The organism is Streptomyces sp. A0958, from assembly GCF_004795035.1.
In the GTDB taxonomy this organism is placed as follows: domain Bacteria; phylum Actinomycetota; class Actinomycetes; order Streptomycetales; family Streptomycetaceae; genus Streptomyces.
Map to the genome: position 1 here is coordinate 113,298 of NZ_SSBK01000007.1, position 57,671 is coordinate 170,968.

Below are 57,671 nucleotides of genomic sequence, written 5' to 3' on the forward strand. Positions count from 1 at the left end.
CTTGATGACGCCCTTGGACTTGATCTCCGCGGGGAGCAGGTCGGCGGGCGACGTGGTTCCGGCGGAGGCGCCGGCGCTGGTCTCGGTCTTGTCCGAGCCGCTGGAGTCGTTGTTCTTCGTCTGGTCGCCACAGGCGGTCAGCAGCATGGTGCCGGCGACCGCGATGGCGCCGACCGCGGCGATGCGGGACTTCGCGGCCGTACGACGGGTGGAGCGTGCGGTCATGATCGGGTTCCTCCGGCAGGTGAGGGTGGTCGCCAGGGCGGTAATGGCACATGGCGTCGGGTGTCGCCGCCTTGTGTGATTACGGCATGTTGCCATTCGGACTAGCCCGAACAGGGGGCCTGTCATGTCAAAATCGGGTAACGGGCGATCCCCGAACCTCTTGAGGCCGGTACACCAAGGCCGGACCTTCTATGGGGTTTCCTTCCGACGGCCGGAGAATCTGCTGCGCGTCCCTCGTGGCGGACGCAGGCCCGGCACAAGCCTGACCTGTTCAGATATTCGCCTATGAGTCACGTCACGGAGTCGATATGGACTCGTCCGTGACCAGGTCCGTCCGGTAAGAAAGACCTTTACACCCCTCATCCGGGGCTCAGGGCGCGTGTGCGGCGCGCCCGCGCGTACGTACCACCCCCCTGCCGGGGCGGGCCAACCGCCCGGCGCAGGGCATGTACGCGGTGCCCGCCCACCCCTCCTCAACCAGGAGTGGCCACCCTCAAACGATGAAGACTTAAGGGGTCAACACCATGGCAGCGGAGATCGTCAATCCTCGCAGCGACAGCAGCACGGACATCGCGGCGGCCGGCGCCGCGGACAGCACCACCGACGAGCCGTTCGATCCGGCCTTCGCGCTCCACCGGGGCGGGAAGATGGCCGTGCAGGCCACCGTCCCGATCCGGGACAAGGACGACTTGTCCCTCGCGTACACGCCGGGCGTGGCGAAGGTGTGCAGCGCGATCGCCGAGCAGCCCGAGCTCGTCCACGACTACACCTGGAAGTCGCAGGTCGTGGCCGTCGTGACGGACGGCACCGCGGTGCTCGGCCTCGGCGACATCGGTCCCGAGGCGTCCCTCCCGGTGATGGAGGGCAAGGCGATCCTGTTCAAGCAGTTCGGCGGCGTCGACGCGGTGCCGATCGCGCTCGCGACCACCGACGCGGACGAGATCGTCGACACCGTCGTCCGGCTCGCCCCCTCCTTCGGCGGGGTGAACCTGGAGGACATCTCGGCGCCGCGCTGCTTCGAGATCGAGCGCAGGCTCCAGGAGCGGCTCGACATTCCCGTCTTCCACGACGACCAGCACGGCACCGCCGTGGTCACGCTCGCCGCCCTGCGCAACGCGGCGAAGCTGTCCGGGCGCAGCCTCGGCGACCTGCGCGCCGTCATCTCGGGCGCGGGCGCGGCCGGGGTGGCCATCGCCAAGTTCCTGCTGGAGGCGGGGATCGGCGATGTCGCCGTCGCCGACCGCAAGGGCATCGTCAGCCGGGACCGCGAGGACCTGACCGACGTCAAGCGGGAGCTGGCCGAACTCACCAACAGGGCGGGCATCTCCGGGTCCCTGGACACCGCGCTGGCCGGGGCGGACGTCTTCATCGGCGTCTCCGGCGGTACGGTGCCCGAGCCGGCCGTCGCCTCGATGGCGCCCGGGGCGTTCGTCTTCGCCATGGCGAACCCGAACCCCGAGGTCCACCCCGACATCGCGCACAAGTACGCGTCCGTCGTGGCGACCGGGCGGTCGGACTACCCGAACCAGATCAACAACGTGCTCGCGTTCCCCGGCATCTTCGCGGGCGCGCTCCAGGTGCGGGCCTCGCGGATCACCGAGGGCATGAAGATCGCCGCGGCGAACGCGCTGGCGGACGTGGTGGGCGACGAGCTGGCCGCCGACTACGTGATCCCGTCCCCGTTCGACGAGCGGGTCGCCCCGGCGGTGACGGCCGCGGTGGCCGCGGCGGCGCGGGCGGAGGGCGTGGCGCGGCGCTGAGGCGACGCACGGCGCGGGGGTTTCGGGGGCGCTGCCCCCGGGCCCCCGCTCCTCAATCGCCGGAGGGGCTTGATTCTGCCCCCGCCGGTGGGCAACTTGAGCTGCGTCGGCGCGCAAGATCCAGCCTCGTCGGCGTTTGAGGCGCGGGGTCCGGGGCGGAGCCCCGAAAACGCCGGCCTCTCTGGCGCTTCGAGGCGCGGGGTCCGGGGTAGCGCCCCGGTTTCGGGAAGGGGCGGGGAGGGGAAAGCCGCCGCCACGCGCGGTGCGTGTCACACCCGCAGCCGGTTACGCCGCCCCACCGCGCCCCCTATCGTCGGCCGCATGTTCGCCGCCTACGCATCCCGCCTCGACCGCGACCGCCCCCTCAACGGCCTTGAGCTGGGCGAACGCCCCGCTCCGCAGGACCGTCCCGGGTGGACCACCGTCAACGTCCGGGCCGCTTCCCTCAACCACCACGACCTCTGGTCCCTGCGCGGCGTCGGCCTCGCGGAGGACAAGCTGCCGATGATCCTCGGCTGCGACGCCGCCGGGGTCGACCAGGACGGCAACGAGGTCGTCCTGCACTCCGTCATCGGCCAGACCGGGCACGGGGTCGGACCGGACGAACCCCGGTCCATCCTCACCGAGCGCTACCAGGGCACCTTCGCCGAGCAGGTCACCGTACCCAGCTGGAACGTGCTGCCCAAGCCGAGGGAACTCACCTTCGAGCAGGCTGCCTGCCTGCCCACCGCCTGGCTGACCGCGTACCGCATGCTCTTCACCAACGCCGGGGTGCGCCCCGGGGACTCCGTGCTGGTCCAGGGCGCCGGTGGCGGGGTCGCCACCGCCGCGATCGTGCTCGGCCGGGCCGCCGGGCTGCGGGTCTACGCCACCAGCCGCGACGAGGCAAAGCGCGGGCGGGCCGTCGAACTCGGCGCCGTCGAGGCGTTCGAGGCGGGGGCCAGGCTGCCCCACCGGGTCGACGCCGTCATCGAGACGGTCGGCGCCGCCACCTGGTCACACTCCGTCAAGTCGCTGCGCCCCGGCGGCACGCTGGTCATCTCCGGCGCCACCAGCGGCGACCGCCCCTCGCACGCCGAGCTGACCCGGATCTTCTTCCTGGAGCTGAAGGTCGTCGGCTCGACCATGGGGTCCAAGGACGAACTGGAGGACCTCCTCGCCTTCTGCGCCACCACCGGCGTGCGCCCCGTCATCGACGAGGTGCTGCCGCTGGACCGCGCCCGCGAGGGGTTCGAACGTCTCGCCGCGGGTGACCAGTTCGGGAAAATCGTGCTGACTGTCAACAATGGATGACACGGCCGTACTGTCAACGTAAGTTGACAGCATGACCGAAGCAACGGAACTCGCCGAGCGGGCGGGCGACCGCGACCCCCGGGTGGGGCTGCGATCGGTCGCCGCGCTGCGGCGACTGCTGGAGCAGCTGGAAGCCGTACAAGTCGGAAGCGCCCGTGTCCAGGGCTGGTCGTGGCAGGAGATCGCCGCCGAACTGGGCGTCAGCAGGCAGGCCGTGCACAAGAAGTACGGGAGGCGTTGATGTTCGAGCGATTCACCAAGGGTGCCCGCGCCACTGTGAACGGCGCCGTGAAGCATGCCGAGCGGACCGGTGCCGATACGGTCACCGAGGAACATCTGCTGCTCGCCCTGCTGGACCAGGAGGGCGGCCGGGCCTCGTTCGCCGTCACCGCGCTGGGCCTCGCGGACCACAGGGCCTCGGTGGTGTCCGAGCTCGCCGAGGCGCGCCGGCGTGGCGGCATGACCAGGGCCGACGCCGACGCGCTCGCGGGCATCGGCATCGACCTCACCGCGATCGTCTCCCGCATCGAGGAGGCGCACGGCGAAGGCGCCCTGCGGGGCGAGCGCGGCGGCCGGCGGCGGTGGGCGGGCGGCCCGCCGTTCAGCCGGGGGGCGAAGAAGATCCTGGAGCGGTCGCTGCGGGGCGCGCTCGGCCGCGGGGACCGGTTCATCGGCGAGGAACACCTCCTGCTGGCCCTCACCGCGGCCCCGGGCGTCGTCGCCGACGTGCTCGCCGAGCACGGAGCCACGTACACGACGGTCGAACGCGCGCTGTACGGGGACGGCGGCGCGGGGCGGGACCGCAGGGCGGGCTGAGCGGGCCGGGGGCGCGGGGCGGGATCGCAAGGCGGGGCGCCGCTCCCCGGGCCGCTCGGCCCGCCCCCACCCGCCCCTACTTCGCGGCGGAGTCGGTGCCGTCCGCGCCCCCGCGCAGCACCGATTCGACGCGGGCCGCCGCCTTCGCCAGATGGCGGCGGGCCTCCGCGAGTTGGTCCTCCGTCACGCCTTGGTCCCGGGCCGCGTCGCGGATCTCGTCGCGGAACCGGTCGAGCAGCCGGTCCAGGTCGCGGGCCGGGTCGCCGGTGCCACCCGTGTCCTTGGCCCATTCGGGCTCGGTGTCCGCGGCGCCCGGCTTGCTGGAGGCCGTCCAGCCGCCGGTACGGGCGAAGCCGCCCAGCTGGCCGGTGATCTCGGCCAGGCCCTCGCGGACCCCGGCCGGCCAGTCGCCCCGGGCGAAGTGCTCCTGGACCTGGCGGGCGGCGTTCTGCATCTGCTCGCGCGCCCGGTCCTGGGCCTCCTTGGCCTGGCGGCGGGCCTGCTGGGCGTCCTGGCGGGCGCGCCGGGACTCGTCCTTCGCCCGGCGGGCCTGCTCCTTCCACTCCTGCTTGGCCTTGCGCAGCTCCTCCTTCGCGGTGCGCCACGCCTCCTTGTCGCGCAGATCGCCGAGATCGCCCAGGTCACCGAGGTCGCCGAAGCCGCCGAAGGGGGACTCCTCGCCGGCCGGGCGGGCGCCCGAGCGGCCACCGGAGGTGTGGCGCGACTCGTCGGCCGCCGCCCGCATCTCGCTGCGCAGCTTGCCCGCCGCCCCGCGCACGTCGTCGCGCATCTCGGCGGCCAGTTCGGAGACGGACTCCCGGATCTCCAGCTCCAGGTCGGCCAGTTCGCCGGTGCGGTCGGCCAGCTCGGTGCGGCCGGCCTCGGTGATCGAGTAGACCTTGCGGCCGCCCTCGGTGGCATGCGTGACCAGGCCCTCGGCCTCCAGCTTGGCCAGCCGCGGGTAGACGGTGCCCGCCGAGGGGGCGTACAGGCCCTGGAAGCGCTCCTCCAGCAGCCGGATCACCTCGTAGCCGTGCCGGGGGGCCTCGTCGAGCAGCTTCAGGAGGTACAGCCGCAGACGGCCGTGGGCGAATACGGGGGGCATGTCAGAGCACCTTTCCGGTCGGCTCGCCGTCGTACGGATCTTCCTCGGCCTGCGGGCGGCGCAGGAGTGCGATCGACCCCGATACGGTCGTCGCCCGCAGGGTGCCGGTGCCGGAGCCCAGCGTGCCGGTGATCTTCTTCGCGCCCCACTGGCCGCTGACCCGCAGGTCCTCGAAGCCGTTGGAGACGGAACCGCTCGCGGTGTTCGCCTCGACCGTGGCGTCGGCCGGGTGCGGCAGCCGGATGGCGATCTCGCCGGAGACCGTGGTCAGCCGGATGTCGGTGGGCTTCCCGGTGGGGTCCACGTCGAGCACCATGCCGCCGCTGACCGACTCGGCCCTCACGGAGGCGCCGGCGCCCTCGACGACCGTGAGATCGCCGGAGACGGACTGGAAGCGCAGGTCGCCGGTGACGGACTGGGCTTCCACGCTGCCGGACACGGTCTCCGCGCCGACCGGTCCGGAGAGCTTGACGAGCGTGGTGTCACCGGTGACGCCACGCACCTCCGTACGGCCGCTGACCCCGGAGACGAAGGCCCCGGCGCCGACCACGCCGACCTCCACCGTCGAACCGGCCGGGACCGCCAGCGAGACGACCGCGTGGCGGCGCCACTCCTTGCGGTCCAACCACTTCAGCAGGTTCTGCCAGGCCAGGTCCTCGTACGCCACGGTCAGGACGCCGTCCTCCTGCGTCACGACCAGGGGCGGACCCTCGATGGCGGAGACCTCCAGCCGTGCGGTCGGCTCGTCGGTGCCGACGACGTTGACCGTGCCGTTGACGACGCGCACCTTCAGCGCGGTCACGGGTTCGTCGAAGGTCAGCTTCCGAGGCTCGGCGACGGTCCACGTCGAGACAGGCATGGATCTGACCTCCTGAGTAGCGCGCGAACGACGCAACATATCGCGTCTCTTGAACAACACGATATATCGCGGGTCCGGGAAGTCAAGAAAAGGGTGGGAAGTCGGGGGAGGGGTGGGGGTCGCGGAGAGTGCGGAGGGTGAGCAAAACACATCGGAACGGGACAATGTGTCCTACGGTGTGAGGCATGGACGCGACCTCACCCGTGGGTGCACTGCTGCTGTGCCGGACCGTGCCGGAGGCCGTGCGGCCGGTCGCCCGGCTGTTGCGCGAACCGCTGCTGCTCGCGCCCGCCGGTGACGGATGGAGCGTCCTCGTACCCGAGGGCGAGCCCTGGCAGGGCGGACGCCGGGCGGCGGCCTCGCCGGGCGAGGCAGCCGAACCCGTCGACCGGGTGCTGGGCGGCTGGGCCACCGCGCTCGCGGTCGGCTCGACCTGGCCGGTGCTCGCGCTCTGGTGGGACGGCGACCGGGCCGGCTACACCCTCGCCGCCGGATTCCGCCGCCCGGTGGGATACGTCTGGCTCGCGGACGGCACCCCGGCCGGTGAGGACGAGGCGATGCGTACGTTCGCCGAGCGGCTCGGGCTCGACCCCGTACTGGATGTGCAGGCGCTCGAAGCGCTGACCCGCCCCGACCCGGACGCCGACGCCCGCGCCCGGCTGCGCGGGCTGCTCGCCGTGCTCACCCGGACCGGTCTCGCGCTCCCGGCCGGCCTCGACCCGGGGGAGCCGGGTGCGCGGCCGGTCCCGGGGAGCGAGGCGTGGCCGGGGGCGGAGCGCGTCGAGTGGACCGGCTGGCGCGACGCGGTCCAGGTCGATCTGGACGCGGCGGAGAACAGCCGCATGGGGCCCTGGATGCGGGGGCCCCGGGCCCGCGCGCTGGCGGGCTCCCAACTGGCCGCCGGTCTCCCGCTCGCCCTGTGGGGAGCGGCCCGGCGCAGCGGCGGCTGGGCCTTCGCCGGGGTGCTGCTCATGGCGCACGGGGCGCTGGGTCTCGCGTACGACCGCATCCGGGAGGGCAGGCCGGACGCGACCGGCTGACGGGCCGGTTACTCGTCCTCGTCGTCCTCGTCGTCCAGACGGGCCAGCCAGGTCGCGAGGCGTTCGACCGGCACCTCGAAGTCGGGATTCAGGTCGACGAACGTACGCAGCTGCTCGGCGAGCCACTCGAAAGTGACCTCTTCCTCGCCTCGCCGCTTCTCCAGCTCCTCGATACCGCGGTCGGTGAAGTACATGGCACGAAGTTTAGAGGGCCTCCGACCGGCTTCGGTCGCGTCCTCGTCGATGTACCCCGCATCGGCCGACTACGGCCGTTAATCTGCGGGTAGTTGGCGAACGGGGGGTGTCATGGGTGACAGTGGGTCCCGTATTACGCGCATTGAGCTGCCGGACGGCACACCGGTGTGGGCCAGGATCTCCGGGGCCGAGGAGCTGGCCGGTCCGGCTCCCGGCGGCGGTCCGACCTACACGGACACCGGGTTCGGGGACATCGCGGACCAGGTGCAGGCGCGGGTCGAGAGTCTGCATTCGGTGGTGACCGGGGTGGCGCGCTCGCTCGCCGTGCCGCTGCGCGCGGTGCGGCCGGACGAGGTGAGCGTCGAGTTCGGCATCGAACTCACCGCCAAGTCCGGCAAGATCGTCGGGCTGCTCGCGGACGGCGAGGCCAAGGGCGCGATCACGGTCACGCTCACCTGGAACGGCGGCGGGCCCCCGGTCGACCCGCCACCGCCCACCCCGGTACCCGCACAGACGTCCGCACCGCCTGGGGGGCCGGTCCCCGCGCCACCGCCGCCGGTTCCGTTCGCGCCCCCCGCACCACCGCCCCCCGCACCGCCGCACGCGGGCGTACGACCGGGCTTCCCGCCCACCGGGGCATCCCCCGGCGCACCGGCACACCCCGGTGGTGCGGACGACACCGACGGCGGCGGGGCATGACCTCCGATGACCAGGGGGGCGCAGAGGGGGTGCTGGGGCCCGCTCAGGCTGCCCTCATGGACCTCGTGCAGGACGCCACCGTACGCATCCATCGCCCGCCGTCCGGGTATGCCCAGGACGGGCCGGGAGGGGACTTCCTGGGCAGCGGCTTCTTCGTCGCCCCCAGCTGGGTCCTCACGTGCGCGCACGTGGCGATGCGGGGGGAGGGGGGCATGGTGAGCGTGTGGTTCAAGGAGGACCGCTACAGCGCGGAACTGACCGAGGTGCCGGGCAAGGTCGTCGCCGCGATGCCCGGCGCCCGGCCGCCGGGGGGCGGCGGCTGGCCGGCCCCCGACCTCGCGCTCATCCAGCTCCAGCGGCCCGTCGAACACACCTGCGTGTACGTCACCGAGCGGTCCGAGGCGATGCTCCGCAGCCGCGAGGTGCGCTGCGTGGGCTGGGCGCCCGGACAGGGCGGCGGACTGCAGAACCGCAGCGGCGTCTGCGTGGTCAAGGGCTCCTACGGGGGGTCCGGCGACGCCGAGCAGGTCGTCCGGCTCGACGGGGACTGGGTGGAGCTCGGCATGTCCGGCGGCCCGCTGGTGGACCTCGTCCGGGGCGAGGTGGTCGGCGTGATCAAGTCACGGCTCGACGGCCATCAGGGCGGCACCGCCGTCGGCATCGAACGGCTGCGCACCCTGGAGGTGCCGGCCACCCCCGTCGAGACCGAAACCGACGACATATACCAGTCCGTCTTCCACGCCCACGACCGCTACCACGCCGACCGGCACACCAGCTCGGCCGGGACCGAACGGACCTGGACCGACGCGCAGAGCGAGCTGCCCGCCCCGCCCGGCGGCATCCTCGGCCCCAAACTCCGCGTGGACCTGCTGGGCCGGCTCGCCGAACTGCCGCCGCCGGCCAGCACCCGCGCCCTGCTGATGCTCCTCGACCGCCTGCCCGGGGTGCACTCCCGCGACCACCGCCCGGCCCCGCGCGGCTGGCGCGACGGACTCGGCGCGCTGTACGACGCCCGCGCCCGCGACCGCGAGGCCCGGTTCGAGCTGATCGTGCGCTTCTGCATGGGCGTCCTCGCGGCCGACCGCCCCTGCGGACAGCTCTCCGTCCGCAACGCCAAGGCGCTGTGGGGCTGGGTGAAGCGGATCGCCGACGTCGAGCTGCCCAGGGACCTGCGCCGCCGGCTCGACGTGGAGTGGGCCGAGATCCGGCTGCGCCTGGAGCAGAACCGCCAGCAGGCCGCCCGCGCCCCGGCGAGCGAACCCGTCCTCTACGGCGAACGCGACTGCGTCGTGCTCAACGTGGACCTCCAGGGCTGGTCCCGCGACCAGTACGACTGGCGGGTCGCCGTGGACCGCCGGGCCTCGGAGGCGGAGCCCGTCGACGAGGACAGCCGCGGCGCCCCGCTCGGCACCGTGCCCGACCGGCTGGCCGCCGCGCTGACCGAGGCGTTCCGCCGGTGCGACGAACCGGGCAGCCCGGCCATGCTCCAGGTCGTCGTGGCGCCCGCGCTCTTCGGGCTGCCGGTGGACGACTGGGTACTGCCCCCGTCCGGGCAGCGCCTCGGAGCCGTACGCCCGGTGGTGCTGCGCAGCCCGTACCAGGGCCCCGCCGAGGAGCGCCCGGCCCGCTGGAACGCCGGACTCGCGGCCCCGTTGCGGGCCGAAGTCGTCGACTGCGAGGACGAATTGAGGGTACGAGTACCGGAGTCGGCGCGGCTGCGCACTCTGGCCCACGAGACCGTGCCCGTCCTGTGCCGCTACGGAAGCCGGCCGGACTCCGACGTCACGGCCGGAGTGGTGCGGCTGCTCGACAGCGGCTTCGGCGTGGCCCTGTTGCAGCGGCGCACCACGGAGGGCGACACGGTCTGCCGGGAGTTCCACCGGCGCGTGGCCGAGGCCGTCTCGGACACCCGTACCCATGACCGGCTGCCGTGGAAGATCCATGAACTGAGACGAGGGGTGAGCGCGGGGCGCACGGAGATGTACTGGTCCGCCGGCGCCGCCCTCTACTACGACGATCCGCACCGTCCGCTGCCGGGCTCCGACTTCCTGGAGGCGCCTTGAGCCACCGCGTACCGCACCACCCGAGCAGGCGAACTGACCTTCCCCTTACGGGGGTTGAGCCGGATCGCTACGGTAAGGCACGTTCGACGGCGGCCGCCGGTGGCGGACGAGTGACAACGAGGAACACGCTATGAGTGAACCCAGCGAGTGGCTCATCTACCGAGGCGTCGGCGAACCGCACGACGAGGTGGCGCAGCTGCCGCCCCCGCCGCCCTGGCGTGACTTCACCGGCGGCCGGGCGGCCGCCGGGGCGGACGGCACCGAGTCCGCCGACCGCCGGCTCGGCATCCCCGGACGCGTCGCCGAGGAGCACCGGCCCGGCGCCGAGGAACTGGAAATGATCAACGCCGCGCTGTACCTGCGGCGCCCGCTGCTGGTCACGGGGGACCCGGGCGCCGGCAAGAGCACGCTGGCCCACTCCGTCGCGCGGGAGCTGGAGCTCGGCAAGGTGCTGCGCTGGCCCGTCGTCAGCCGCACCACCCTGCTCGACGGCCTCTACCACTACGACGCCATCGCCCGGCTCCAGGACGTCCAGATCGCCTCGCACGCGGCGGCGGCGGGCGGTGCGGCCGGGGCTGACGCGGCGCAGAGCGTGGGCAGTTACATCCGGCTCGGGCCGCTGGGCACCGCCCTGCTCCCCTCGGACCGGCCGCGCGTGCTGCTCATCGACGAGCTGGACAAGAGCGACATCGACCTGCCGAACGACCTGCTGAACGTGCTGGAGGAGGGCGAGTTCGCCATCCCCGAGCTGGAGCGGATCGCCGACCGGCTGCCCGACGGCGAGGCGGACGTGCTGGACCACGACGGCAACAAGGTGCGGATCAAGGGCGGCCGGGTGCAGTGCCGGGCCTTCCCCTTCGTCGTGCTCACGAGCAACGGCGAGCGGGACTTCCCGGCCCCGCTGATGCGCCGCTGCATCCACCTGGAGCTGGGCCGCCCCGACCACAAGCGGCTGGCCTCCTTCGTGAAGGCCCACCTGGGCGAGGAGGCGGCCCGCTCCAGCGACGACCTCATCGCCCACTTCCTGGAGCGTTCCCGCACCGAACTCCTCGCCACGGACCAGTTGCTCAACGCGATATACCTCACGCACGCCGCGTCTCCGGCCGGCCGCGACCGCCTGGCCGACCTGCTCATCCAGCGACTCGACCGGCCGAGGTGAGGCGCTGATGCCCGGGTCGGAGGAGGCGGACGGGACGCGGGGGGCGCGGGAGGCGAGGGAGACGCGGAGGGCGCGGGGAATAGCTGGGTCTGATGGGGCTGGTGGGGCGGCTGAGGCTGGTGGGGTCGCAGGGGCTCCTGGGGCTCCTGGGGCTCCTGGGGCTCCTGGGGCTCCTGGGGCTGGTGGGGCTGGTGGGACTTCTGAGGCTGGTGGGGTCGCTGAGACTGATGGCGCCGCTGAGGTCTCCGGGGTGGCTGAGGCGACTGGGGTGACCGGGGTGCCGGGGGCGGCTGAGGTGCCGGAGGCCTCCGGGGCGCCTCGGGTGTCCGAGGTATCCGAGGTATTCGAGGTAGCTGAGGCGTCCGGGACGGCCGGTGCCTCGGAGGCGTACGAGGACGGGTTGCTGCCCGAGCTCGTCGCCCGGCTGCGCGCGGCCGGGCTCGACCCCGATGTCGAGCAGCTGTGCGACGCGCTCTGGCTGGCCCGGTGGACCCGCAGCCCCGGCGGGCCCGACGCGGACGAGGACCGGGCCGCCGCGCAGCTCTCGGGCGCCCGGACCGCCGACGGGGCCACCGCCCCGGGCCGCGTCGGCACGCTGACCGCACGGGACGTACGCACCCCGGAGACGGGCCGGGACGACCGGCGCGACGCGGCGCGCGAACCGGGCGACGGCGAGCGGATCTCCCTGCACCCCGTCCCCGGCCGCGCCCGGCCCGGCGGCGGTGCGGACACGGAGGCCGAGGACGCGGACGCGCCCCGGACCGGCGGCGCCCGCTCCGGCGCGGACGCCCGCGCCACCGTGCTGCCCCTCGGCGTACCGGCCGCCCCCGTCCTGCCCGCACCCCTCGAACTCACCCGCGCGCTGCGCCCGTTGCAGCGCTACCACCCGGTCTCCGCACCGCTGCGCCGCGTCCTGGACGAGACCGCGACCGCGGAGCGCAGCGCCCGCGCGGGCGGCGTGATCATGCCGGTGTTCCGGGGGGTCCGGCGGGGCGACGCCATCGTGCAGTGCGTGATGGACGCCTCCTCGTCGATGCTGGTCTGGGACCGGCTGTTCGGCGAACTCCAGCAGATCTTCGCGCAGTTGGGCGCGTTCAGGGACGTACAGGTGCGCTACCTGCACCAGGGCCCGGACGGCGGCTGCACGGTCAGCCGCAGCCCCGACCCGGCCGCGGCCCCGCTGCACTCGGCGGACCGGCTCAGCGACCCGACCGGGCGCCGGGTCACGGTCGTGGTCAGCGACTGCGCCGGGCCGCTCTGGCGCAGCGGCCACGCCCACCGGCTGCTGCACCAGCTCGCCCGTCTGGCCCCCGTGGCCGTTCTGCAGCCGCTGCCGCAGCGCATGTGGAACCGGACGAGGCTGCCGGTCACCTTCGGTTCGCTGACCCGGGGCGAGGGCCCAGCCGGGGCGGCCCTGCTGAAGGTCACCGGCGACGCCGGAACCGGCCCCGCCGCCCACCCCGGGGCCCTGGCCGTACCGGTCCTGCCCCCGGTACCGGACGCGCTCGCGGCCTGGGCGAGGCTGCTCTCCGGCACCGGCGCCGCGTCCGTGCCCGGGGCGGTCGGCTGGGTCAGGTCCGACCAGCCCGCGGCCCCCGCCCGCCGCCGGGGCGACACCCTGTCCTCGCTCCAGCTGGTCAGCCGGTTCCGCTCGACGGCCTCCCCGGTCGCCGGCCAGCTCGCCGTCTACCTCGCGGCGGCCCCCCTCTACCTGCCGGTCATGCAGCTGGTGCAGCGCACGATGCTGCCCCACTCGGGCCCCGCCGAGCTGGCCGAGGTGCTGCTGAGCGGACTGCTCAAACGGGTCGACGGCGGCACCGGGCGCGGACAGTGGTACACGTTCGAGCCCGACGTGCAGGAGGCGCTGCTCGGGCCGCTCGGCCGTGACGAGGCCCTACTCGTACTCAAGCACTGTTCGCAATACATAGAGCAGCGGTTCGGCAAGGGCGGACCCAACTTCCCGGCCCTGGCCTACGCCCAGCTCGGCGACGGCACGGCGCGTGACGCCGGGTACGGCACCGGACCGGACGACGGCTGGCCGCTCCGGGGCGAGAACCAGGAGCCCCGGGACGGGGACGCGGACGGCGAAGACGCCGACGAGAGCGAGGAGAACGAGGGGAACGGGGGGAACGAGAGGCGCGGCGCTCCGCGCGTCCCCCACGCCTTTGCCGAGGTCGCAGCCCGCGTACTGGAGCGATTCATGCCCGTACCCCCCAGATTCGTGACCCGGGAGCCCAAGGCCCCCGGGAACCCTCCGGCCCCCGCCAACAGCCTCGCCGTGCGGCGCGCGCGTGAACTCGTGCGGCACTTCGAGGCCGACAAGATGGTGCAGCGCCTGATCGACGCCGTACAGCTGCTCAGAGGAGCCGCCGAGAACAGCCCGCCCCCGGCCGCCGACCCCGAGCTCTGGTCGGAGTACGCCCGGTGCGTACTGCGGCTGTGGGAGGTGCAGGGCGGCGCCGACCTGCTCGAAGAGGCCGAACGCGCCGCCGAGCGGGCCGCCGCCCGCCCCGGTGCCGTACGGGAGAGGGCCGTGCTCGCCAAGGTTCTGCACGCGGCGGCCGACGACCGGCGCAGGCGCGGCGACCGGCGCGGCGCCCTGGAACTCCTGCGGCGCGCCGACCGCGAGTACACCGCCGCCTGCGCCAGCCCCGGCCTGGAGCCCGGCGAGGCGCTGCGGCTCACCCTGGAGCGGGTGCGGGCCCTGGAGGCGCAGTGGCGGCTCGACGGCGACAGCGCCCTGCTCCAGAGCGCCTGCGGCATGCTGGAGGCCTTCGCCGACTCCTGGCCGGACCAGGAGAACCGGCCCGCCGTCCTGCCGCTCCAGCACGGCCGGACCCTCCTGAAACTGGCCCGCGCCACCCAGGACGAGGAACAGTCACGGGAGTACGCCCGCCAGTCGGCCCGCTCCCTGCGTACCGCCTTCGCACAGGGCGGCCGGCAGACCATGGGCACCGAGATCCGCGTTGTGCTGGACCTCGTGGACGCGCTGCTCGCCTCGGGCGCCGAACCGGAGGAGGCCGCCACCCTCACCGCCCAGGCACTGGAGACCGTACGCGACCAGCGCCGGCGCGCCCAGCTCCAGACTCGGGCCGGCAGGGTCCGGGTCGCCCGCTACGAGCACACCGGCGACCCCGCCGAACTCGTCACCGCCACCGAGTGGTTCGCCCGCGCGGCCCGCGGCATCCCCCGCGACTCCCGCGCCTACACGGACCTCCTCGCCGAATGGGGCGCCACCCTGCTGCGCCGCGCCGAACTCCCGGACGGCCGGGAGCACATCGGGGCGGCGGTACGGGTGCTGCGCGACTGCCGGTCCGAGATGCCGGCCGGGGGAGCGCACCAGTCCGAGCGCCTGCTGATGCTCGGCCGCGCCCTGATGCTGAGGCACCGCGCCACCGCGGACCGGGTCGACCTGCGCGAGGCCGAGTACCTCTTCAAGCTGGCGGCCGAGGAGGCCACGGCTCCGCTCACCGCCGCGCACTGCTGGCTGGAGCTGGGCCGGGCCCAGCTCCAGGCCGCCGGTGTCCTCGGCCGGCCGGCCCGGCGCGACGAGGCCGCGGAGGCCTTCCGGTCGGCCGCCGAGTCCGCCGCCGACGCGCAAACGGAGCTGGAGAGTCCACAAAACGTCCAGGAAGCAGTGGAGTTGGCCGCTACAGCGAACCACTGGCGGGGTATGACGTATGAGAGAGCGGGCCGCCCCCGGGCCGCGCGGGACGCGTACCGGGCGGCCCGACAGGAGTGGCGCAAACTGCCCGACGGCGGCGGCGCGGCGGGCGAGTCCACCGCTGACCGGCTCGCCGAACTGGAGCGCTGAGTGCTCAACGGCGAGCACGGAGGCGCCCCGGCGCCGACGACGGCCCCCACAGCCGTCACCGGCACGAAGGTCCGGGCAGCGGGGACAGTCAGGCCATGAGGCGGGACCGGCGGTGCGTGCTCAACGACGAGCGGGACACCGGCCGGCCCGGTACTGCGGTACGGGGAGGCGTGATGAGCGAGTCGACACGGAACGACGCTGCGGGCGCGGGGAGCAAGGGGGAGCTGCCCGACCTGCTGGGCCTGGACCTGGCGACCCTGCGGACCCTGGACCACCCGGTGCTCTCCGAGGTGGTCGCGGATCTGCGGGGGCGGGCGGAGCAGCCGAGGGAAATGCTCTGGGGGTTCACCAACGCCTTCTGAAGGGGAGGACCACCGGCGCGTTCTGACGCCTTCTGAGGGGGAGGACCACCGGCGCGTTCCGACAAGGGAGGGCCGCCCCACCGAAGCGGACGGCGGTGGTCCGGTAGCGCCGTGCCGCGCCCCGGGCACCGCACGGTTTCGGCCCCGGGTGTGCCCGATCAGGACATCATGGCCCGGGGCGGGGCTGCGCCTGCCGTACGCCGGGGACACTCCCCCTGGGCCGGTATCGGGGGCCACCCCGCCCGGCGTACAGCACGGGGGTGCGTGAGTGGCTGGACGGACGACGCCTCGGGGGGAACGGTCTGCGGAGCGGGCGCCGCAGCGCGATGCCCGTGCGCACCGCCGCGCCGGCCCGGCAGCGGCGTCGGCGGACGAACCGAGCGCGCGGCCGGTCCCCTTCGGCCAGTTCATCGTGAAGGTGCACGGCCGCTGCAACCTCGCCTGCCGGTACTGCTACCTGTACGAGGGCCCCGACCGGACCTGGCGCGACCGCCCCGCCGCGGCATCTCCCGCCGTCCTGGACCGCACCGTCGGCCGCATTACCGAGCACGCGGCCGCCCACCGGCTCCGCCGCGTCGCCCTCGTCCTGCACGGCGGCGAACCCCTGCTCGCCGGCCCCGGCCGGCTGGCGGCCCTCACCGACGCGGTGCGCGAGCGGGTGCCGGCGGGATGCACCGTCCACACCACCGTGCAGACGAACGCCACCCTGCTCACCGACGCCGGGATCACCACCCTCGCCCGGCACGGCATCCGCGTCGGCATCAGCCTCGACGGCGGCCTGGCCGCCCACAACACCCTGCGCACCGACCACGCGGGCCGCCCCTCCTGGCCCGCCGCCTCGCGCGGCGCCCGGCTCCTGGCCGACCACCACCCCGACGCGTACGCCGGCATCCTGACCGTCGTCGACCCGCGCACCGACCCCCTGGAGATGTACGAGTCACTGCTCGCCCTGCGCCCACCGGCCCTGGACCTCCTCCTGCCGCACGGCAACTGGTCCAGCCCGCCGCCCGGACTGCCCGACCTGACGGACACCGCCGTGGGCCCCGGATCGGGCCGCGCCACCCCGTACGGCGACTGGCTGTGCACCGTCTTCGACCGCTGGTGGCCGGCGCCCCGCCGGGAGACCCGCATCCGGCTCTTCGAGGAGTGCGTCGCCCTGCTCCTCGGACTGCCCGCCGCCACCGAGTCCCTCGGCCTCGACCCGCTCAACGCGGTCGTGGTCGAGACGGACGGCTCCATCGAGCAGGTCGACTCCCTCAAGTCCGCGTACGACGGCGCGGCCACCACCGGCCTCGACGTCTTCCGCCACACCTTCGACGACGCGCTGCGCCACCCCGGCGTCGCCGCCCGCCAGGCGGGAGCCGGCGCGCTCGCCGCCGCCTGCCGCGCCTGCCCGCTGCTGACCGTGTGCGGTGGCGGCCACTACGCACACCGCTATCGCGCAGACAACGGCTTCGGCAACCCCTCCGTCTACTGCGCCGACCTCGAACGGCTGATCCGCCACGTGGCGGCCCGGCTCGCCGAAGCAACCGCTGGAGACCCCCCATGAGCACCGCCGTCCCCGACCACGTCCTGCGCGAACTCGGCCGCACCGAGGGCGACGCCGACTCCCTCGGCCTGCTCGTCCGCGACCAGGACACCCGCCGCCTCGTCCTCCTGAGAGCCCTGCTCGACGCGGCGTCGGCCGCGCCCGCGACCGTGTGCCCGCCCCCGCTGCTGGACCGGCTGCGCGAGGACTGGGCCCTCCTCGAAGCCGCCGAGCGCACCGACCGGGCCGCGGTGCGCACCGTCCTGTTCCACCCCCTGGCCGGCCCCTGGGCGCAGCGCCTGCTCGGCGGCCTCACCGCCCAGGCCCCCGCCGGCCCGGACCTCCACGCCGACCTGGCCCACTTGACGGCCCTGGCGGCCGCGGCGGCGATCCGGGCGGGGGTGGCGTTCGAGAGCCGGCTCATCGCACGCGTGGGACCGGCCTGCCTGCCCACGCTGGGCGCCGTCCGGGCCGGTGCCGGCCCTGTAGGACTCTCCTACCGCGACGACGAGTTGACGCTGCGCCCGCAGGACGGGCCCGAGCTCACGGTCAGGTGCCAGCCGGACCGGACGCTGAGCTCGGCCGACCCGCGCTGGCTCCCGGTGCTCATGCTCCGCGCGATACTGCCGGGCGGCGGCCCCGTGACCCTCGACGACGTCGACCCGTACGGCATCGACGGCGGTGGGCTCCCGCGATACGGGCTGAGCGGGACCGCGCGCGTCGGTGACCACGAGCGCAAGGAGTGGGCCGATTCCTGGTCCGGTGTCGAGCCGCTGCTCCGGCTCGGCGGCGACCACCGCCTCACCGAGGCAGCCGCGTTGCTGCGCTGTGTAGTGCCGCTCAGCCGTCCGTCCGGGTCCGGGCCCGACGGCGAGGGCGCGGCACACTGCAGTGGTACCAGGCGCGAGGCCTTCGGAGCCGTCCTCAGCAGCAAGCCCGCCACCGCGGCCTACTTCGCCTCGACGCTCGTCCACGAACTCCAGCACACCAAACTGGCCGCCCTCACCGCCCTGGTGCAGCTCCACCGGGCGGACGCGGCCGAGCGCTACTTCGCCCCCTGGCGCCCCGACCCCCGGCCCTTCGACGGCCTCCTCCAGGGCGCCTACTCGCACCTCGCCCTCGCCGACTACTGGCAGCGGTTCGCCCTCCAAGCGCGCCGGGTCACCCACCAGGACCTGGCATGGGCCGAGCATGCCCGTTGCCGGGAACAGGTCGGGGCCGTACTGCCCGTGCTGGCCGGTTCGGCGGCGCTCACTCTCGAAGGCCGGACGGTGGTCAACGAGATGATCTCGGTCTACCACCGTCTGGACGATAATCCGTCCCCCCCGGGCCATCTCGCGCGCGCTCAGGCGTACGTGAGTACCGCCAAGGTGATATGGCAGCAGAGGAACGGCTCGCGAAGGGCCGTGAGAAGCCCGTGATTCCCGCTGGAGCGGCGGTGGCTCCGGTGTATGTTGACAAGGCTCGTATCGAGGCAGGGAGACGGTTGAATGCCCGGAACGCGTAAGCCAGTTGGAGTAACCGGGGCGAACACCGTCACGATCAGTTTCGCCGGTTTCAACCGCGCCTGGGCGGCGTGGATCGCGGACCGTCTGGAGCGGCGTGGTGTGACCGTCGTCCAGCAGCGCTGGGACCCGCCCCTCTCGGTCCCGCTGGAGGAGGCACTGCGCGACCTGACGCTCGCACGCGGACGGGTCCTGGTGATCCTCAGTGACTGGTACTTCCAGCTCGGCCCCCGTAGCCACGAGGAGTGGAACCGGGCGCTGCGCTCCGAAGTAGCCCCGGACCCCGACCGGTTCGCCGCCGTGTGCGTCACCACCTCCGCGCTCCCCGGAGCCACATCCGCCTTCGGCGCGGCCGACCTCACCAACGTCGGCGCCGAGGAGGCCGAGCGGCGGCTCCTCGCCCGGCTGGGCCTGCCCACCGACCCACTGCCCGACGCCGGCACCGTGCCGGGCCCGCGGTTCCCCTCCGACACCCCGCAGGTCTGGGGCGGAGTGCCGCGCCGCAACATCCGGTTCACCGGACGCGAGCAGCTGCTCAACGACGCCTACCGGGCGCTCCAGGAGGCCGGACCGGGCGCCGGGGTCGTGACCCTGCACGGCATGTCCGGCGTCGGCAAGACCCAGCTGGCCGCCGAGTACGTCTACCGTTTCGGGTCCGAGTACGACGTGGTCTGGTGGGTGCCCGCCGACCGGCGCGCCCTCTACCGGCAGAAGCTCGCCGAACTCGCCCCGGAACTGGGCCTGTCCACCGGTGCCGAGTACGGCGAACGGCTGCGTGCCGTACGCGACTCGCTGCGCCGGGGCGACCCGCACTCCCACTGGCTGCTGATCCTGGACGGCGCGGACGAACCCGACCAGATCTGGGACCTGGTGCCCACCGGCCCGGGGCACGTGCTGATCACCTCCCGCAACCCGGAGTGGAGCGAGCACAACAGCAACCTCGTCGAGGTGCCCGTGTACCGGCGCGGCGAGTCCGTCGCCTTCATCCGCCGCCGGGCCCCGCGCCTGACGTCGGCCGAGGCCGACCAACTCGCCGAGGCCCTCGAAGACCTGCCGCTGCTCCTCGACCAGACCGCCGGCTGGCTCAACGACTCGGACCTGTCGGTGGAGGAGTACATCGCTCTCCTCGACGGCGGGATCGACCAGGACGTCGTCAAGGTCTCCGCGGACTTCCCCCTCGCCTTCCAGACCGCCTGGTCGATACTGCTGAACAAGCTCAGGGACACCGTCCCCGAATCCGTCGACCTGCTGCGCCTGTGCAGCTTCTTCGCACCCGGCTCCATCCCCGTGAGGCTCCTGAAGGACATGCCACCCGGAGACCTGCCGGAACAGGTCGCCGGGCTCATGAGCGACCCCCTGCTGTGGAACAAGGCGATCAACCAGCTCCGTCAGTACTCCGTGGTCCGGCTGGAATCCCATGAATCGGGCGTCGACGCGGCGTCCTCCGGGGAATCCATCTACATGCACCGGATGGTCCACCAGATCGTCGGACACGACATGACGGAGGAGAACCGGCAGGAGTTCATCGACGTCGTCCGGCGCGCCCTCGCGGCGGCGGACCCCGGCCGCCCCACCGACACCCGCCTGTGGCCCGCGTACGCCGAGATCACTCCGCACCTGAAGTGGGCCGACGTACTGAAGAGCACCGACCCGGCGGTGCAGACCCTGGTGCTCAACTGCCTGCGCTACATGTACCTGTCGGGGGAGTACCGGGCCGGCATCAAGCTGGGCGAACGCGCCATGGCCGCCTGGCGGGAGCTGTTCGGCGAGGACCACCCCAGGATCTGGGACGTCAGCTACCACTACGCCAACCTGCTCAGGGCCGTCGGCGACTACGCCGGCACCGAGGCAATCGAACGCGCGGTGGTGGAGCGCCTGCGTGCCGAGCGCGGCCCCGATGACTTGGAGCATCTGCGTGCCGCCTCCGGCCTGGCCGCCGACCTGCGGGGCCTCGGCCAGTACGACGAGGCGCTGGAAGTTTCCAGCCGGGTCCTCACGGCATACCAGGGACTGCTGGGCGACCAGGACTCGCGGACGCTCAACGCACAGAGCAACCTGGCCGTCACCTTGCGGCTGCTGGGCCGGTACCAGGAGTCCCTGGAGCTCGACCGGCGCACGCTGGACGCCCGCCGTCAGCTCCTGCGGCAACGGCACACCTGGACCCTGTACTCCGAGATCGCCTACGCCATCGACCTGCGCCTGCTGGGCCGCTACAACGAGGCGTTCTCCCTCCAGAACCAGAGCGTCCAGGTGCACCGACGCGTCCTGGGACCGGACAACCCGCAGTCCCTGCGTGCCGAGCACAACCTCGCGCTGTGCCACTACCGCAACGGCGAGCGGGCCAAAGCGAGCGCCCTGTTCAGCCGTGTCCTGGAGCGATGCGAACGCGTCCTGGGCGACAGCGACCCGCTGACGATGATGTTCGCGGCCGGCCAGAGCTGCTTCGCCCGCGAACACGGCAACATCGACCAGGCCCGCGCCATAAGCGAGAAGGTCGTCAGCGGCTACGCGTACATGCTCGGCGAGAAACACCCGTACGCGGCCGGCTCCCGGGGCAACCACGCCCTGATCCTGCGCAACGTGGGCGAGCGGGACCATGCCCATGTGCTCCTGGAGGAAGCGCTCGCCACCATGACCCGGGCCGTCGGCGAGAACCATCCGTGGACGCTGGGCTGTGCCATCAACGCCTCGGCGCTGCGCAACCTCGTGGGCGATCCGGAGGCCGCCGCCGTGCTGACGGACTCGGTCATCACCCGGGCCGTCGAGGTTCTCGGCCGCACGCACCCGCTGACGCTGTCCGCCCGCATCGCCCACGCCGCCGACCTGCGTGGTATCCGCGACCGGCAGAAGGCCGAGAAGATCGAGAACGAGGCCCTGGAGGATCTGGCGACGACCCTTGGCGCCCAGCACACCCACACTGTCTCGGCCCGTTCCCGCACCCGCCCGTACTGGGACTTCGAGCCGCTGGTCGCCTGAGCCGACGCGGCTTCCACACACCAAAGGGCCCGCCCCGCGATTCGATCGCGGGGCGGGCCCCCTGTACGTGCTCCGCCGGTCAGGCCTCGAAGACCTCCTCGACCAGCTGGGTCTGCTCCGCCTGGTGGCGCTTGGCCGAGCCGACCGCCGGGGACGAGCCGCGCGGGCGGGAGATGCGGCGCAGGCGTTCGCCGTGCGGGACGTCGGCGCCGACGGCCAGGTCCAGGTGGTCGATCAGGTTCAGGGCGATGAACGGCCAGGCGCCCTGGTTGGCCGGCTCCTCCTGGGCCCACAGGTACTTCGCGGCGTTCGGGTACTTGGCGATCTCGGCCTGGATCTCGGCACCCGGCAGCGGGTACAGGCGCTCCAGGCGGATGATCGCGGTGTCCGTGACGCCACGCTTCTGGCGCTCGGCCTCCAGGTCGTAGTAGACCTTGCCGGCGCAGAAGACGACCTTGCGGACCGCGCTCGGGTCGACCGAGTCGTCGCCGATCACCGGGCGGAAGCCGCCGGTGGTGAACTCCTCCACCTTCGACGCGGCCGCCTTGAGGCGGAGCATCGACTTCGGGGTGAAGACGATCAGCGGCTTGTGGTGCGGGTTGTGCACCTGCCACCGCAGGAGGTGGAAGTAGTTCGACGGCAGGGTCGGCATCGCGACCGTCATGTTGTCCTGCGCGCACATCTGGAGGAAGCGCTCGGGGCGGGCGGACGAGTGGTCCGGGCCCTGGCCCTCGTAGCCGTGCGGCAGGAGCAGCGTGACGCCGGAGGTCTGGCCCCACTTCTGCTCGGCCGAGGAGATGAACTCGTCCACGACGGTCTGCGCGCCGTTGACGAAGTCACCGAACTGGGCCTCCCAGACGACCAGCGACTCGGGGCGGGCCAGCGAGTAGCCGTACTCGAAGCCCATCGCCGCGTACTCGCTGAGCAGCGAGTCGTAGACGTTGTAACGGGCCTGGTCGTCGGTGAGGTAGAGCAGCGGGGTGTAGTCCTCGCCGGTCACCTGGTCGACCAGCACCGCGTGGCGCTGGCCGAACGTGCCGCGGCGGCTGTCCTGGCCGGCGAGCCGGACCGGGGTGCCCTCCATCAGCAGCGAACCGATGGCCAGGGTCTCGCCCATGCCCCAGTCGATCGTGCCGTTCTCCACGGAGGCGGCACGGCGCTGCATCTGCGGGAGCAGACGCGGGTGCACGGTGATCGACTCGGGGATGTTGACCTGGGACTCGGCGATCCGCTTGACGACCTCGGCGGAGACCGCGGTGGACACGGCCACCGGGAACTCGGCCTGCGGGTCGGAGACGTGCGGCTGCGCCGGCTGCGAGGTGGCCTCGCGGACCTCGGCGAAGACCTTCTCCAGCTGGCCCTGGAAGTCCTGGAGCGCCTGCTCCGCCTCTTCCAGGGTGATGTCGCCGCGACCGATGAGGGACTCGGTGTAGAGCTTGCGCACCGAGCGCTTCTTGTCGATCAGGGTGTACATCTGCGGGTTGGTGAACTCCGGGTTGTCGCCCTCGTTGTGACCGCGGCGGCGGTAGCAGATGAGGTCGATCACGACGTCCTTGTTGAACGCCTGCCGGAACTCGAAGGCGAGCCGCGCGACGCGGACCACGGCCTCCGGGTCGTCGCCGTTGACGTGGATGATCGGCGCCTCGATCATGCGCGCCACGTCGGTGGCGTACATCGAGGAGCGCGAGGACTCCGGGGCGGCGGTGAAGCCGACCTGGTTGTTGATCACCACGTGCACGGTGCCGCCGGTGCGGTAGCCGCGCAGCTGCGACATGTTGAGCGTCTCGGCGACGACGCCCTGGCCCGCGAAGGCCGCGTCGCCGTGGAGCGCGACGGGCAGGACGGTGAAGTCCGTGCCGCCCTTGTTGATGAGGTCCTGCTTGGCGCGGGCGATGCCCTCCAGGACCGGGTCGACCGCCTCCAGGTGCGAGGGGTTGGCGGCCAGCGAGACCTTGATCTGCTCGCCGTCCAGACCGGTGAAGGTGCCCTCGGCGCCCAGGTGGTACTTGACGTCGCCGGAGCCGTGCATCGACCGGGGGTCGAGATTGCCCTCGAACTCGCGGAAGATCTGGGCGTACGACTTGCCCACGATGTTGGCGAGCACGTTGAGCCGGCCGCGGTGGGCCATGCCGATGACGACCTCGTCGAGGCGGGCCTCGGCGGCGGAGTCGATGACCGCGTCGAGCAGCGGGATGACGGACTCGCCGCCCTCCAGCGAGAACCGCTTCTGGCCGACGTACTTGGTCTGCAGGAACGTCTCGAACGCCTCGGCGGCGTTGAGCCGGCGCAGGATGCGCAGCTGCTCCTCGCGCTCGGGCTTGGGGCGCGGACGCTCCACCCGGTCCTGGAGCCACTTGCGCTGCTTCGGGTCCTGGATGTGCATGAACTCGATGCCGGTGGTGCGGCAGTACGACTCACGCAGCACGCCGAGGATGTCGCGGAGCTTCATCATCGACTTGCCGGCGAAGCCGCCGACCGCGAAGTCCCGCTCCAGGTCCCACAGGGTGAGGCCGTGCTCGGTGATGTCCAGGTCGGGGTGCTTGCGCTGGTGGTACTCCAGCGGGTCGGTGTCGGCCATGACGTGGCCGCGGACCCGGTAGGAGTGGATCAGCTCGAAGACCCGCGCGGCCTTGGTGACGTCGTCGTCGTGCGAGGCGTCGATGTCCTTGAGCCAGCGGACCGGCTCGTAGGGGATGCGCAGCGCCTTGAAGATCTCGTCGTAGAACTCGTTCTCGCCGAGCAGCAGCTGGGCCAGGATGCGCAGGAACTCGCCGGAGGCGGCGCCCTGGATGACCCGGTGGTCGTACGTGGAGGTCAGGGTCATGACCTTGGAGATGCCCAGCTTGTTCAGGGTGTCCTGCGAGGTGCCCTGGAACTCCGCCGGGTAGTCCATCGCGCCGACGCCCATGATGAGGCCCTGTCCGGGCATCAGGCGGGGCACCGAGTGGACGGTGCCGATGCCGCCGGGGTTGGTCAGCGAGGCGGTGACGCCGGTGAAGTCGTCCATGCCGAGCTTGCCGTTGCGGGCGCGGCGGACGATGTCCTCGTAGGCCTGCCAGAACTCGAAGAAGTTGAGCGTCTCGGCCTTCTTGATGGCCGCGACGACCAGCTGGCGGTCGCCGTTCGGCTTCACCAGGTCGATGGCCAGGCCGAGGTTGACGTGCTCCGGCTTGACCAGGGTCGGCTTGCCGTCCTTCACCGCGAAGGAGTAGTTCATCGCCGGCATGGCCTTGAGGGCCTGCACCATCGCGTACCCGATGAGGTGCGTGAAGGAGATCTTCCCGCCCCGGGCGCGCTTGAGGTGGTTGTTGATGACGATGCGGTTGTCGAAGAGCAGCTTCACCGGGACGGCGCGCACGGACGTGGCCGTCGGCAGCTCCAGCGAGGCGTTCATGTTCTTCGCGACCGCGGCGGACGGGCCGCGCAGCGTCACGTACTCCGGACCGGCCGGAGCCTCCGTCGCCTCGCCGGTCTCGGCCTTCGCGGCAGGGGCCTTGGCGGCAGGAGCGGCCTTGGCGGCGGGTGCCTCCGCGGCCGGAGCCGGTGCGGCCTTCGCCGGGGCCTTGGGCGCGGCGGGAGCGGCCGGGGCGGGCGCCGGTGCGGCGGGTGGAGCCGGTGCCTGGGCCGCGGGCTGCGCCGGTGCGGTGGAGGCAGCCGGGGTGGCGGCCGGGGCCGCGGGCGCTGCGGCCCCCGCGGCTGCGGCGCCGGGAACGGGCTTGTCCGCCGTGCCGGACTTGCCCGGCTTGTAGTCGGCGAAGAAGTCCCACCAGGCGCGATCGACCGCATTGGGGTCCTGGAGGTACTGCTGGTAGATCTCGTCGACGAGCCACTCATTGGCGCCGAAAGCCGCGGCCGGGTTGGTGCCCGGTCCGGCCTGGTCGGTCGAGATGCTCGAGTTACTGGGGGACTGAGACGACACGGCGGCAACCGCCCTCTTCCGCTTCACAAGGTGATGGACAGCGGGAATCAAGGCTACGCCTCCGCGGCCGTTCCCTGCAGGCCGGGCCGCTCTTCGTCGTGCAAGTCACATCGAAAGCCGGGTTTCGGCGCAGGAAATGGCGGGAAACAAGCATGGTTCCGCTTCGCTCCGGGTACGCGAGGCCGCATCTACGGCCCCTTGGACCGTACCCCTTGAACAGAACACGCAGAACGTGCCCTTCCGGTTCGAACCCTATGTCAACCTCGCTGCTGAGGAATCCCCGGAAGAGTGACGCGGATGCGGCAGCCGCGAGCAGATTCGGCCACTCCGATCCGGCCGCCGTGCAGATCCACCGCCCAGCGGGCGATCGCCAGCCCCAGACCCGTGCCGCCGTCGCTGCCCGGACCGTGCGGGGAGGCCACCTCGCCCCGGTTGAAACGCTCGAAGACGCGGTGCCGCTCGGACTCCGGGATGCCCGGGCCCTCGTCCACCACCTCCAGGTGCAGGGACTCCGGCTGCGGGCCGCGCCGGGCCAGCACCGTGACCCGGCCGTGCGGCGGGCTGTGCTTGACCGCGTTGTCGATCAGGTTGGCCACCACCTGGTGCAGCCGCTCCGCGTCCGCGTGCGCGGTCAACTCCGGCGGCGAGACGTCCAGGTGCAGATGGACGTCCGTACGGGAGTGGTTGCCGGAGCCCGAGGACAGACGGCGGTGCGCGGCGGCGAGGTTCGCCTCCTTCAGCACCCCCGACAGATAGGGCCACACCTCGAAGCGGCCGGCCTTCAGCGTGACCACGCCGTTGTCCAGCCGGGACAGGTCCAGCAGCGTCTCCACCAGCCTGCCGAGGCGCTCCGTCTGTTTGAGCGCCGTGCGCATCGTCTCCGGATCAGCGGAGGACACCCCGTCCACGACGTTCTCCAGGACGGCTCTCAGCGCCGCGATGGGGGTGCGCAGCTCGTGCGAGACATTCGCCACCAGCTCCTTGCGGTGCCGGTCCACGGCCGCCAGGTCGTCGGCCATCAGATTGATGGTCTGGGCCAGGTCGCCGAGCTCGTCGCGCCGGCCGGCGCCGTTCACCCGCCGCGTGTAGTCGCCGTGCGAGATGGACCGGGCCACGGCCCGCATCTCGTCCAGCGGCGCGGTCAGACCGTGCGCCACGAACTGGGTGATCAGCAGGGTCGCGATGACCGAGAACACGGTGATGAACCGCAGCTCGGTCCGCGTACGCAGGGCCACCATGAGCAGCCCCGTCGTGATGAAGACCGACACCACCACCAGGGTGCCCAGCTTGGCCTTGATGGAGAACGGCCGCAGACCCGGTCCGGGCGCGGTCATGGCGCGGGGGTCTCCAGCGCGTAGCCGACGCCGTGCACGGTACGGATGCGCTCCGCGCCGATCTTCCGGCGCAGCGCCTTGATGTGGCTGTCCACGGTCCGGGTGCCCGAGGCGTCCGCCCAGTCCCAGACCTCCGCGAGCAGCTGCTCCCGGGAGAGCACCGCGCGCGGGGTGTTGGCCAGGCACACCAGCAGGTCGAACTCGGTCGGCGTCAGGTGGACGTCGTCGGCGCGGACCCGCACCCGGCGCTGTGCGTGGTCGATCTCCAGCTCGCCGAGGCGCAGTATGCCGCTGCGCGGTGTCACGGCGGCCAGCGCGGCCCGCTCGACCCGGCGCAGCAGGACGTGGACCCGGGCGGCCAGCTCACGCATCGAGAACGGCTTGGTCATGTAGTCGTCGGCGCCGACCCCGAGCCCGACCAGCATGTCGGTCTCGTCGTCCCGGGCGGTCAGCATCAGCACCGGCACCGGCCGCTGGGCCTGCACGCGGCGGCAGACCTCCAGGCCGTCGAAGCCGGGAAGCATGATGTCGAGCACCATCAGGTCCGGCTGCCAGGCCTCGGCCGCGTCCACGGCCGCCGGGCCGTCCAGGGCGGTCTGCACCAGGAAGCCCTCCGCCCGCAGCCGGGCGGAAATGGCATCGACGATCGTGGCGTCGTCCTCGACCACCAGCACCCGGCGCTGCGCACCCGGGGTGGCCGCGACGCCGTTGTGGGTGGTGTGTGTCTGTTCCATCGCCCCGCCCCTGCCCGTTCTCGCGGAGGCCATTCCCCCGGACGTACGGTTTTCGCTCGTGAATTTCGTGGGTGATCCCGCTACCGCTCAGCAGCGTAGAGGCAGCGGAGGGCTTCCGGCTACGCAGGGTGCAAGGCTGTGCGGACGGAACGGGCGTACGAGGCAGGCGGAGTGTCGCGCTTGTGGGGCTTGGCCCCGGCGCGCCCGGGCGTCCGCGATACCCGGCCGGGGGATGTTCAGAGCGCCCGAACGGCGAGATGGACCACGTCCGGAACACCTCGGGCAACGCCTACTTCTTCCGTCCTTACCCCGTGGAACCCGGCATCCCGAAGGGCTTGCTCGAATGCGGCGGACGGTTGTGCGGACCACACCGCGAGCACACCGCCCGGCGTGAGCCGCGCGTGGCAGTCCGCGAGACCGGCGGGGGAGTAGAGGTTCCCGTTGTCCTCGGTGACGGTCCAGTCCGGCCCGTTGTCGATGTCCAGACACAGCGCGTCGTAACGGTCCGTAGTCGTACGCAGGTATGCGACGAGATCCGTGGCCAGTACGGCGGTCCGGGGATCGGCGAGCGCGGGCCCCGAGATCCCGGCCAGCGGCCCGTCCAGGTGCCAGTCCACGATCGCCCGCTCCCGCTCGGCGACCACGATCCTGCCCCAGCGCGGCTCGGCGGCCGCGCGGGCTAGCGAGAACCCGACGCCGAGCCCCCCGATGAGGACGGCGGGCTCGGCGCGGCCGGCCGGCAGCGCGGCGAGCGCGGCGTCGATCAGCAGCCGCTCGGAGCGCCCGTCGGAGGTGTCCATGAGGAAGCACCCGTTGGCGATGATCTCGAAGTCCTCGCCCCGCCTGCGCAGGACGACCTCCCCGTACGGTCCCTCGCGGCGGTCCAGGGTCACGGGGGCGTCGGCGGCGGGGCCGAACGTGTGGGGCATGGCGCTGATCTCCGGTGGACGGCGGTCGGTGTCACCGCCATCCTGTCGCGGCCGGACGCGCGGGGGCCAGCGGGTTCCCGGAACCGGGCGGCGCCGGGGGCCTCCCTCCGGGAACCCGCCGGCCGCCGCACCCGTCCGCGAGTAAGCCGACGGGCCCGGTCACGTGGACGCGGAACTCCGGGCCCAGCTCGCCGGAAGCCACGCCGGAAGCCGCCCCGGGAGCCGCGCGGTGGGCGGCCGGGGCACAAAGGCGTCGCGGAGGCGGTTGACGGTCGTGTGCCAGGGGTCGTTGTCAGGGGGCGTTGTCAAAGGTCGTCGTCCGGTTCCTCCCGGAGCTGTGCGGCCTCGGACGGCTCGGCCGTCACGCGGTCCAGGGCCCGTCTTTCCCGGCCGACCGTGTCGATGTCCGCGCATCGCGGCAGCCGCCACTGACGACGGGCGCGGGCCGCGGTGGCGTTCGGCCCGTACGCCCCGCCCCCTGATCGCTCAGAGCGAACACGCTCCGGGGAACATTGTGCGGCTCACGAGCATTGAGTCTTCATAGCTCAACTTGACTGCCGAAGGGGAGATCATGGCTACTGAGTCCAACGCCGTCACACCGCTCACCCTGCCCGTGCTGCCGCTCGACGACGAGGTCGTGCTGCCGGGGATGGTGGTGCCTCTGGACCTGTCCGACGCCGAGGTGCGCGCCGCCGTGGAGGCCGCGCAGGCCGCGGCCCGGGAAGGCGGGGGCAAGCCCGAGGTGCTGCTCGTCCCGCGCATCGACGGGACCTACACCGGGATCGGCGTCCTCGGGATCGTGGAGCAGGTCGGACGGCTCTCCGACGGAGATCCGGGCGCCCTCATCCGCGGCCGCGACCGGGTCAGGATCGGCGCGGGCACCAGCGGACCGGGCGCCGCGCTCTGGGTGGAAGGGGTCCGGGTCGACGTCTCCGTCCCCGAACCGCTCCCCGGGGCCGCCGCCGAACTGGTCAAGGAGTACAAGGCGCTCGCCACCAGCTGGCTGAAGAAGCGCGGCGCCTGGCAGGTCGTGGACCGGGTCCAGCAGATCGAGGACGTCTCCGCGCTCGCCGACAACTCCGGGTACTCGCCCTTCCTCACCACCGCCATGAAGGTGCGGCTGCTGGAGACCACCGACCCGGTCGCCCGGCTGAAGCTCGCCATCCAGTGGCTGGGTGAACACCTCGCCGAGCAGGACGTCGCCGAGTCCATCGCCAAGGACGTCCAGGAGGGCGTCGACAAGCAGCAGCGCGAGTTCCTGCTGCGCCGCCAGCTCGACGCCGTACGCAAGGAGCTCTCCGAGCTCAACGGCGACCCGGAGGACGAGTCCGACGACTACCGGGCCCGCGTCGAGGCCGCCGACCTCCCCGAGCACGTCCGCGAGGCCGCGCTCAAGGAGGTCGACAAGCTGGAGCGCGCCTCCGACCAGAGCCCCGAGGGCTCATGGATCAGGACCTGGCTCGACACCGTCCTGGAGCTGCCGTGGACGGAGCGGACGGAGGACGCGTACGACATCCGGGGCGCCCAGGAGATCCTGGACGCCGAGCACGCCGGGCTCCAGGACGTGAAGGAGCGCATCACCGAGTACCTGGCGGTGCGCAAGCGGCGTGCCGACCGCGGGCTCGGCGTCGTCGGCGGGCGGCGCGGCGGCGCGGTGCTGGCCCTGGTGGGCCCTCCCGGGGTCGGGAAGACCTCGCTGGGCGAGAGCGTCGCGCACGCCATGGGCCGTAAGTTCGTCCGCGTCGCGCTCGGCGGTGTCCGGGACGAGGCGGAGATCCGCGGCCACCGGCGTACGTACGTCGGGGCGCTGCCCGGACGCGTCGTCCGGGCGATCAAGGAGGCCGGCTCCATGAACCCGGTCGTCCTGCTCGACGAGATCGACAAGGTCGGCTCCGACTTCCGGGGCGACCCGGCCGCAGCCCTCCTCGAAGTGCTCGACCCCGCGCAGAACCACACCTTCCGCGACCACTACCTGGAGGTCGAGCTCGACCTCAGCGACGTCGTCTTCCTCGCCACCGCCAACGTCCTGGAGGCCATCCCGGAGGCGCTGCTCGACCGGATGGAGCTGGTCAGGCTCGACGGCTACACCGAGGACGAGAAGGTCGTCATCGCCCGCGACCACCTGCTCCCGCGCCAGTTGGAGCGGGCCGGGCTGGAGAAGGACGAGGTCACCCTCGACGAGTCGGCGCTGCGCAAGCTGGCCGGCGAGTACACGAGGGAGGCCGGCGTACGGAACCTGGAGCGGGCCGTCGCCCGGCTGCTGCGCAAGGTCGCGGCCCAGCACGAGCTGGGCGACCGCGAGCTGCCGTTCACGGTGGCCGAGGACGACCTGCGCGGTCTCATCGGCCGCCCGCACCACGTCCCCGAGTCCGCCCAGGACCCGGCCGAGCGCCGCACCGCGGTGCCGGGCGTGGCCACCGGGCTCGCGGTGACCGGGGCCGGCGGTGACGTGCTCTTCGTTGAGGCCTCGCTCGCGGACCCGGAGACCGGGGCGTCCGGACTGACCCTCACCGGTCAGCTCGGCGACGTCATGAAGGAGTCCGCGCAGATCGCGCTGAGCTTCCTGCGGTCGCACGGCGCGGAACTGGAACTGCCGGTCGCGGACCTCAAGGACCGCGGGGCGCACATCCACTTCCCGGCGGGCGCGGTCCCCAAGGACGGCCCGAGCGCGGGCATCACCATGACGACCGCGCTGGCCTCGCTGCTCTCCGGGCGGCTGGTGCGCACGGACGTGGCGATGACCGGTGAGGTCTCGCTGACCGGGCGCGTGCTGCCGATCGGCGGGCTGAAGCAGAAGCTGCTGGCCGCGCACCGTGCGGGCATCACCACCGTGGTGATCCCCAAGCGGAACGAGGCCGACCTGGACGACGTCCCGGCCGAGGTGCTGGAGACCCTGGAGGTCCATCCCGTCACCGACGTCCGGCAGGTGCTGGAGATCGCCCTCGCCCCGGCCTCGGCCCCGGCGGAGCGGAGGATTCCGGCCGCGGCGTGACGGACGTGGCCGGTACGGACGGTCCGTCTCCCCTCGCGGGGAGGCGGACCGTTCCGCGTACAGGCCGTCACTACGGGCAGCGACAGGCCGGCACTGCGGGCGGTGGACAGGCCGGCATGACGGGTACTGCGGGCGGTGGACAGGCAGGCATGACGGGTACTACGGGCGGTAGATCGTCCCCGGGACCGGCTCGGCGGGCGCCATCAGCTGGGGCACCGTCACGAAGGTGTAGCCCTGCTTCTTCAGCGCGTCGATGATGCCGGGCACCGCGGGGACCGTGCCCTTGTAGATGTCGTGCAGCAGGATGATGCCGTCCTTGCTCGCCTGGTCGAGTATCCGCTTCTTGATCAGCTCGGAGTCGGTCGTCGAGTAGTCCTTGGCGGTGGCGCTCCACAGGATCTGGGAGAGGCCGAGGTCCTTGCTGATCCCGGAGACGGTGTCGTCGGTGCGACCCTGCGGCGGGCGCATCAGCCGCGGCTTCTTGCCGGTGATCGCCTCTATCGCGTTCTGCGTCTTCTCCAGCTCGGCCCGTATCTGGGCGGGCTTCTTGTCCGTGAGGATCTCGTGCGACCAGGTGTGGTTGGCGACCTCGTGTCCCTCGGCCTCGATGCGGCGGACGGTGTCGGGGTGCTTCTTGACGTGGTTCTTGCCCAGCAGGAAGAACGTCGCGTGGACCTTCTTCTCCTTGAGGATGTCCAGCAGATGGGGCGTGTCCTCGGCCGGGCCCGCGTCGAAGGTCAGGGCTATGCACTTGGCCTTGCGGCAGTCCACCGGGCCGAACGAGCCCTTGGCGTCCGAGCCGGCGTCGGCGCGGGCGGAGCCGGGTGCGGTGGTCTCCATCGAGCAGCCGCTCAGCGTCAGCGTGAGGGCTGTCACAAGGGCGACGGCCAACCCCGTACCGATCGACTTCGTCTTACTGGGCACGGTGGGCCACTCCCTGTACGTACGTGGACGGCGCACTCGGTGTGCGGCCTGGGACGCCGACTATACATGTGGCGTATACACCGGTTGTATAGCGGGGTGGGGCCGGGCTCGGGCACGTGAAACGCCTGGTCGGCGGAGTGAACGCGACGAGGCCCGGCGACGGGGTGCGTCACCGGGCTCGTTGGGTGAAGAGGGTGGTGTCAGCCGTTGGCCAGTGCCTGTACGCGGTCGAGGGCGCCGTTGAAGTGGTTGTGGTCACCCACCGTCGGGCCGGACGACGTGTACTGCCAGATCGTGTAGAAGCCCCAGCCGGCCGGGAGTTCGCCGACCGTCGAGTTGTACCGGGCCACCCACAGCGGGTTGGTGGTGGCGAAGCCCGCGTTGTTGCCCGTGCAGTCCTTCCACCAGCTGGTCGCGGTGTAGATGACCGCGTCCCGTCCGGTGCGCGCCTTGTACGTGTTCACGAAGTCGCGAATCCACGAGACCATCTGGGCCGCGGTCTTGCCGTAGCACTGCGCCCCGTACGGGTTCCACTCGATGTCGAGCACGCCCGGCAGGGTCTTGCCGTCCTTGGACCAGCCGCCCCCGTGGTCCACGAAGTAGTTGGCCTGGACGGCGCCGCTCGTGGTGTCGGGCGTCGCGAAGTGGTACGAGCCGCGGATCATCCCGACGTTGTACGAGCCGTTGTACTGCTGGGCGAAGTAGGGGTTCGTGTAGTACGTGCCCTCGGTGGCCTTGGTGTAGGCCCACTTGACGCCGCTGTTCCAGAGCGTCGACCAGGCGACGTTGCCCTGGTAGCTGGCCACGTCCACGCCCTCGGTCTGGCCGGCGCGGCTGCCGATCGGCAGACCGCCCTGGCCGTCGTGGGCGACGACGCCCATGCCCATGGTGGCGGTGCCGCGGGCGGGCGCGGTCGGGTCACCGGTCGCCGCGTTCGATGCGCCGGGCAGGGCGATGAGGAGGGAGAGAGCTGCGAGCAGAGTGCCCGCCGCCGCGAAGCGGGAGCGGCGGGTCTTCTTGGAGCCGGATCTGTGCACGGGCATTGCGTGCCTCCGAGGCCTCAGTGGGGGGATCTGCTGACCCGGGGGTCGTCGCACGGCGACCCCGGAGACATGTCATGGTGTGGACATGCCATGCATGACGCTACGCACGTAGACCCGGGTGGCGGAAGAGGGCCCGGGCTGTGCCGTTGGTCTACTCCTGCGAAATACTGGCCGAGCTGCGGCGATGACCGGCGGCGGAAGAAACTTTCGGCGGCAGGAAAGCTCATGAGGGGTGTTGGCGTGGACGGGAGCGACAGCGGGCGTGAACCCAGCGCAACCGGAGGAAGTGGTGTGGACCACGAATTCCTCGCCCTGGAGCTGGAGTTGGCCGTCTTTCTGCGCCGCGCGCGGGCGAACTCCGGTGAGATGGCGCGCGAGGTGCACCCCGAGCTGGAGGCCGCCGCCTACGGCCTGTTCGTACGCCTGGAATCCGCCGGGCGTCAGCGGGCCACCGACCTCGCCTCGTACTTCGGCGTAGGCAAGGCCACCATGAGCCGTCAACTCCGCGCCCTGGAAGCCCTCGGACTGGTGGCGCGGGAGCCCGATCCGGCCGACGGACGCGCCTTCCTCGTCCACCTCACCGAGGAGGGCCTGGCCCGCTTCCGGAGCGTGCGCGACGCGCGCCGCGACCGCTATGTGCGCAAGCTCGCCGACTGGGACCGCGCCGAGGTCGCGGAACTGGCCCGCCTGCTGCACCACTTGAACGCCCGCGCCGAGGACTGACGGTGACCGGCTGCCGCCCCGCCGCCCGCGTACGGCCTCACAGGCGCGCGAAGACCGCAGTCGCGTCGTCGTGCGTCTTGCCCCGCCGCAGGTGCGTACGCTCCGTGTCCGCGTCCTCCAGGGCCCGGACCCGGTCGATCAGTCCCTGCGGCCCCTCCTTGTCGAGGACCCCGAGGCAGTCCGCCCAGTCGCCCTCGCCGAACATCTCCGTCCAGCGGCTCGCCCCGTCCGTCATCGCCGCCAGCGCCCGCACCTCGGCGCGCGGCGTCCGCCCGGTGACCGCACGGTCCGCCACGGCCGGATCGGCGGCGGCCGTGAAGAAGCCGTCCTCCTTGTTGCGCGCCCGGGCGTCGGCCACCGCTTCCGAGACGAGGAGCTCCGGCGCCAGCCGGTCGAGCCGGTCGTCCAGCACAGCGCGTACACCCCCGCCGGGCGACTCGAACAGCAGCACCGAATCGGACAGCACCAGGTGCTCGACCTCGGTCTCGTCCCAACGCGCCACGACGACGGTTGCCTGTGGCGTACGCGCGTGAGAAAGGTCACACGTGAGGCGGTGGCTTTCCGCGGTGCGCCGGATGGACTCCGCCAGGACCTCCCGCAGGGTCAGATCCCGCCGCGAACCGGACAGTTCGACCAGGGCCCCACCCAGCCTCGCGGTGAACCACGGGACCGAGTGCACACAACCGTCGTCGCCCTGCGGGGGCGTGACACCGTCGAGCAGCACCAGCCCTCCGCCCTGACCGGAGGCGGGGAGGACCGTGGCGGTCCAGTCCTCGTTCGGGCGTCCGGGCGTGCCGGCGGCGGTAGCGAGTTCGATACGCATGCCGCCAGTCTGCACGATGCCTTCACTGAGCCTGCACGGCACCGGGATTGGTGCGTACCAGCAGGTCAGACGGGCAGACGGGGCGGAAGGAATCACTTCGCCCCGGGATGCGGGCGGGCATCCTGCCAAAGCATGCCCGGAAGTTCCAGCCGGTGTCCGCGGGTGGCCCCGGAGTCCGGCGGGAAGACTTGTTCGCCAACTCAGGATTGATGTTCACTCGTTCGAGTGGCGGAGCGGTTGATGCGTGCCCCCTCCGCAAAAGCACTGGAATGGTCGGAAGCCGTACCAGGGGGCGGGGCGCTCGTTCATGTGACCGTGCGTCACCTCTGCTTCAAGGGCGGACGAGTCAAGATTGCGAGCACCGGTGCAGAAGAAGCGGCCTCGGAGCAAGGGCGGCAGCAACAGCGGTTCCGGGGAGGCGCCGGCGGCCCCGGCCGGGAACGGCCGCACCGTACGCGTCCGCACCAGGCTGGTCGCGGGCGTCGCCGTCGTCGGGATCACCGTCATAGCCGCTGGGGCGCCCGCGGTCCTCGCCGCCTCGTCCGACCTCACCGACTCGCAGGCGCTGGTCACCCTCGCCGAGCTGAACCAGCAGGCCATCTCGCTCGCCCACTCCCTCGCCGACGAGCGCGACGAGGTCACCGCGTACATCGCCGGCGGCCGTGAGGGCGAGCCGGGCAGCCGCAGCACCCGCGTCGACCAGCAGGTGGACGAGATCCGGGAGACGGCCCCCGCCGACCTGCGCCGCGACCTGTCCACCATCCCCTCCCTGCGCCGGGACGCCGTCAGCGGCAAGGGCACGGCGCTGGAGGCGCACCGGGCGTACTCCGAGGTCATCGCCAAGCTCCACGGCCTCGCCGACGAGCTCGCCCGGGACACCCCGCCGCGCGCCGCCGAGGAGACCCGCACCCCGCAGGCGCTCGGCCGGGCCACCGAACAGGCCGCCGCCACCCGCGGGCTGCTGCTCGCCGCGCTCGCCGTGCCCCGCCCGCAGCAGACGACGCCCCGGATCGACCCGTTCACCGGCCTCCCCGTCCAGCCCCAGGACGAGGGCGAGACCAAGGAGGACCGGACCCGCGACGCGCTGAGCGCCGCCGCCCAGCAGGCCCGGGTCGGCGAGCTGTCCGCGCTCGCCGAGTTCGACCAGTCCGCCGGCGCCACCGCCCGCGACAAGCTGGCCTCCATCGTCACGGGGCCCGAGGTCAACAGCGCCGAGAAATACCTCGCCGAGCTCACCGACCGCCCCGAGCTCTCCGACTCCGACCTGGAGGTCAGCAGCAAGAAGGTCGCGGCGGTGCTCTCCGCCCGGGTCGACCGGATGCGCTCGGTGGAGTCCGCCCTCGGCACCACCCAGGCCCAACGGCTCGAACAGTTGCGCGACGACGACGTCACGGCCCTCGAACTGCGCATCGCGCTCCTCGGGGGCTGCCTGCTCGTCGCCGTCGGCGTCTCCACCGCCGTCGCCCGCACCCTCACCCAGCCGCTCGCCGTGCTGCGGATCGGCGCCGCCCGCCTCGCGGCCGAGCCCGCCACCGCCGAACCGGTCCGCTACACCGGCCGCAACGACGAGTTCGCCCAGGTCGTCCGCTCCATCAACGCCCTGCACGGCCAGCTGCACGGGCTGCTGACGGAGTTCAACGGGCGGTTCGAGTCCCTGGAGACCGAGCGCGCCGAGCTGATCGCCGGACGCGAGGCCCTCACCGGGCAGCGCGCCGAACTCCAGGCGCGCGTCGCCGACCTGACGGCCCAGCTGGAGAAGCTGAAGAACACCGTCCACCACACCTTCGTCAACCTCTCCCTGCGTACCCTCGGCCTGGTCGAGCGCCAGCTCGGCGTCATCGAGACCCTGGAGGAGCGCGAGCAGGACCCGGAACGGCTCGGCACGCTCTTCAAGCTCGACCACATGGCCACGGTCATGCGCCGCCACAGCGAGAACATGCTGGTCCTCGCGGGCGCGGAGCACGGCCACGGGCACCCGGGCCCGATCCCGCTGGTCGACGTCCTGCGCGCCGCCGTCAGCGAGATCGAGCGCTACGAGCGGGTCACCATCCAGTCCCTCCCGCCGCACGCCCAGGTCGCCGGGTTCGCCGCCGACGACCTCAGCCACCTGGTCGCGGAACTCCTGGAGAACGCGACCTCGTTCTCCCCGCCCGACTCCCACGTCCAGCTCTCCGGCTGGCTCCTGGAGACCGGCGAGGTGATGCTCTCCGTCCAGGACGAGGGCATCGGCATGTCCTCCGTACGGATGGGCGAGCTCAACACCCGCCTCGCCGACCCGACGCTCTTCGAGGCCGGCGAGCAGAACGCGGACGGTGCGGGCCTCGGCCTCCAGGTGACCTCGCTGCTCGCCGCGCGCCACGGCGTACGGGTGGAGCTGCGCGAGCAGAAGGGCAGCGGGGTGACCGCGGTCGTCGTGCTCCCCGAGGCCCTGCTCCCCAAGGCGCTCCCGGCCGCCACGCCGCCGCCGGTCACCACCCACGGCGAGGAGTCCACGCTGAACCTGCCGGGCTCGGTGGCCGAGGCCAACTCCAACGCCCTGCCGGGTCGCGGCCCGTCGACGTCCGACGATCCGATGATCGCGGCGGCGGAACGCGTGATCGCTGCGTCGGGGACCGCTGAGGTCATGGAGACCTCTGGGGCCACGGAGACCGCTGAGGTCACGGAGACCACGGAGGTCACGGGGACCGCTGGGGCCACGGGGACCGCTGGGTTCACGCAGGCCACGGAGACCACGGAGGTCACGGCGACCGCTGGGGCCACGGCGACCGCTGAGTTCACGCAGGCCACGGAGACCTCCGGGGCCACGGACGCCCCGGCGGACGCGGCAGCCCCTGAGGCTCCTCAGGCCCCCGAGACCCCCGAGACCTCGCACGTCCCACAGGCATCGGACACCGCCGCCGAGCCCGCCCCCGGGACCGCCCCCGAGCCCGCCCCCGGGACCACCCCCGAGCCCGCCCCCGGGACCACCCCCGAGCCCGCCCCCGGGACCACCCCCGAGCCCGCCGCCGAGCCCACCCCCGAGCCCGGCCGCGAGACCGCCCCCGCTGCCGAGACCGACCCCGAGGCCACCCTCCAGGTGCGGCTGCCCCGGCCGCCGCGGACCGACGACGTGCCCGAGCCCACGACCGCCGGCGGGCCGTACGCCATCGGCCCCGACCGCCACGAGCGCGCCGCCGACGAGGGCCCGCACAGCGCTCCGGCCCCGGCGGCATCCGCAGTCCCCGAGACCCCCGAGGCGGCGGAACCCGTCGCCGACGCCGTCCCCGGCCCCCGCAAGCCGGAGGCCGGACGGGTGACCGACAAGGGGCTCCCCAAGCGGACGCCCAAGATCGTCCGGCCCGCCGGGGCCCCCGCCGCCGAGCGCAGGGGGAGCGTCGACAAGGAGGCCCTGAGGCGCCGGCTCGGCGGCTTCCACCAGGGCGCGAAGGACGGCCGCCGCGACGTCGAGGCGGAGATCGCCGAGGGCACGGGACCGGCCCTGGGCACCACACGTACCGAGCACGCCGAGCCGGCAGGCCGTAGCGACGGCCGGACCGGAGAGACGGGGGACACAGTCGAGGAGGCACGCAGTTGACTGCGCCCAGCACATTCGGGCTGAGCACCGAGGCCCGGAACCTTCACTGGTTGCTGAGCAATCTCGTCGAGGAGGTGCCAGGGGTCCACTCGGTCACCGTCGTCTCGTCCGACGGGCTGATGCTGCTCTCCTCCGACCCCGGCCACCGGAGCGCCCCCGCACAGGGGAGACCGAGCGGGCCGCGCGGCTCCAGCGCCGACCTGGCGACCATCGTCTCCGGCATCGGCAGCCTCACCGTCGGTGCCGCGAAGCTGATGGAGGGCGGCGGCGTCAAGCAGACCATGGTCGCCATGGAGGAGGGCAGCGTCTTCGTCATGTCGATCAGCGACGGATCGCTGCTCGGGGTGCACGCCGCACCCGACTGCGACATGAGCGTCATCGCGTACCACATGGCGCTCTTCGTCGGCCGAGCCGGACACGTACTCACCCCCGAACTCCGCAGTGAACTGCGCAAATCGATGGAGAGCGCCCAGTGAGCCACGCCGCTGCCGGACCCGCCCGCAAACTTCCCGTACGGGGGGCCGGTAAACGGCCCGCGCGGGTTCGCCCGTACTCGCTGACCGGCGGCCGCACCCGCTTCGGGCACGTGCTGCTGGTCGAGACGTTCGTCGCCGCGCTGGAAGCGCCCGAGGAGCGCCGCGAACTCACCAACGGAAACCTGGCGTCGCGTCTGATGCCGGAGCTCAGGGCCATTGTCGAGATCTGCCGCCGGATGCGTACCGTCGCGGAGATCTCGGCCCTGCTGAAGATGCCGCTCGGCGTGGTCCGGGTGCTGCTCAGCGACTTGGCCGACCAGGGAAAGATCCGCGTGTACGGGACCGGTCACGGCACCGGCCAGCCCGACCGCGCACTGCTCGAAAGGGTGCTCGATGGACTCCGCCGTCTCTGAGTCGCCGCTGTTCGCCCCGCGGCAGCCGGGTCCGGAGGCCCAGCCCGAGGAGAAGCTCCAGCCCTGGCAGCTGGACCGCACCAGGGCCCCGATCGCCACCAAGATCGTGGTCGCGGGCGGCTTCGGTGTCGGCAAGACCACCTTCGTGAGCTCGGTCTCCGAGATCACCCCGCTGCAGACCGAGGCGATGATGACCCGGGCCAGCGAGGACACCGACGACCTCAGCGCCACGCCGGACAAGACCACGACGACCGTCGCCATGGACTTCGGCAGGCTCACGCTGGACGACGACCTCGTGCTGTACGTCTTCGGCACCCCGGGCCAGCAGCGCTTCTGGTTCATGTGGGACGACCTGGTGCGCGGCGCGATCGGCGCGGTCGTCATGGCCGACACCCGCCGGCTCGCCGACTGCTTCCCCGCCCTCGACTACTTCGAGAGCTGCGGGCTGCCGTACATCGTGGCCGTCAACCACTTCGAGGGAACACCGGGGTTCGAGGCGGACGACGTCCGGGAGGCCCTGACCGTCCCCGCGCACGTCCCCGTGGTGATCATGGACGCGCGCAACAGGATCACGGTCGTCGAATCGCTGCTGGCCCTCGTCGGCCACGCCCTCGACGCCAGCCCCGCGTAGCCCACCTCGGCGCCCCCGCCCCATACAACGGAGAACCGCGATGCGGAAGATACTCATAGTCGGAGCCGGTCAGTCCGGGCTCCAGCTCGCCCTTGGACTGCAGTCCAAGGGGTACGAAGTCACCCTCATGTCCAACCGCACGGCCGACGAGATCCGCTCCGGCCGGGTCATGTCGACGCAGTGCATGTTCCACACCGCGCTCCAGTACGAGCGGGACTACCAGCTGAACTTCTGGGAGTCCCAGGCCCCGCGCATCGAAGGCCTCGGCGTCTCGGTCGCCGCCCCCGACTCCTCGCGCGCCGTCGACTGGGTCGGCAGGCTGGACGGCTTCGCCCAGTCCGTGGACCAGCGCGTCAAGATGGCCGGCTGGATGGAGACCTTCGCCCAGCGCGGCGGCCAGCTCGTCATCCACGGCGCGGCCGTCTCGGACCTGGACTACTTCTCCCGCGCCTACGACCTGGTGCTGGTCGCGGCCGGCAAGGGCGAGCTGGTCTCGATGTTCGGCCGGGACGCGTCCCGTTCGCCGTACGACGCCCCGCAGCGCGCGCTGTCCGTGGCGTACGTCCACGGCATGGGCCCGCGCCCCGAGCACCCCGACTTCGACGCGGTGCGCTGCAACCTGGTCCCGGGCGTCGGCGAACTCTTCGTGATGCCGACCCTGACCACCTCGGGCCGCGCCGACATCCTGTTCTGGGAGGGCGTCCCGGGCGGGCCGCTCGACGCGTTCCAGGGCATCAAGGACCCCTCGGAGCACCTGGCCAAGACGCTGGAGCTGATGGAGCGGTTCACCCCCTGGGAGTACGCCCGCGCCACCAAGGTCGAGCTGACCGACTCCAACGGCACCCTCGCCGGCCGCTACGCCCCCACCGTCCGCAAGCCGATCGGCCGGCTGCCCGGCGGCGGCCTGGTGCTCGGTGTGGCGGACGTGGTCGTCGCCAACGACCCGATCACCGGCCAGGGCTCCAACTCGGCCTCCAAGTGCGCCAACGCCTACCTGGACTCGATTGTCGAGCACGGCGACCGGGAGTTCGACGAGGCGTGGATGCAGGCCACGTTCGACCGGTACTGGGACACCGCCCAGCACGTCACGAAGTGGACGAACGCCATGCTCGGCGCCCCGCCGGAGCACGTCCTGAACCTCATCGGCGCGGGCGGACAGCTCCAGCCGGTCGCGGACCGCTTCGCCAACGGCTTCGACGACCCGGCGGACTTCGAGAACTTCTTCTTCGACCCGGACAAGGCGAACGCCTACCTCGCCTCGGTCGCGGGGCCCGCCGCCTGAGCCGGCCCCTGCGAACCTCCCGCCCCGGCCTTTACGAGGCCGGGGCCGAGGAGGACCCGTACCCCTCGTCGGACCCGGCGGACGCGCCGTCGGGGAGCTCGGGTGCCTTGTACGTGGCCAGCGGGGCGCTCTCCGGGTCCGGCCGCACCGCGCCCAGCACCGGGTTGGACGCCACGGGGGAGACCTTCACCCGCGAGCCCGGCCGGGGCGCCTGCACCACCAGGCCGTTGCCGATGTACAGCGCCACATGGGTCGCCTTCGGGAAGTAGACCACCAGGTCGCCGGGGCGCAGCGCGTTCATCGGCACCCCGGGCAGCTGCCGCCACTGCTCCTGCGAGGTGCGCGGAATGGTGCGCCCTGCGCTCGCCCAGGCCTGCGAGGTCAGCCCGGAGCAGTCGAACGAATCCGGCCCCTCCGCGCCCCACACGTACGGCTTGCCGATCTGCCGGACCGCGTACCGGACGGCCGCACCGCCCTGCGCGGACGGCGGCCGGGTCGAGGACAGCGCCCCGGAGGCGACCAGGGCGCTCTGCGCCTGGGCGGTGGTCTTCTGTTCGAGGCCGGAGAGTTCGGCGAGCTGGTCCGCGGAGAGCGTGGCGAGCATCGCCTCCACCTGCTTCAGCCGGGTCCGCACGGTGTCGCGTTCCTTCTTCTGCCGTGCGGCGAGGACCTGCTGCTCGTCCAGGGCCTTGCGGGACTCCTTCGCCAGCTCGTCGGCCCGCTTCTCGGCCGCGCCGAGCCGCCGCACGGTCGCCGCCCGCCCGGCGGCCAGCCGCTGGATGACCTGCCCCTGGTCCAGGGCGTATTCGGGGTCGCGCATCAGCAGCAGACGCAGGTACGCGGAGAGGTCGGACCGGCCCTGGTACTGCTCGCGGGCCAGCCGGCCCGCGTCGTCGCGGCTGCGGGAGAGCGCGCGCCGGGCGGTGGCCAGCGAGGCGTCGAGCTTCTTCGCCCGCGCGGCCCGCTTCTTCAGCTCGGCCGCCGTGCCGTTGTAGGTCTCGGTGGCCTCTTCCGCCTGCTGGTACAGCCGCTGCAACTCGCTCAGCAGCCCGGCGACGCTGCCGTCCGCCGCCCCGGGCGCGGGACCGGGCGAGGGCGCCGCGACGGCGGCGGCCGGAGAGGTCACGACGACGGCGGCCAGCGCCGCCGTGCCGAGGGAACGCAGCCAAGTGCCCGACACGACATCACCTCCGGAACCGGGGCGAATCGTGCGACTACCCCATGAGTGAGCGCAATTCGTCCATACGCTCACCCGGCGCGGGGCGATGCAAGAAGCCGGAGGCGTGGCGGCGGGCCGGCGCCCCCGGATTCCCCCGGAAGGCGGCGGCGCGCCTCCCGGGCCGCGCGGTCAGACCACCGGGAAGGCGTAGACCGTGCGGCCGCGCCGGACGACCGCCGTCTTGCCGTAGGCCAGCACCTGGTAGCCGTCGGTGACCGTGGCGCCCTTGGGGTCCTGGTTGCCGATGTCCTGGAACTTCCACAGCCGCCGCCCGTCGGCCGCCGCGAATGCGGTGACCTGCCCGGTGCCGGCCGCGAGCACGGTGTCGCCGGAGCCACTGACGGTGATCAGCGGGGCCGTCCTGTCGGGCGTCGCCTCCGTGGAACGCCGCCAGCGCGGCTCCCCGCTCGTGCGGTCGACGGCGCCCACCTCCTGGTTCACGTTGGTCGTGAGCAGGTCGTCCGCCAGGACCGAGGGCCCGTAGGCCGAGTCGCGGCCGCCCTTCAGCGTCCACTTCGCCTTGCCGCCGGGCGTCTCGAAGGCGCGGAGACCGGTGCCGTCCGCCGCGTACAGCGCCCCGTCCTCGTCGCCCGTGGCCGCCGCGTCGGGCCCGACCGTGCCGAACGCCTTGGTCCACTGGAGCTTGCCGGTCTTCCGGTCGTAGCTGCTGAACCGCGACTTCTTCTTGGCGGCTTTCACCTGGGCGGGGGTGAGGGTCGTCGGGCGCTGCCGTACGACGACGGAGTCCGGGCGGACCGCGATCATCCGGTACGCCGGCGCGACGTCGCCGCGGCCGTTGGGCACCGGCGTCCGCCACAGCTCCTTGCGCTGCACGACGTCGTACGCGAACAGGTACGACTTGACGACCTGCTTGTCCTTGCCGCGCTTCTTGCCCTTCTTGGGCTTGGGCGCCTTCACGGTGACCTCGTGCGCGGCGGTGAACCAGATGCTCGCCCCCTCCGCGCCGACGAGCGTGCTCAGCTCGAGTCCCGGCGCGCCCTGGAAGCCGTCGGTGTACGCCAGCCGGTGGGCGACCTCGCCGTCCTTCGCCGAGATCCACAGGAACTCCGCCGGGCCCGCCACGAAGCAGTGCTCCTCGTCGACGGGCAGCGCGGCCCGGCCCTTGGCGCCGTCGGCGTTCTCCCAGACCCGGCGCCCGGTGCGCAGGTCGACGGCGCTCGCATGCTGCTCGTCGGTCAGCACCAGCAGCCGGTCGTTCCAGAGCGCGGCGGTCAGGGGGGCGGGCTCGGCCTCCGGGTGGGTGTAGATCCAGCGCGGCTGCGGCGCGGCCCCGGCCAGGGTGGGCCCGCCGGAGCTGGGCGCGGGCTTGGGGTCGTCGGCGGCCTTCGCGTCGTCGCCGGACCCGAGCGCGTACACCGCCCCGCCCCCGATCAGCAGTCCGGCCACGCCCGCGGCACCCCCGAACAGCAGGGCCCGCCGGTTGGGACCGGCCGGCCGGGGCCCGGCGGGCGGGGCGGCGTTCGGAGCGGGTGCCGGAGGCAGGGGTGCGGGGAGCGGCTGCGGGGGCTGCGCCGGCTGGGCGTAGGGCTGCTGCTCGTACGTCCCCGTGTTCGGCCAGGGGGCGGAGGCCTGCTGACCGATGGTCCGGAGCTGCGTGGTGCGGGTGTCGGGGGCCGGTACGGGGTTGCCGGGGACGGCTCCGGCGACGGGCGGCTGCTGCCAGGCGGGCGCGGGCGGCGCCGGGTTGTGCGGTACGGCGTCCTGTATGCCGGCCCCGGGGGGTGCGGCGGCCACGGCGTCCCAGACGTCCCCGTACGACTTCGGGGCGTCCGCGCCCTGGGCGCCCGAGGGGTTCTCGTCGGACACCGGATCGTGATCGGACACGGGGTTCTCCACAGACGCCTTCTCGTCGGACACGGATTCATTCACGGGCTCCGTCGCCGGCGCGGGCACGGGTTCGTCCGGCTCGGGCTCCGCCGCCAGCCGGCGGGCCGTGGCGCCCTGCGCGGCCACGGCCGCCGACAGCCGGTCCGGCAGCCAGCCGCCCGCCGCGAGGCCGGCCGCGCCCTCCAGCGCCAGTTCGGCGGCCACCTCCCCCGCGCCGGGGCGGTCGGCCGGGTCCTTGGCCAGACACCGGGCGACCAGGTCGCGCAACGCGTCCGGGACGCCCCCCAGTTCGGGGTCCGCCCGGGCGATGCGCTCGGCGGCCCCGGCCGGAGGGCCGTCCGCCAGCGGGGTGCTCCCGGTCGCCGCGTAGGCGAGCAGCAGACCAAGCACGAAGAGGTCGGACGCCGGGCCCGCCGCCTCGCCCGCGAGCTGTTCGGGGGTCAGATAGCCGAGCCGCACGGAGAGACCGCCGCCCGGGCCCGCTTCCGCCTCGGCCGCCGCGCCCAGCGGTCCGAACGCGGCGAGCCGGGGGCCGTCCTCGGCGAGCAGCACGGTCCTGGGGGAGAGGCCCTGGAGCACGGCCCCGGTGGCGTGCACGCGGGAGAGCGTCTCGGCGATGGCGGCGCCCAGTATCCGCACGGCACGCTCGGGTAGCGGCCCCACGGTCTCGATCGCCTCGGCCAGGGGCAGCGCGGGCACGTACGCCGACGCGGTCCACGGCCGGTCGTCCTCGCCCGAGCCGTCCGCGGGGGTGTCGAGCACCTCCGCGACCCAGCCGCCCGCCAGCCGGCCCGCGATGCGCGCCTCCGCGTCGAAGCGGTGCCGGAAGGCGGGCAGCGCGGCGAGCGCGGGCCGGGCCGCGGTGACGACGACGAGGTCCTGCGCGGCCGTACCGCGTGCGAGGTACTGCACCGACGCGGCCGTCTCACGCAAGCGCCCCAGCACGGTGTACGGCCCGAAGCGCCCTGGATCGTCCTGACGCAGCGCCTCCATGGCGCACCCCCCTTGTGACCGTCCCTGGCCGTCCCTGGACCAGACGGCCGATCCTAGGGCCTTTCGTTTGGATCATGCCGGGGCGGTTCCTGGCGCCCCTTGCCGCCATCGCCCCCCGGTTCGGACCAGGGCCAGCGGGGGCGGTGGGGCGCGCGGCCCTCGGGGACGTACTCGTACACCCAGCCCCGTTGGATGCCCAGCCGCTTCGTGTGTCCGGCCGGGGCCCTGCGGTACGCGTACACGGTGGCCGGTCCGCCGTCGGCGTCCGGGACGGGGACCTCGTACCACTTGGGCGGGTGGCCGGTCGCGCCGGTGAGGACGGGCAGGACCCGGCCGTCCAGCGGGCCGCCGACGAAGGCGGTGTTCTCGCTTCTCACCGCGCCAGTCTGACCGATCAGTCCGGCGGCAGCAGATGCGCGGCCGCGCCGACCAGCGGGGCGAGCCGGTCCGCCAGCCGGCCGGCCGGTCCCGCGGCGGTCTCCAGGGGCAGCAGCGCGGCCACGGCGGAGGCGGTCTGCGGGTCGGAGGCCGAGGTGATGGCGAGGAGGCCGATGAACTGGTCGACCAGCCAGTCCCGCAGTTCGGACGCGTCCGGCCGCTTGTCCTCGTCCAGCCAGATCAGCGAGGCGGCCTCGACCGCGGCGATCCAGGTGCGCACCATCATGCTCAGCCGGGGCGCGGGCCCGCTGTGCGCGTCGTGGCCCAGGTGCAGCAGGATCTGTTCGGCCGCGGCCCGCCGTACCTCGTCCACGATCGTGCTCGTCCGGGACGTCTCGGCGACGCTGCCGCCCCGCAGCAGGGCGCTGAACCCGGCGTCGTGCTCGTCCACGAACGCCAGATAGCGGTCGAGGACGCGCGTCACCCGCTCGGTCGGCGGGCCCTCGGCCGGTTCGGCGAAGCACAGCTTCAGCTGCTCCGCCGCCGACCTGAGCGCCGCCTCGTACAACTGCTGCCGTCCGCCGGGGAAGTAGCGGTAGACCAGCGGGCGCGACACCCCGGCCACCGTCGCGACCTCGTCGAGCGAGACCTCGTCGGGGGCCCGGTGGGCGAAGAGGGTGAGCGCCGCACCGAGCAGCTGGGCGCGCCGTTCCTCGACGCTGAGCCTTCGGTACGCGCGTCCGGGCGGCGCGGCTGCGGCAGGGGTCATACCGGCCAGCGTAAGGGCTGTGGCCCTCAGGCCAGCAGGCCCGAGCTCTTCCACAGCCTGCGCCCCACGCCGTTGAGGACCCCGATGTCCTCGAAGAAGTCCGTCAGCCGCTTGGCGCCCGTCTGCATGACCTCGGCCCGGTGGCCGCTGGCCCGTACCTGGGCGACGGCCTCGTGGCGGTCGAGGCCGACGTTCTCGTACACCTGCGGGTTGACGAAGCAGACGGAGAAGACGCGGGCCGCCTCCCCGCAGCTCAGCCGGGCCAGTTCGCGTTCCCAGCGTGGGGCGGTCACCATCTGGCGGCGCAGCTCCTCGCGGGCGTAGCGCACGTGCCGCGCCTCCTCGATCACGTGGATGCGGGTCACCCCGCGCACCAGCGGCTGGACGCGCTCGTCGGGGAAGGTGAGCCGTTGCATCCAGTCGAGGATCTCCTCGCCGAGGAGCGTGCCGGCGAAGGAACCGGGCGTCGTGGAGACGCTCTTCAGGATGCGGGCCATGTTGTGGTATCTGCGCGGCACGGAGTAGGTGGGTCCGTTGCCCCAGGTGATCATCCGGCCGAACATCATCGAGTGCCGGCACTCGTCGGCTATCTCGGTGAGCGCGTAGCGGACGTGGCTGCTGGTCGCCGGCTTGTCGTAGATGTGCCGCACCAGCAGCTGCATGAGGATGATCTCGAACCAGATGCCGAGCGAGGCCAGCGAGGCCGCCTCGTGCCGGGCCAGTTCGAGCCGCTGGTCGTGCGACATGCGCTTCCACAGCGGGGTGTCGTAGAGGGAGACCAGCTCGGGCGGCCAGAACCACTTGCCGTCCTCGGGCAGCGTGTCCCAGTCGAGTTCCTTGTCCGGGTCGAAGGAGTGCTTGGCCGAGGCCTCCAGCAGCCGCTCCGCGATCTGTTCGCGGCCGCGCAGCGGGCCGAGTGCGTCGCGGAGGGTCTGCAGGTCGCTTTCGGTCACGGTCGTCATGGCTGGAGGCACCTCACACATGGGTTACCGGCGGTCACCCACTATGAGACTGCGTGTCAGCAAGGCCGTCAATCCCTTGCGCACGACTTGTTGACCGGGCGTCTACCAACGTGTGAACCTGCCAACTGAGCCGGTAACGCGCTGTGTTACGACGTACGCGAGGCGAAGGAGCCGTCCGTGTCGACCCACGACCTCTACACCACCGCCCCCGATCAGCCGCTGTGGGAGGTGCCCGCCTCGGGTGCCGCGCGCTTCAGCTGGGACTACGACGACGGCCGCGAGCGCCTTCTCGCCCTGTACCAGAAGGGCAAGGACAAGCAGTGGGACGGCAACAAGCGCATCGACTGGAGCCTGGAGGTCGACCCGGACGACCCGCTCGGCACCCCCGACGAGGCGCTGACGCTGTACGGCACCCCGCACTGGGCGAAGATGACCGAGAAGGACCGGGGCGAGCTGCGCAGGCACTACACCGCCTGGCAGTTCAGCCAGTTCCTGCACGGCGAGCAGGGCGCGATGATCTGCGCGGCCCGGATCACGGAGTCCGTCCCCGACCTGGACGCCAAGTTCTACTCCGCGACCCAGGCCATGGACGAGGCCAGGCACGCGGAGATTTACAGCCGGTTCCTGCACGAGAAGGTCGGAATGCTCTACCCGGTCAACGACAACCTCCAGGGGCTGCTCGGCGACACCCTGCGCGACTCGCGCTGGGACATGCCCTACCTCGGCATGCAGGTCCTCATCGAGGGCCTGGCCCTCGCCGCGTTCGGCATGATCCGCGACACCACGACCCGGCCGCTGCCCAAGCAGATCCTCGCGTACGTCATGCAGGACGAGGCCCGCCACGTCGCCTTCGGGCGGATGGCGCTGCGCGACTACTACAAGCAGCTCAGCGACGCGGAACTGCGCGAGCGCGAGGAGTTCGTCATCGAGGGCTGCTACCTGATGCGCGACCGGCTCAGCGGGGTCGAGGTCCTGGAGAACTTCGGCATCGGCAAGCAGGAGGCGAAGGACCTCTCCGAGCACTCCGAATTCCTCCAGCTCTTCCGCAAGCTGCTTTTCAGCCGCATCGTCCCGTGCGTCAAGGACATCGGCCTGTGGGGCGAACGGCTGCAGAAGGCCTACGTCGACATGGGCGTCCTCGAACTCGGCGACTCCAACCTGGACCTGCTCATGGCCCAGGACGAGGAGATAGCCGAACAGCTGGACAGGGACCGCTTCGAGGCGGAGGAGCAGGCCCGGGTGGCGGAGGTGGCCGAGGCGATCAGCCAGGGCGGGGCGGGTGCGGCAGGAGTCTGAGCGGCACCTCGCACGCCTGGCCGCCCACGGCCGCGCCTCCGCCCGGCTCTCACCTCGCCTACGACCGGCACTACGTCGCCGGCCACCTGGTGCGCCACCACCTCTTCGACCGGGTGCGCGACGCCGCCTTCCTGCGCGACTGGATCGCGGGCGACCGTCCCGGTGGCGTACCGCCCGAGGTGGCCGCCCTCGTCGACCGGCACGCGGCGCCCGCCGTCGTCCTGGACGCCTTCCACCGCCGCCTGCTGACGGTGAGCAGGCGCACGCCGTACCCGTCCGCCGCCATCGACCGCGCGGCGGGACGCTGACGGCCTCCACGCGCGCCCGGACCCTCGAAATCGTGTTCGTGTGCATGCCGTAGCTTGGGCGCCATGACCACGCCCCCGCCCCAGCCGCCGCAGGGCCCGTACGGCGCCCCCCAGGGCCCCTACGGCCCGCCGCAGCCCCAGCCCCAGCCGGGGCCCCGGCAGAATCCGTACGCCCAGCAGCCGTTGCCCGGACAGCAGCCGCCGCCCTACGGGTATCCGCAGGGCGCTCCGATGCCGCCCGCGCCCTGGGGCGCGGCGCCCGGCGGGCCGGGGTTCCCGGGGATGCCGCCGCCCAGGCGGAACAGGGCCGGGCTGATCGCCGCGGTCGTCGCCGGGGCGCTCGTGGTGGCCGGCGGCATCGCCTTCGGGGTCGCGCGGCTGGTGGACGAGGCGGACGACGGGACGCTTCCGACGGCCGGGAGCTTCCCGGCGGCCGAATACCGGCTGACCGTGCCGAAGACGCTGCTGGACGACGAGTACACCCTGCTGAAGGACTCCTCGGCGACGGACGGGAAGGACGTCGAGGACACGTACGACCCGACCATCCGCGACGCGAAGGCGGTGGTCACGCAGTACACCTCCAAGGGCGGCGGAACCCTGGTCGTCTCCGGCATGTGGGGCCGCATCAAGTCCCCGGAGTTCTCCCGGGACAAGATCCTGGAAGGGGCCGCCGAGACGGACGGGCTGACCGTGGTCGTGCCCGCCCGGGAGTTCACCCCCGAGGGCTACGGGATCACCGTCTCCTGCCAGGTCGCCCGGTCGAAGGAGGGAGGCGTCACCAGCACCCTCCCGATGTGCGCGTGGGGCGACGGCAACACCGCCTCCTTCGTCGCCGTCATCACCGCCGAGACCGCGCTCCAGGACCCGGAGAAGGTCGACCTCGACAAGGCGGCGCTGGACACGGCCCGGGTCCGCAAGGAGATGCGCAAGCCGATCGAGACCACCGGGGCGAGCTGACCGGTCCGGCGGCTGACCGGTCCGGCGGCTGATCAGGCGGCCGGCTGATCAGTCCGACGCGTCGATGATGTTCCCGTCCGCGTCCAGGGTGTGGGTGTTCCAGTACGTCCACCACTTGTCGTCCACGTGCTTGGGGACCTTGCCCTCCGGATAGCGGGCGTACCCCTTGGGCGGCTCCTGGCCGTCCGGCACACAGGCGCTCCCGGTACTGCCCACGTACAGCACCGGGTACTCGCCGCCGGAGCACACCGCGTCCTCCATGGAGCAGGCGGACGTGAGCAGCGCCAGGGCCGCGCCGGTGACGGCGAGGGCGGCGGTGGCGGTCCGGAGGCGGCGGGGACGACGGGCTGTGCGCACGGTGGGGCTCCTTCTGGGGGGTGGCTGTCGGTGTCCAGGCTGCCGCCTGGGGCCGGCGCGGTCCTGAGTACACGTACTCAGCTGCGGTGTTCGGGTACTTGTGCGGGCGGATCGTTTCCCTCATCCCGCGACCGGTGACAGGGCCCGCTCCACCGCCCGGGCCGCGCCCAGCAGCTCCGCGTCCCGGCCCCGGCCGGCCACCAAAACCGTCACGGGTCAGTCTTCCAGGGCGGCTTCCATCACGGAACGGGCGATCGGGGCCGCGCTGCCGCCGCCGCTGATGTCGGCCCGGTCGGCCTCGGCGTCCTCGACGACCACGGCGACCGCCACCGCCGGGCGGGCCGCGCCGTCCGCCTGCGCCCAGGAGATGAACCAGGCGTAGGGCAGGTCCGAGTTGTCGACGCCGTGCTGGGCCGTGCCGGTCTTGCCGCCGACCGTCGCCCCGTCGATCGCCGCGTTCGTGCCGGTGCCGTCCCGCACCACGTCGACCATCATCTGCCGCAGCCGCATCGCCGTCATCTGGTTCATCGCCCGGTGGTAGGAGCGCGAACCGGTGGTGTGGACCGTCGCGCCGCTGTGCTTGGTCGTCCGCTCCACCAGGTGCGGGTACATCAGCTCCCCGCCGTTGGCGACGGCCGCCGCCACCATCGCCATCTGGAGCGGGGTCGCCGTCGTGTCGAACTGGCCGATCGAGGACTGGGCCAGCTGGTCGTCGCTCATCTCCCGGTCGAAGTTGCTCTTCGCCACCCCCGACGGGATCTTCAGGCCCGTGTCGTTGAAGCCGAAGCGCTCGGCAGCCGCCACCATGCCGTCGAGCCCGACCTCCACCCCCAGGTGCGCCATCACGGTGTTGCACGAGACCCGGATCGCGTCGGCCAGCGACGCCTTCTCGCAGCCGCGCGACTCGTTGGGCAGGACGGTGGAGGTGCCCGGCAGCACGTACGGGGACGGGGTGTCGGTCGCCGCGTCCGGGTCGGTGACGACCTTCGCGTCCAGGGCCGCCGCCGCCGTCACGATCTTGAACGTGGAGCCGGGCGGATAGGTCTGCCGGATCGCCCGGTTGAGCATCGGCCGGCTGCTCGACGCGTTCAGCTCACGCCAGGCGTCGGTCACCGACGAGCCGGTGCCGGACAGCCGCCCGGGGTCGTACGAGGGGGTCGAGACCAGCGCGAGGATGCGGCCCGACGACGGCTCGATGGCCGCGACCGCGCCCCGCCGGTTGCCGAGCCCCCGGTAGGCGGCGCGCTGCACCGCGTCCTTGACGGTGGTAACGACATCACCGCCCGGCTGCCGGTCCCGGCTGACCTCGTTCCAGAAGGGGAGCGGGGCGAGCAGCGGGTCGGTGCCGGAGAGGATCGCGTCTTCGGCGTTCTCGATGAGGGTGGTGCCGTACGTCTGCGAGGCGTATCCCGTCACCGGCGCGTACAGCGGGCCGTAGCGGTAGGTGCGTTCGTGGGCGAGCTGCTCGCCGGTGTCCTTCGAGCCGGTGACGGGCCGGCCGTCGACCAGGATGTTGCCGCGCGGCTGGTCGTAACGGGCGATGGTGTTACGGCGGTTGGCGGGGTTGCCGTCCAGCTCGTCGGCGTCGAAGACCTGGACGCGGGCGGCGTTCACCAGCAGCGCCACGAGCAGCAGCAGGCAGAAGGCGGCGGCGTGCCGGATGTGGCGGATCACCGCTCGTCCTCCGGGAACGACGGGAACGACGGGAACGACGGGGACGACGGGACCGATGCCACGACCCCGGTCTCCACCTCGTCGGGCGCGGGCCGGCGGGCGAGGTCGCTGACCCGGATCAGCAGCGCCACGATGATCCAGTTGGTGACCACGGAGGAACCGCCCTGCGCCAGGAACGGCATCGCCATCCCCGTCAGCGGGATCAGCCCCATCACCCCGCCCGCGATCACGAACACCTGGAGCGCCAGGATCGAGGCCAGACCGATCGACAGCAGCCGCCCGAACGCGTCGCGCAGCGCGAGCCCGGCCCGGTAGCCGCGCGCCACGAGCAGCGCGTACAGCAGGAAGACGGCGGTCAGACCGGCAAAGCCCAGCTCCTCGCCGGCCGTCGCCAGGATGAAGTCGGACTTGGCGGCGAAACCGATGAGGACCGAGTGGCCGAGGCCGAGACCGGTGCCGAGCATCCCGCCCGCGGCGAAGGCGAACAGTGACTGGGCGAGCTGGCCGGGCCCCCGGCCGGCGTCGATCGAGGCGAACGGGTCGAGCCAGTCCTGCACCCGGCTGTGCACATGCGGTTCGAAGGAGCCCACGACGAACGCGCCGACCGCCGCGAGCAGCAGCCCGACCGCGATCCAGCCGGTCCGCCCGGTCGCCACGTACAGCAGGATCACGAACAGCCCGAAGAACAGCAGCGAGGTGCCCAGGTCGCGTTCCAGGACCAGGACGCCGACGCTGAGCAGCCAGATCGCCACGATCGGCCCGAGCACCCGCCCGGCGGGCAGCTGGAGCTTCCAGATCCTGCGGCCGGTGTGCGCGAGGGCGTTGTGGTTCGCCGCGAGGTAGGCGGCGAAGAACACCGCGAGCAGGATCTTGGCGAACTCGCCGGGCTGGAAGGAGAAGCCGCCGATCCTGATCCAGATCTTCGCCCCGTTCACCGCCGGGAAGAAGATCGGCACGATCATCAGGACGAGGGCGGCGGCGACCGAGAGGTACGCGTAGCGCTGGAGCACCCGGTGGTCGCGCAGGAAGACCACCACCGCGATGAAGAACGCGACGCCGAGCGTGGACCAGATCAGCTGGGTCGTCGCCGCCCGGTCGCCCGGCGTCTCCAGGTCCAGCCGGTAGATCAGCACCAGGCCCAGGCCGTTGAGCAGGACCGCGATGGGCAGCAGCAGCGGATCGGCGTACGGGGCGCGGAAGCGGACCGCGAGATGGGCGAGTAGCGCGAGCAGCCCCAGGCCGCCGCCGTACCCGGCGACATCGGGCGGGACCGCGTCGTCGTGGGCCAGCCCGACCGCGGCGTAGCCGTAGACGGAGATGAGGACGGCCCCGATCAGGAGCGAGAGTTCCACGCCGCGCCGCTTGGGCAGGCGCAGCTCGGGCGGGGGTGCGTCCGCCGTCGTTGCGGTCATGCCCCGCAACGTAGCAAGAGGTGGGGGTTATTTACCTTATGTACTGGTGCGGAGGTTCGCGGAGGTTCGCGGAGTTCACGGTGTTTACGGAGTTCGCTGTGTTTACGGGGTTCGCGGTGTTTACGGGCCCTCAGGGCCCGGCCGGTGGTTCCTCCTCGTCGAGGCGTACGTAGTGCGGCAGCGTCAGCCGGGCCACCGCCCCGCCGTCCGGCGCGTTCCCGAAGGAGAGCGCGGCGCCCATCACCTCGGCCTGCCTGGCGGCGATGGTCAGCCCGAGGCCGTGCCCCTTGCCGCCGGCCTCCGTACGGAAGCGCTGCGGGCCGCCCGCGGTCAGGTAATCCGGGAAGCCGTCGCCGTGGTCGCGTACGGTCACCACCGGTCCGTCGACCGTCAGGACCACCGGCGGCGTGCCGTGCCGGTGCGCGTTGCTGATCAGGTTGCCCAGCACCCGTTCCAGGCGCCGCTTGTCCGTCTCGACGCGCACCGGCTCCCCGGCGACCACGACCTCCGTGTCGGTGCCCGAGGCGCGCACCACCCGGGCGGCGAGCGGTGCCAGCTCGTGCACATCGAGGTCGACGTGCTCGGTACGGGCGTCGAGGCGCGAGATCTCCAGCAGGTCCTCGGTCAGGGCGCGCAGGGCCCGCGCCCGGTCCTGCACCAGCTCGGAGGGCCGGCCCGGCGGCAGCAGTTCGGCGGCGGCCGACAGACCGGTCAGCGGGGTCCGCAGCTCGTGCGCCACATCGGCGGTGAACCGCTGCTCGGCCTGCAGTTTGCGCTGGAGCGCCGACGCCATCGTGTCGAGCGCCCCGGCGACGACGGCGACCTCGTCCTGCCGGCGCGCCGGGTCCCCCGTACGCGGATCGTTGACGCGGGCGTCCAGATCGCCCGCGCCGATCCGCCGGGCCACCCGCGCCGTCTGGTGCAGCCGCCGGGTGACCCGGGTGACGGCGAACGCGCCGACCAGCAGGGTGGCGCCGATCGCCAGCAGCGAGGAGCCGATGATCGCCCCGTCCAGGCCGTTGATCGTGCGGGCGCTCTGGCTGTAGTCGGTCCAGACCGACAGCGCCCGCCCGCCGTCCGCCGGGGCGGCGGCCCACATCGCCGGGCGCCCGAGGTGTCCGGCGACCATGGTGCCCCGCCGCCCGCTCGCCGCCAGGGCCCGCAGTGGACCGGGCAGCCCCGGCGGGTCCACCCCGGAACGCAGCGGCAGCGCCTCGCCCGCCTCGTAGGCGCGGGAGGCATCGGTGAGCCGGGACAGCGCCTTCTCGCGGGCGTGGCCGACCGTCTGACGGGTGACCGCGGTGTGGACCAGCACGCCGAGGAGTGCGGCGAGCAGGCAGCACATCACGGTGATGAACACCGCGGACTTCCAGGTGAGCGTCGCGGTCCAGGCGGGCAGCCGCAGCCGGCGCCTGCGCCCGCCCATCGGCGCTCCCGCCCGGCGGCTCACCGGCGCTCCGCCGGGACGGATGCCGTGGGCCGGGGCGTCCCCGGGGCGGAGGGGCGCGGGCTCGGCGGGTGCCGCCGGTCCTGTCCGGTGCGCAGGATCTCGTCCTGAGTGGGCAGCATCGCGCGCTGCCGGTCGTCCCAGGACCACGCCGTGCGGTACTCGTAGCCCGTGATCGCCGAGGGCGCCCGCATGATCAGGTCCCGGCCGGCCAGCTCCACGCTGATCACCGCGTCCGTGGTGGCCATGATGCGGGTCAGCGCGCCGGAGTCCGGCATGTAGACCCGGACCGAGAGCTGACGGCCGGGCAGCCGGACGGCGAGGACCATCTCGTCCTTGCCGTCGCCGGTGAGGTCCCGGAAGTACGGCGGCAGCACCGGGCAGGAACGGGGCGCGCTGCGGCAGGCGTCGACCTGCTCCACCGTCCGGTCCGGCAGCTCGTTGACGCCGCTGGACCGGTTGGGCAGCGCCTTCAGCCCCGCCTGCACCACCGCCACCGGGTCCAGCCGGTGCACATCGTCGCCCGGGACGCGGATGCCGGGGATGCGCGCGGTCTCGCCCTCGCCGTAGTCGTACGGGGCGGCGGACGGCGGGGGCAGCGTCGGCCACAGACGCACCGGGCCGATCGCGGCCGACGTCCGGCCGGCACTCCGCAGTTCCCCGCCGGTGCCGCAGCCGGCCAGCAGCACGGCACCGGCGACGGCCACGAGGGCCGGCAGCAGCCGCGGACGCATGACTTCCTCCGTTCCCGGGGTTCCCGAGGGGCGGACGGGCCGACGCCGCACCGGCGCGCGGCCCCGTCCCGTCGACCTTATTCGGAAGGAAGTCCCTTATGTGTATTTAGTGCTGATGTGCAGTCAGTGCTGGTACGGGTTCTGCCCCTGGCCCGGCGCACCCGGCACGCCCGGCGCGTAGCCCGGGTGCTGCGGCTGGCCGTACGGGTTGCCGCTCTGCGACGCCAGGTGCTGGGCCAGCAACTGGTCGGCCTGCTCCTTGGGTATCTGCTGCTCGCCGCCGCAGAACGTGCACTGCGTGGCGAACTTGGTCGAGAAGGGGAACAGCGGCACGAAGAACAGCGTGAACTTCGTGACCCGCTTGCGCAGCGTGTGCGCGGCCGGGTTCCCGCACCAGCCGCAGACCAGCGTCAGGACTGCCAGCTGGTACAGATAACCTCGCGTGCCGAAAATGATCATGTGGGTTCCTTCCCCGTGTTCCCCAGGAGCGCCCGGCGGCATAGCACCAGCAGCTTTTCGTCGGTGTACGTGTCGTGGCTGCCGTAGGCGCCGTCCGTCGCGTTGTGACGGCGTACGGAGGTGAGCTCGGCGAGCAGCACGTGTGCCGCGTCCGACCCTGCACCAGCGGGCCCCATCCGCGCCAGGCATTCCGCCACCCGGACCCGGACGTGCCGGTTCTGCTCCCAGGCCGCCAGCAGCACCGGGACGGACTCCGCGGCCCGCCCGGAAACCTCCCACAGGGCGATCGCCGCGTCCACCCGCAGCCACAGCTCCTCGTGGCGCAGCAGGGCCCGCAGCCGGGGCGCGGTCACCGCCGCCCGCTCACCCAGCGGGCCCAGCGCGCTCGCCGCCGCGCGCCGCGCGTGCACGTCCTGTGTCGTCAGTCCCTCGATCAGCGCGGGAAGCACCGCGTCGGCGTCCCCCTCCACCGCCCACAGGGCCCCGGCCGCCTCGACCGCCTCCGCCGTCCCGGGGCGCCGCACCAGCGTCCGCAGCTCCGGCGCGGCGCAGCGCGCGGCGGGCCCGAAGGAGGCGAGCGCTCGCAGCGCCGCCGTACGCAGCCACTCGCCCCGGAACTCCGGGGTGCCGCGCAGGACCCGCAGGACCTCCGGGGCGGCCTCGCCCGCCCGCAGCGCGGTGAGTCCGGTCAGCAGCGGGCCCGCCCGGTCGTAGGCCCGCTCGTCGAACACCACCTCGCCCAGCCGGCGCCGCAGCGCACCGGCCAGCGGCCGGGCCGCCTCGCCCAGGTGCGCGACGCCGGGCCCCACGTCGTACGGCACCTGCGGGTGGTCGAGGGCGGCGGCCAGGGCCGGCAGCGCGCGGGCGTCGCCCAGCCGGGCCAGGGCCTTCACCGCGCTGCCGAGCGTCGTCCGCCCGTCCGCCCACTCCCGGACCCACGCCCCTGGGTCCGCCGCGACGCGCGCCGCCAGCGCGTCCGCCGCCGGGGCGGCCAGGCCGAACAGCCCCTCCAGCATGTGCGAGGCGGCCTCGGCGAGCTTCGGCTCGGGCGAGGTGAGCTGTTCGCCCACCAGCCCCACCAGCTCCGCGTAGGCGCCCCGCCAGCCCCCTATGAGCCCGCCGCTCATGCGCACGGCGTCGATGCGCTGCCAGGCGTCGGGGCTGTGCAGCTGATCGGTCAGCAGCGCGGTCCGCTCGGCGATGCGGTCGTTCAGTCCGACGTGCAGGGTGCGCAGCAGATCGGCCGTCCAGGGCGCCGTACGCCCCGCGTTCTCCTCGGCCGCCAGCGCCCGCAGCTGGCCCAGCAGTGTCACCGGGGCGGCCTCGGGGGCGGCGGTCCCGGGCGGCTCGGCGCCTCGGGGCCGGGCGCCGACCGGGCCGGGGAGCGTGCGCAGCTGCCGCAGCAGCCCCGTCACCAGCGGCACCACATCGCCCGGCAGCGAGCGCGGCGCGCAGCGCGCCAGCTGGGCCAGGGCCGCCAGCCGTAGCCCCGGCGGATTGGCCTCGGCGGCCAGCCGGCTCAGCCAGTCGGCGACCGGCCGGGTCAGCGGCCGGTGGCGCAGCGCGAGCCGCCCCGCCGCCTCGACCAGCGCGAGCCGCACCTCCTCGTCCGCCTCCACCGCCAGCCGCTCGCGCAGCAGGGCCAGCACCCGGGCCGGGTCG

General features: G+C 72.9%; 46 protein-coding genes (2 of these 46 cut by a window edge). 23 read left to right on the plus strand and 23 right to left on the minus strand.

The genetic code is table 11. The features are described 5' to 3' along the window. Positions 1–225, minus strand: the 5' portion of a protein-coding gene (locus tag E6P78_RS10215) for an ABC transporter substrate-binding protein (RefSeq protein ID WP_136203223.1). 753 nt of this gene lie to the left of the window's left edge; 225 of the gene's 978 nt are visible here — the first part of the coding sequence; the start codon lies at positions 223–225; its stop codon lies off the left edge, out of view. A gap of 524 nt (positions 226–749) precedes the next feature. Between E6P78_RS10215 and E6P78_RS10220 the strand changes: the two genes are divergently transcribed. From E6P78_RS10220 to E6P78_RS10235, 4 genes are all read left to right on the plus strand, one after another. Then, positions 750–1,985, plus strand: a complete 1,236-nt coding sequence (locus E6P78_RS10220; protein ID WP_136203224.1) for an NADP-dependent malic enzyme — start codon at positions 750–752, stop codon at positions 1,983–1,985. Between the two features lie 321 nt (positions 1,986–2,306). Then, positions 2,307–3,278, plus strand: coding sequence for a zinc-binding dehydrogenase (locus E6P78_RS10225; protein WP_136203225.1), 972 nt, complete (start codon positions 2,307–2,309; stop codon positions 3,276–3,278). Positions 3,279–3,309: 31 nt separating this feature from the next. Next, on the plus strand, positions 3,310–3,519 hold the full coding sequence (locus E6P78_RS10230) for a helix-turn-helix domain-containing protein (protein WP_136203226.1): 210 nt from the start codon (positions 3,310–3,312) through the stop codon (positions 3,517–3,519). Beyond that, on the plus strand, positions 3,519–4,094 hold the full coding sequence (locus E6P78_RS10235; protein ID WP_136203227.1) for a Clp protease N-terminal domain-containing protein: 576 nt from the start codon (positions 3,519–3,521) through the stop codon (positions 4,092–4,094). Before E6P78_RS10230 ends, E6P78_RS10235 begins: the two co-directional genes overlap by 1 nt. Positions 4,095–4,170: 76 nt before the next feature. On the opposite strand, the gene E6P78_RS10240 is transcribed toward E6P78_RS10235, so the two are convergent. Continuing rightward, positions 4,171–5,199 (minus strand): PadR family transcriptional regulator, encoded by a 1,029-nt coding sequence (locus tag E6P78_RS10240; protein WP_136203228.1) that lies wholly within the window; start codon positions 5,197–5,199, stop codon positions 4,171–4,173. Position 5,200: 1 nt separating this feature from the next. Then, the gene (locus E6P78_RS10245) at positions 5,201–6,058 is read right to left on the minus strand and encodes a DUF4097 family beta strand repeat-containing protein (RefSeq protein WP_136203229.1); all 858 of its coding nucleotides are present in this window, start codon (positions 6,056–6,058) and stop codon (positions 5,201–5,203) included. A gap of 185 nt (positions 6,059–6,243) precedes the next feature. Here E6P78_RS10245 and E6P78_RS10250 point away from each other — a divergent pair, with 185 nt between their 5' ends. Further along, positions 6,244–7,098 carry a hypothetical protein gene (locus tag E6P78_RS10250; protein ID WP_136203230.1) on the plus strand — a complete coding sequence of 285 codons (855 nt, stop codon included), beginning with the start codon at positions 6,244–6,246 and terminating at the stop codon, positions 7,096–7,098. An 8-nt stretch (positions 7,099–7,106) separates the two neighbouring features. Here the strand turns inward: E6P78_RS10250 and E6P78_RS10255 are convergent, their stop codons facing one another. After that, a complete protein-coding gene (locus tag E6P78_RS10255) occupies positions 7,107–7,292 on the minus strand; it encodes a DUF6104 family protein (RefSeq protein WP_010061466.1) in 186 nt (61 codons plus the stop codon). A gap of 112 nt (positions 7,293–7,404) precedes the next feature. Here E6P78_RS10255 and E6P78_RS10260 point away from each other — a divergent pair, with 112 nt between their 5' ends. The 8 genes from E6P78_RS10260 (at position 7,405) to fxsT (ending at position 21,399) form a co-directional block, all read left to right on the plus strand. Further along, complete coding sequence (locus E6P78_RS10260; protein WP_136203231.1) at positions 7,405–7,992, plus strand: CU044_2847 family protein; 588 nt, start codon at positions 7,405–7,407, stop codon at positions 7,990–7,992. 56 nt (positions 7,993–8,048) lie between these two features. Beyond that, positions 8,049–10,055: a trypsin-like peptidase domain-containing protein gene (locus E6P78_RS10265; RefSeq protein ID WP_168712593.1), complete on the plus strand. Its 2,007-nt coding sequence runs from the start codon at positions 8,049–8,051 to the stop codon at positions 10,053–10,055. 130 nt (positions 10,056–10,185) lie between these two features. After that, complete coding sequence (locus E6P78_RS10270) at positions 10,186–11,214, plus strand: MoxR family ATPase (protein ID WP_136203233.1); 1,029 nt, start codon at positions 10,186–10,188, stop codon at positions 11,212–11,214. A 322-nt stretch (positions 11,215–11,536) separates the two neighbouring features. Then, positions 11,537–15,028, plus strand: a complete 3,492-nt coding sequence (locus E6P78_RS10280; protein WP_136203234.1) for an SAV_2336 N-terminal domain-related protein — start codon at positions 11,537–11,539, stop codon at positions 15,026–15,028. 173 nt (positions 15,029–15,201) lie between these two features. Next, entirely contained in the window at positions 15,202–15,390 is a 189-nt protein-coding gene (gene fxsA / locus E6P78_RS10285) for an FxSxx-COOH cyclophane-containing RiPP peptide (protein ID WP_136203235.1), read from the plus strand. Positions 15,391–15,799: 409 nt separating this feature from the next. Then, complete coding sequence (locus tag E6P78_RS10290) at positions 15,800–16,939, plus strand: FxsB family cyclophane-forming radical SAM/SPASM peptide maturase (RefSeq protein WP_240799135.1); 1,140 nt, start codon at positions 15,800–15,802, stop codon at positions 16,937–16,939. Further along, on the plus strand, positions 16,936–18,339 hold the full coding sequence (locus E6P78_RS10295) for an HEXXH motif-containing putative peptide modification protein (protein WP_136203236.1): 1,404 nt from the start codon (positions 16,936–16,938) through the stop codon (positions 18,337–18,339). Before E6P78_RS10290 ends, E6P78_RS10295 begins: the two co-directional genes overlap by 4 nt. A 69-nt stretch (positions 18,340–18,408) precedes the next feature. Continuing rightward, positions 18,409–21,399 (plus strand): FxSxx-COOH system tetratricopeptide repeat protein, encoded by a 2,991-nt coding sequence (gene fxsT / locus E6P78_RS10300; protein WP_136203237.1) that lies wholly within the window; start codon positions 18,409–18,411, stop codon positions 21,397–21,399. A gap of 79 nt (positions 21,400–21,478) precedes the next feature. On the opposite strand, the gene E6P78_RS10305 is transcribed toward fxsT, so the two are convergent. From E6P78_RS10305 to E6P78_RS10320, 4 genes are all read right to left on the minus strand, one after another. Beyond that, positions 21,479–25,318, minus strand: a complete 3,840-nt coding sequence (locus E6P78_RS10305) for a multifunctional oxoglutarate decarboxylase/oxoglutarate dehydrogenase thiamine pyrophosphate-binding subunit/dihydrolipoyllysine-residue succinyltransferase subunit (protein ID WP_136203238.1) — start codon at positions 25,316–25,318, stop codon at positions 21,479–21,481. Between the two features lie 257 nt (positions 25,319–25,575). Next, the gene (locus E6P78_RS10310; protein WP_136203239.1) at positions 25,576–26,652 is read right to left on the minus strand and encodes a HAMP domain-containing sensor histidine kinase; all 1,077 of its coding nucleotides are present in this window, start codon (positions 26,650–26,652) and stop codon (positions 25,576–25,578) included. After that, positions 26,649–27,386, minus strand: a complete 738-nt coding sequence (locus E6P78_RS10315) for a response regulator transcription factor (protein WP_014154105.1) — start codon at positions 27,384–27,386, stop codon at positions 26,649–26,651. Before E6P78_RS10315 ends, E6P78_RS10310 begins: the two co-directional genes overlap by 4 nt. 236 nt (positions 27,387–27,622) lie before the next feature. Then, positions 27,623–28,315 (minus strand): spermidine synthase, encoded by a 693-nt coding sequence (locus tag E6P78_RS10320; RefSeq protein ID WP_136203240.1) that lies wholly within the window; start codon positions 28,313–28,315, stop codon positions 27,623–27,625. Positions 28,316–28,886: 571 nt separating this feature from the next. Between E6P78_RS10320 and lon the strand changes: the two genes are divergently transcribed. Then, on the plus strand, positions 28,887–31,307 hold the full coding sequence (gene lon / locus E6P78_RS10325) for an endopeptidase La (protein WP_136203241.1): 2,421 nt from the start codon (positions 28,887–28,889) through the stop codon (positions 31,305–31,307). Positions 31,308–31,466: 159 nt separating this feature from the next. Here the strand turns inward: lon and E6P78_RS10330 are convergent, their stop codons facing one another. Both E6P78_RS10330 and E6P78_RS10335 read right to left on the minus strand, forming a co-directional pair. Next, a complete protein-coding gene (locus tag E6P78_RS10330) occupies positions 31,467–32,147 on the minus strand; it encodes a polysaccharide deacetylase family protein (protein WP_240799136.1) in 681 nt (226 codons plus the stop codon). A gap of 284 nt (positions 32,148–32,431) precedes the next feature. Further along, positions 32,432–33,274: a lysozyme gene (locus E6P78_RS10335; RefSeq protein ID WP_136203242.1), complete on the minus strand. Its 843-nt coding sequence runs from the start codon at positions 33,272–33,274 to the stop codon at positions 32,432–32,434. A gap of 240 nt (positions 33,275–33,514) precedes the next feature. Between E6P78_RS10335 and E6P78_RS10340 the strand changes: the two genes are divergently transcribed. Next, the gene (locus E6P78_RS10340; protein ID WP_136203350.1) at positions 33,515–33,997 is read left to right on the plus strand and encodes a MarR family transcriptional regulator; all 483 of its coding nucleotides are present in this window, start codon (positions 33,515–33,517) and stop codon (positions 33,995–33,997) included. A 37-nt stretch (positions 33,998–34,034) separates the two neighbouring features. On the opposite strand, the gene E6P78_RS10345 is transcribed toward E6P78_RS10340, so the two are convergent. Continuing rightward, entirely contained in the window at positions 34,035–34,820 is a 786-nt protein-coding gene (locus E6P78_RS10345; RefSeq protein ID WP_136203243.1) for a protein phosphatase 2C domain-containing protein, read from the minus strand. Positions 34,821–35,184: 364 nt separating this feature from the next. Between E6P78_RS10345 and E6P78_RS10350 the strand changes: the two genes are divergently transcribed. From E6P78_RS10350 to E6P78_RS10370, 5 genes are read left to right on the plus strand one after another with little or no spacing between them, the layout of a single operon-like run. Then, entirely contained in the window at positions 35,185–38,394 is a 3,210-nt protein-coding gene (locus tag E6P78_RS10350; protein WP_136203244.1) for a nitrate- and nitrite sensing domain-containing protein, read from the plus strand. Beyond that, positions 38,391–38,870 (plus strand): roadblock/LC7 domain-containing protein, encoded by a 480-nt coding sequence (locus E6P78_RS10355; RefSeq protein WP_136203245.1) that lies wholly within the window; start codon positions 38,391–38,393, stop codon positions 38,868–38,870. The genes E6P78_RS10350 and E6P78_RS10355 overlap by 4 nt, the downstream gene beginning before the upstream one ends. Then, positions 38,867–39,283 (plus strand): DUF742 domain-containing protein, encoded by a 417-nt coding sequence (locus E6P78_RS10360; RefSeq protein ID WP_136203246.1) that lies wholly within the window; start codon positions 38,867–38,869, stop codon positions 39,281–39,283. Before E6P78_RS10355 ends, E6P78_RS10360 begins: the two co-directional genes overlap by 4 nt. Beyond that, the gene (locus E6P78_RS10365; protein WP_136203247.1) at positions 39,264–39,914 is read left to right on the plus strand and encodes an ATP/GTP-binding protein; all 651 of its coding nucleotides are present in this window, start codon (positions 39,264–39,266) and stop codon (positions 39,912–39,914) included. Before E6P78_RS10360 ends, E6P78_RS10365 begins: the two co-directional genes overlap by 20 nt. Positions 39,915–39,954: 40 nt before the next feature. Beyond that, a complete protein-coding gene (locus E6P78_RS10370) occupies positions 39,955–41,196 on the plus strand; it encodes a styrene monooxygenase/indole monooxygenase family protein (RefSeq protein ID WP_136203248.1) in 1,242 nt (413 codons plus the stop codon). A gap of 31 nt (positions 41,197–41,227) precedes the next feature. On the opposite strand, the gene E6P78_RS10375 is transcribed toward E6P78_RS10370, so the two are convergent. From E6P78_RS10375 to E6P78_RS10395, 5 genes are all read right to left on the minus strand, one after another. Continuing rightward, positions 41,228–42,376 carry a C40 family peptidase gene (locus E6P78_RS10375; RefSeq protein WP_136203249.1) on the minus strand — a complete coding sequence of 383 codons (1,149 nt, stop codon included), beginning with the start codon at positions 42,374–42,376 and terminating at the stop codon, positions 41,228–41,230. A 168-nt stretch (positions 42,377–42,544) separates the two neighbouring features. Continuing rightward, on the minus strand, positions 42,545–45,256 hold the full coding sequence (locus E6P78_RS10380; protein WP_136203250.1) for a PQQ-binding-like beta-propeller repeat protein: 2,712 nt from the start codon (positions 45,254–45,256) through the stop codon (positions 42,545–42,547). A 53-nt stretch (positions 45,257–45,309) separates the two neighbouring features. Continuing rightward, on the minus strand, positions 45,310–45,633 hold the full coding sequence (locus tag E6P78_RS10385) for a hypothetical protein (protein ID WP_136203251.1): 324 nt from the start codon (positions 45,631–45,633) through the stop codon (positions 45,310–45,312). A 17-nt stretch (positions 45,634–45,650) separates the two neighbouring features. Further along, entirely contained in the window at positions 45,651–46,403 is a 753-nt protein-coding gene (locus E6P78_RS10390; protein WP_136203252.1) for a TetR/AcrR family transcriptional regulator, read from the minus strand. A gap of 26 nt (positions 46,404–46,429) precedes the next feature. Then, positions 46,430–47,365: a diiron oxygenase gene (locus E6P78_RS10395; protein ID WP_136203253.1), complete on the minus strand. Its 936-nt coding sequence runs from the start codon at positions 47,363–47,365 to the stop codon at positions 46,430–46,432. A 177-nt stretch (positions 47,366–47,542) separates the two neighbouring features. Here E6P78_RS10395 and E6P78_RS10400 point away from each other — a divergent pair, with 177 nt between their 5' ends. The 3 genes from E6P78_RS10400 (at position 47,543) to E6P78_RS10410 (ending at position 49,926) form a co-directional block, all read left to right on the plus strand. Then, positions 47,543–48,661: a ferritin-like domain-containing protein gene (locus E6P78_RS10400; protein ID WP_136203254.1), complete on the plus strand. Its 1,119-nt coding sequence runs from the start codon at positions 47,543–47,545 to the stop codon at positions 48,659–48,661. 89 nt (positions 48,662–48,750) lie between these two features. Further along, on the plus strand, positions 48,751–48,969 hold the full coding sequence (locus tag E6P78_RS10405) for a hypothetical protein (RefSeq protein WP_206307775.1): 219 nt from the start codon (positions 48,751–48,753) through the stop codon (positions 48,967–48,969). 63 nt (positions 48,970–49,032) lie between these two features. Continuing rightward, positions 49,033–49,926, plus strand: a complete 894-nt coding sequence (locus tag E6P78_RS10410; protein WP_136203255.1) for a hypothetical protein — start codon at positions 49,033–49,035, stop codon at positions 49,924–49,926. A gap of 48 nt (positions 49,927–49,974) precedes the next feature. Here the strand turns inward: E6P78_RS10410 and E6P78_RS10415 are convergent, their stop codons facing one another. The 7 genes from E6P78_RS10415 to E6P78_RS10445 all read right to left on the minus strand — a co-directional run. Then, positions 49,975–50,283 carry a hypothetical protein gene (locus E6P78_RS10415; RefSeq protein ID WP_136203256.1) on the minus strand — a complete coding sequence of 103 codons (309 nt, stop codon included), beginning with the start codon at positions 50,281–50,283 and terminating at the stop codon, positions 49,975–49,977. Positions 50,284–50,499: 216 nt separating this feature from the next. Beyond that, positions 50,500–51,957: a penicillin-binding transpeptidase domain-containing protein gene (locus E6P78_RS10420; protein ID WP_136203257.1), complete on the minus strand. Its 1,458-nt coding sequence runs from the start codon at positions 51,955–51,957 to the stop codon at positions 50,500–50,502. Beyond that, positions 51,954–53,369 (minus strand): FtsW/RodA/SpoVE family cell cycle protein, encoded by a 1,416-nt coding sequence (locus E6P78_RS10425; protein ID WP_136203258.1) that lies wholly within the window; start codon positions 53,367–53,369, stop codon positions 51,954–51,956. The genes E6P78_RS10420 and E6P78_RS10425 overlap by 4 nt, the downstream gene beginning before the upstream one ends. Before the next feature lie 130 nt (positions 53,370–53,499). Continuing rightward, positions 53,500–54,795 carry a HAMP domain-containing sensor histidine kinase gene (locus E6P78_RS10430; protein WP_240799133.1) on the minus strand — a complete coding sequence of 432 codons (1,296 nt, stop codon included), beginning with the start codon at positions 54,793–54,795 and terminating at the stop codon, positions 53,500–53,502. 20 nt (positions 54,796–54,815) lie between these two features. Continuing rightward, a complete protein-coding gene (locus tag E6P78_RS10435; protein WP_136203260.1) occupies positions 54,816–55,550 on the minus strand; it encodes a hypothetical protein in 735 nt (244 codons plus the stop codon). Positions 55,551–55,673: 123 nt separating this feature from the next. Beyond that, positions 55,674–56,009, minus strand: a complete 336-nt coding sequence (locus E6P78_RS10440; RefSeq protein ID WP_136203261.1) for a zinc-ribbon domain-containing protein — start codon at positions 56,007–56,009, stop codon at positions 55,674–55,676. Further along, positions 56,006–57,671 carry the 3' portion of a PBS lyase gene (locus E6P78_RS10445; protein WP_136203262.1) on the minus strand. 449 nt of this gene lie beyond the right edge of the window, so only the last 1,666 of its 2,115 coding nucleotides appear in the window; the start codon falls outside the window, past its right edge; the stop codon is at positions 56,006–56,008. Before E6P78_RS10445 ends, E6P78_RS10440 begins: the two co-directional genes overlap by 4 nt.

What these genes read in the sequence shown, in the direction of transcription:
- E6P78_RS10410 (WP_136203255.1), top strand. Translation starts at nt 49,033, where the DNA reads ATGACCACGCCCCCGCCCCAGCCGCCGCAGGGCCCGTACGGCGCCCCC.
- E6P78_RS10395 (WP_136203253.1), bottom strand. Translation starts at nt 47,365, where the DNA reads ATGACGACCGTGACCGAAAGCGACCTGCAGACCCTCCGCGACGCACTC.
- E6P78_RS10345 (WP_136203243.1), bottom strand. Translation starts at nt 34,820, where the DNA reads ATGCGTATCGAACTCGCTACCGCCGCCGGCACGCCCGGACGCCCGAAC.
- E6P78_RS10245 (WP_136203229.1), bottom strand. Translation starts at nt 6,058, where the DNA reads ATGCCTGTCTCGACGTGGACCGTCGCCGAGCCTCGGAAGCTGACCTTC.
- E6P78_RS10240 (WP_136203228.1), bottom strand. Translation starts at nt 5,199, where the DNA reads ATGCCCCCCGTATTCGCCCACGGCCGTCTGCGGCTGTACCTCCTGAAG.
- E6P78_RS10225 (WP_136203225.1), top strand. Translation starts at nt 2,307, where the DNA reads ATGTTCGCCGCCTACGCATCCCGCCTCGACCGCGACCGCCCCCTCAAC.
- E6P78_RS10440 (WP_136203261.1), bottom strand. Translation starts at nt 56,009, where the DNA reads ATGATCATTTTCGGCACGCGAGGTTATCTGTACCAGCTGGCAGTCCTG.
- lon (WP_136203241.1), top strand. Translation starts at nt 28,887, where the DNA reads ATGGCTACTGAGTCCAACGCCGTCACACCGCTCACCCTGCCCGTGCTG.
- E6P78_RS10250 (WP_136203230.1), top strand. Translation starts at nt 6,244, where the DNA reads ATGGACGCGACCTCACCCGTGGGTGCACTGCTGCTGTGCCGGACCGTG.
- E6P78_RS10270 (WP_136203233.1), top strand. Translation starts at nt 10,186, where the DNA reads ATGAGTGAACCCAGCGAGTGGCTCATCTACCGAGGCGTCGGCGAACCG.
- fxsT (WP_136203237.1), top strand. Translation starts at nt 18,409, where the DNA reads ATGCCCGGAACGCGTAAGCCAGTTGGAGTAACCGGGGCGAACACCGTC.
- E6P78_RS10430 (WP_240799133.1), bottom strand. Translation starts at nt 54,795, where the DNA reads ATGGGCGGGCGCAGGCGCCGGCTGCGGCTGCCCGCCTGGACCGCGACG.
- fxsA (WP_136203235.1), top strand. Translation starts at nt 15,202, where the DNA reads ATGAGCGAGTCGACACGGAACGACGCTGCGGGCGCGGGGAGCAAGGGG.
- E6P78_RS10220 (WP_136203224.1), top strand. Translation starts at nt 750, where the DNA reads ATGGCAGCGGAGATCGTCAATCCTCGCAGCGACAGCAGCACGGACATC.
- E6P78_RS10330 (WP_240799136.1), bottom strand. Translation starts at nt 32,147, where the DNA reads ATGGAGACCACCGCACCCGGCTCCGCCCGCGCCGACGCCGGCTCGGAC.
- E6P78_RS10230 (WP_136203226.1), top strand. Translation starts at nt 3,310, where the DNA reads ATGACCGAAGCAACGGAACTCGCCGAGCGGGCGGGCGACCGCGACCCC.
- E6P78_RS10295 (WP_136203236.1), top strand. Translation starts at nt 16,936, where the DNA reads ATGAGCACCGCCGTCCCCGACCACGTCCTGCGCGAACTCGGCCGCACC.
- E6P78_RS10370 (WP_136203248.1), top strand. Translation starts at nt 39,955, where the DNA reads ATGCGGAAGATACTCATAGTCGGAGCCGGTCAGTCCGGGCTCCAGCTC.
- E6P78_RS10235 (WP_136203227.1), top strand. Translation starts at nt 3,519, where the DNA reads ATGTTCGAGCGATTCACCAAGGGTGCCCGCGCCACTGTGAACGGCGCC.
- E6P78_RS10365 (WP_136203247.1), top strand. Translation starts at nt 39,264, where the DNA reads ATGGACTCCGCCGTCTCTGAGTCGCCGCTGTTCGCCCCGCGGCAGCCG.
- E6P78_RS10265 (WP_168712593.1), top strand. Translation starts at nt 8,049, where the DNA reads ATGGACCTCGTGCAGGACGCCACCGTACGCATCCATCGCCCGCCGTCC.
- E6P78_RS10255 (WP_010061466.1), bottom strand. Translation starts at nt 7,292, where the DNA reads ATGTACTTCACCGACCGCGGTATCGAGGAGCTGGAGAAGCGGCGAGGC.
- E6P78_RS10260 (WP_136203231.1), top strand. Translation starts at nt 7,405, where the DNA reads ATGGGTGACAGTGGGTCCCGTATTACGCGCATTGAGCTGCCGGACGGC.
- E6P78_RS10335 (WP_136203242.1), bottom strand. Translation starts at nt 33,274, where the DNA reads ATGCCCGTGCACAGATCCGGCTCCAAGAAGACCCGCCGCTCCCGCTTC.
- E6P78_RS10380 (WP_136203250.1), bottom strand. Translation starts at nt 45,256, where the DNA reads ATGGAGGCGCTGCGTCAGGACGATCCAGGGCGCTTCGGGCCGTACACC.
- E6P78_RS10320 (WP_136203240.1), bottom strand. Translation starts at nt 28,315, where the DNA reads ATGCCCCACACGTTCGGCCCCGCCGCCGACGCCCCCGTGACCCTGGAC.
- E6P78_RS10435 (WP_136203260.1), bottom strand. Translation starts at nt 55,550, where the DNA reads ATGCGTCCGCGGCTGCTGCCGGCCCTCGTGGCCGTCGCCGGTGCCGTG.
- E6P78_RS10425 (WP_136203258.1), bottom strand. Translation starts at nt 53,369, where the DNA reads ATGACCGCAACGACGGCGGACGCACCCCCGCCCGAGCTGCGCCTGCCC.
- E6P78_RS10315 (WP_014154105.1), bottom strand. Translation starts at nt 27,386, where the DNA reads ATGGAACAGACACACACCACCCACAACGGCGTCGCGGCCACCCCGGGT.
- E6P78_RS10390 (WP_136203252.1), bottom strand. Translation starts at nt 46,403, where the DNA reads ATGACCCCTGCCGCAGCCGCGCCGCCCGGACGCGCGTACCGAAGGCTC.
- E6P78_RS10310 (WP_136203239.1), bottom strand. Translation starts at nt 26,652, where the DNA reads ATGACCGCGCCCGGACCGGGTCTGCGGCCGTTCTCCATCAAGGCCAAG.